The 54357-nt window shown below is 46.3% G+C and carries 71 protein-coding genes and 12 pseudogenes (1 of these 83 only partly in view); 34 read left to right on the forward strand and 49 right to left on the reverse strand.

The features are described 5' to 3' along the window. The 8 genes and pseudogenes from JCM14467_RS01870 to JCM14467_RS01905 form a co-directional block, all read right to left on the reverse strand. A partial coding sequence (locus JCM14467_RS01870; protein ID WP_252900425.1) for an ATP-binding protein occupies nt 1-606 on the reverse strand: 606 nt, incomplete at its 3' end. Beyond that, a pseudogene (locus JCM14467_RS01875) lies at nt 606-1617 on the reverse strand (ATP-binding protein). The pseudogene JCM14467_RS01875 and the gene JCM14467_RS01870, both read right to left, overlap by 1 nt. Continuing rightward, nucleotides 1614-2619, reverse strand: a pseudogene (locus JCM14467_RS01880) (ATP-binding protein). Before JCM14467_RS01880 ends, JCM14467_RS01875 begins: the two co-directional pseudogenes overlap by 4 nt. Continuing rightward, nucleotides 2616-3630: pseudogene (locus tag JCM14467_RS20325) on the reverse strand (ATP-binding protein). The pseudogenes JCM14467_RS01880 and JCM14467_RS20325 overlap by 4 nt, the downstream one beginning before the upstream one ends. 2 nt (nt 3631-3632) lie before the next feature. After that, nucleotides 3633-4643, reverse strand: a complete 1011-nt coding sequence (locus JCM14467_RS01890) for an ATP-binding protein (protein ID WP_054849189.1) — start codon at nt 4641-4643, stop codon at nt 3633-3635. Nucleotides 4644-4912: 269 nt separating this feature from the next. After that, nucleotides 4913-5911, reverse strand: coding sequence for an ATP-binding protein (locus tag JCM14467_RS01895; protein WP_054848930.1), 999 nt, complete (start codon nt 5909-5911; stop codon nt 4913-4915). Next, nucleotides 5911-6920, reverse strand: a pseudogene (locus JCM14467_RS01900) (ATP-binding protein). Before JCM14467_RS01900 ends, JCM14467_RS01895 begins: the two are co-directional and overlap by 1 nt. Beyond that, nucleotides 6917-7921 (reverse strand): annotated as a pseudogene (locus JCM14467_RS01905) (ATP-binding protein). The pseudogenes JCM14467_RS01900 and JCM14467_RS01905 overlap by 4 nt, the downstream one beginning before the upstream one ends. 103 nt (nt 7922-8024) lie before the next feature. Between JCM14467_RS01905 and JCM14467_RS01910 the strand changes: the two are divergent. The 3 genes from JCM14467_RS01910 to JCM14467_RS01920 all read left to right on the forward strand — a co-directional run bounded on the left by JCM14467_RS01910 (nt 8025) and on the right by JCM14467_RS01920 (nt 9323). After that, the gene (locus JCM14467_RS01910; RefSeq protein WP_252900427.1) at nt 8025-8378 is read left to right on the forward strand and encodes a HEPN domain-containing protein; all 354 of its coding nucleotides are present in this window, start codon (nt 8025-8027) and stop codon (nt 8376-8378) included. Nucleotides 8379-8401: 23 nt separating this feature from the next. Continuing rightward, on the forward strand, nt 8402-8725 hold the full coding sequence (locus JCM14467_RS01915; RefSeq protein ID WP_054848931.1) for a nucleotidyltransferase domain-containing protein: 324 nt from the start codon (nt 8402-8404) through the stop codon (nt 8723-8725). A gap of 190 nt (nt 8726-8915) precedes the next feature. Continuing rightward, nucleotides 8916-9323 (forward strand): hypothetical protein, encoded by a 408-nt coding sequence (locus JCM14467_RS01920; protein ID WP_054848932.1) that lies wholly within the window; start codon nt 8916-8918, stop codon nt 9321-9323. Here JCM14467_RS01920 and JCM14467_RS01925 read toward each other — a convergent pair. The 4 genes from JCM14467_RS01925 to JCM14467_RS01940 all read right to left on the reverse strand — a co-directional run bounded on the left by JCM14467_RS01925 (nt 9259) and on the right by JCM14467_RS01940 (nt 11953). Next, on the reverse strand, nt 9259-9618 hold the full coding sequence (locus JCM14467_RS01925) for a hypothetical protein (protein WP_054848933.1): 360 nt from the start codon (nt 9616-9618) through the stop codon (nt 9259-9261). The genes JCM14467_RS01920 and JCM14467_RS01925 overlap by 65 nt on opposite strands. Nucleotides 9619-9644: 26 nt before the next feature. Then, nucleotides 9645-10589: a hypothetical protein gene (locus JCM14467_RS01930; protein ID WP_252900428.1), complete on the reverse strand. Its 945-nt coding sequence runs from the start codon at nt 10587-10589 to the stop codon at nt 9645-9647. Between the two features lie 65 nt (nt 10590-10654). Then, entirely contained in the window at nt 10655-11521 is an 867-nt protein-coding gene (locus JCM14467_RS01935) for a hypothetical protein (protein WP_054848935.1), read from the reverse strand. A 114-nt stretch (nt 11522-11635) separates the two neighbouring features. Beyond that, entirely contained in the window at nt 11636-11953 is a 318-nt protein-coding gene (locus tag JCM14467_RS01940) for a hypothetical protein (RefSeq protein WP_252900429.1), read from the reverse strand. 53 nt (nt 11954-12006) lie between these two features. Here JCM14467_RS01940 and JCM14467_RS01945 point away from each other — a divergent pair. The 4 genes and pseudogenes from JCM14467_RS01945 (at nt 12007) to JCM14467_RS01955 (ending at nt 15436) form a co-directional block, all read left to right on the forward strand. Further along, a pseudogene (locus JCM14467_RS01945) lies at nt 12007-12621 on the forward strand (proteasome subunit beta). Nucleotides 12622-13215: 594 nt separating this feature from the next. Continuing rightward, nucleotides 13216-14667 (forward strand): tRNA uracil 4-sulfurtransferase ThiI, encoded by a 1452-nt coding sequence (gene thiI / locus JCM14467_RS01950; RefSeq protein ID WP_054848937.1) that lies wholly within the window; start codon nt 13216-13218, stop codon nt 14665-14667. Then, nucleotides 14664-14789, forward strand: a complete 126-nt coding sequence (locus tag JCM14467_RS19285) for a hypothetical protein (RefSeq protein WP_256359187.1) — start codon at nt 14664-14666, stop codon at nt 14787-14789. The genes thiI and JCM14467_RS19285 overlap by 4 nt, the downstream gene beginning before the upstream one ends. After that, nucleotides 14783-15436, forward strand: coding sequence for an endonuclease V (locus JCM14467_RS01955; RefSeq protein WP_252900430.1), 654 nt, complete (start codon nt 14783-14785; stop codon nt 15434-15436). The genes JCM14467_RS19285 and JCM14467_RS01955 overlap by 7 nt, the downstream gene beginning before the upstream one ends. A gap of 1 nt (nt 15437) precedes the next feature. Here the strand turns inward: JCM14467_RS01955 and JCM14467_RS01960 are convergent, their stop codons facing one another. From JCM14467_RS01960 to JCM14467_RS01975, 6 genes are all read right to left on the reverse strand, one after another. After that, nucleotides 15438-15959 carry a hypothetical protein gene (locus JCM14467_RS01960; RefSeq protein ID WP_054848938.1) on the reverse strand — a complete coding sequence of 174 codons (522 nt, stop codon included), beginning with the start codon at nt 15957-15959 and terminating at the stop codon, nt 15438-15440. A gap of 58 nt (nt 15960-16017) precedes the next feature. Then, nucleotides 16018-16242, reverse strand: coding sequence for a hypothetical protein (locus tag JCM14467_RS01965; RefSeq protein WP_252900431.1), 225 nt, complete (start codon nt 16240-16242; stop codon nt 16018-16020). Between the two features lie 147 nt (nt 16243-16389). After that, nucleotides 16390-16761 (reverse strand): hypothetical protein, encoded by a 372-nt coding sequence (locus JCM14467_RS14990; protein WP_252900432.1) that lies wholly within the window; start codon nt 16759-16761, stop codon nt 16390-16392. Between the two features lie 35 nt (nt 16762-16796). Beyond that, nucleotides 16797-17096 carry a hypothetical protein gene (locus JCM14467_RS14995; protein ID WP_252900433.1) on the reverse strand — a complete coding sequence of 100 codons (300 nt, stop codon included), beginning with the start codon at nt 17094-17096 and terminating at the stop codon, nt 16797-16799. Next, nucleotides 17075-17899, reverse strand: a complete 825-nt coding sequence (locus tag JCM14467_RS15000) for an APC family permease (protein WP_342765451.1) — start codon at nt 17897-17899, stop codon at nt 17075-17077. The genes JCM14467_RS14995 and JCM14467_RS15000 overlap by 22 nt, the downstream gene beginning before the upstream one ends. A 305-nt stretch (nt 17900-18204) precedes the next feature. After that, nucleotides 18205-18627, reverse strand: coding sequence for a hypothetical protein (locus tag JCM14467_RS01975; RefSeq protein ID WP_054848939.1), 423 nt, complete (start codon nt 18625-18627; stop codon nt 18205-18207). A 56-nt stretch (nt 18628-18683) separates the two neighbouring features. On the opposite strand from JCM14467_RS01975, the gene JCM14467_RS15005 reads away from it, so the two are divergent. The 3 genes from JCM14467_RS15005 to JCM14467_RS01985 are packed head-to-tail and all read left to right on the forward strand — an operon-like array spanning nt 18684 to nt 20440. Next, a complete protein-coding gene (locus JCM14467_RS15005; protein WP_252900435.1) occupies nt 18684-19022 on the forward strand; it encodes an SPFH domain-containing protein in 339 nt (112 codons plus the stop codon). A gap of 5 nt (nt 19023-19027) precedes the next feature. Next, the gene (locus JCM14467_RS15010; RefSeq protein ID WP_252900436.1) at nt 19028-19585 is read left to right on the forward strand and encodes an SPFH domain-containing protein; all 558 of its coding nucleotides are present in this window, start codon (nt 19028-19030) and stop codon (nt 19583-19585) included. A 9-nt stretch (nt 19586-19594) separates the two neighbouring features. Beyond that, nucleotides 19595-20440: a hypothetical protein gene (locus JCM14467_RS01985; RefSeq protein WP_054848940.1), complete on the forward strand. Its 846-nt coding sequence runs from the start codon at nt 19595-19597 to the stop codon at nt 20438-20440. 22 nt (nt 20441-20462) lie between these two features. Here the strand turns inward: JCM14467_RS01985 and JCM14467_RS01990 are convergent, their stop codons facing one another. Next, complete coding sequence (locus tag JCM14467_RS01990) at nt 20463-20936, reverse strand: PaREP1 family protein (protein ID WP_054848941.1); 474 nt, start codon at nt 20934-20936, stop codon at nt 20463-20465. A gap of 119 nt (nt 20937-21055) precedes the next feature. On the opposite strand from JCM14467_RS01990, the gene JCM14467_RS01995 reads away from it, so the two are divergent. Both JCM14467_RS01995 and JCM14467_RS02000 read left to right on the forward strand, forming a co-directional pair. Beyond that, nucleotides 21056-21835 carry an ABC transporter ATP-binding protein gene (locus tag JCM14467_RS01995; RefSeq protein ID WP_054848942.1) on the forward strand — a complete coding sequence of 260 codons (780 nt, stop codon included), beginning with the start codon at nt 21056-21058 and terminating at the stop codon, nt 21833-21835. Nucleotides 21836-21906: 71 nt separating this feature from the next. After that, the gene (locus tag JCM14467_RS02000) at nt 21907-22398 is read left to right on the forward strand and encodes a hypothetical protein (RefSeq protein ID WP_252900437.1); all 492 of its coding nucleotides are present in this window, start codon (nt 21907-21909) and stop codon (nt 22396-22398) included. Here the strand turns inward: JCM14467_RS02000 and JCM14467_RS15015 are convergent. Beyond that, complete coding sequence (locus tag JCM14467_RS15015; RefSeq protein WP_252900438.1) at nt 22360-22542, reverse strand: hypothetical protein; 183 nt, start codon at nt 22540-22542, stop codon at nt 22360-22362. The two genes, JCM14467_RS02000 and JCM14467_RS15015, sit on opposite strands and share 39 nt — an antisense overlap. A 92-nt stretch (nt 22543-22634) precedes the next feature. Beyond that, nucleotides 22635-23264 (reverse strand): annotated as a pseudogene (locus JCM14467_RS02005) (hypothetical protein). 192 nt (nt 23265-23456) lie between these two features. Here JCM14467_RS02005 and JCM14467_RS19740 point away from each other — a divergent pair. From JCM14467_RS19740 to JCM14467_RS02025, 5 genes and pseudogenes are all read left to right on the forward strand, one after another. Beyond that, nucleotides 23457-23621: pseudogene (locus JCM14467_RS19740) on the forward strand (PaREP1 family protein); the annotation flags it as partial. 73 nt (nt 23622-23694) lie between these two features. Further along, on the forward strand, nt 23695-23880 hold the full coding sequence (locus JCM14467_RS19745; protein WP_342765452.1) for a PaREP1 family protein: 186 nt from the start codon (nt 23695-23697) through the stop codon (nt 23878-23880). 41 nt (nt 23881-23921) lie between these two features. Continuing rightward, nucleotides 23922-24296 (forward strand): cupin domain-containing protein, encoded by a 375-nt coding sequence (locus JCM14467_RS02015; protein ID WP_054848944.1) that lies wholly within the window; start codon nt 23922-23924, stop codon nt 24294-24296. A 105-nt stretch (nt 24297-24401) separates the two neighbouring features. Further along, nucleotides 24402-24983, forward strand: coding sequence for a hypothetical protein (locus JCM14467_RS02020; protein WP_054848945.1), 582 nt, complete (start codon nt 24402-24404; stop codon nt 24981-24983). Nucleotides 24984-24993: 10 nt separating this feature from the next. Next, a complete protein-coding gene (locus JCM14467_RS02025; protein WP_252900439.1) occupies nt 24994-25731 on the forward strand; it encodes a hypothetical protein in 738 nt (245 codons plus the stop codon). Here the strand turns inward: JCM14467_RS02025 and JCM14467_RS02030 are convergent. From JCM14467_RS02030 to JCM14467_RS02065, 9 genes are all read right to left on the reverse strand, one after another. Further along, nucleotides 25724-26059, reverse strand: a complete 336-nt coding sequence (locus JCM14467_RS02030; RefSeq protein WP_054848947.1) for a nucleotidyltransferase domain-containing protein — start codon at nt 26057-26059, stop codon at nt 25724-25726. The genes JCM14467_RS02025 and JCM14467_RS02030 overlap by 8 nt on opposite strands. A gap of 5 nt (nt 26060-26064) precedes the next feature. Beyond that, entirely contained in the window at nt 26065-26334 is a 270-nt protein-coding gene (locus JCM14467_RS02035) for a HEPN domain-containing protein (protein ID WP_054848948.1), read from the reverse strand. Nucleotides 26335-26462: 128 nt separating this feature from the next. Beyond that, nucleotides 26463-26876 carry a nucleotidyltransferase domain-containing protein gene (locus tag JCM14467_RS02040; protein ID WP_054848949.1) on the reverse strand — a complete coding sequence of 138 codons (414 nt, stop codon included), beginning with the start codon at nt 26874-26876 and terminating at the stop codon, nt 26463-26465. Next, nucleotides 26845-27228, reverse strand: a complete 384-nt coding sequence (locus JCM14467_RS02045; protein ID WP_054848950.1) for a HEPN domain-containing protein — start codon at nt 27226-27228, stop codon at nt 26845-26847. The genes JCM14467_RS02040 and JCM14467_RS02045 overlap by 32 nt, the downstream gene beginning before the upstream one ends. A 43-nt stretch (nt 27229-27271) precedes the next feature. Further along, nucleotides 27272-27703, reverse strand: coding sequence for a hypothetical protein (locus tag JCM14467_RS02050; protein WP_252900440.1), 432 nt, complete (start codon nt 27701-27703; stop codon nt 27272-27274). Between the two features lie 79 nt (nt 27704-27782). Then, the gene (locus tag JCM14467_RS02055) at nt 27783-28739 is read right to left on the reverse strand and encodes an RNA-guided endonuclease TnpB family protein (RefSeq protein ID WP_054848951.1); all 957 of its coding nucleotides are present in this window, start codon (nt 28737-28739) and stop codon (nt 27783-27785) included. Then, the gene (locus JCM14467_RS02060; RefSeq protein WP_054848952.1) at nt 28709-28978 is read right to left on the reverse strand and encodes a hypothetical protein; all 270 of its coding nucleotides are present in this window, start codon (nt 28976-28978) and stop codon (nt 28709-28711) included. Before JCM14467_RS02060 ends, JCM14467_RS02055 begins: the two co-directional genes overlap by 31 nt. Before the next feature lie 166 nt (nt 28979-29144). Continuing rightward, a complete protein-coding gene (locus JCM14467_RS15020; RefSeq protein ID WP_252900441.1) occupies nt 29145-29384 on the reverse strand; it encodes an MFS transporter in 240 nt (79 codons plus the stop codon). After that, nucleotides 29339-29602 (reverse strand): hypothetical protein, encoded by a 264-nt coding sequence (locus JCM14467_RS02065; protein WP_054848953.1) that lies wholly within the window; start codon nt 29600-29602, stop codon nt 29339-29341. The genes JCM14467_RS15020 and JCM14467_RS02065 overlap by 46 nt, the downstream gene beginning before the upstream one ends. A 145-nt stretch (nt 29603-29747) precedes the next feature. Here JCM14467_RS02065 and vapB point away from each other — a divergent pair, with 145 nt between their 5' ends. From vapB to JCM14467_RS02075, 3 genes are read left to right on the forward strand one after another with little or no spacing between them, the layout of a single operon-like run. After that, nucleotides 29748-29981 (forward strand): type II toxin-antitoxin system VapB family antitoxin, encoded by a 234-nt coding sequence (vapB, locus tag JCM14467_RS02070; protein ID WP_054848954.1) that lies wholly within the window; start codon nt 29748-29750, stop codon nt 29979-29981. Next, nucleotides 29968-30126, forward strand: a complete 159-nt coding sequence (locus JCM14467_RS15025) for a hypothetical protein (protein WP_252900442.1) — start codon at nt 29968-29970, stop codon at nt 30124-30126. The genes vapB and JCM14467_RS15025 overlap by 14 nt, the downstream gene beginning before the upstream one ends. Next, entirely contained in the window at nt 30089-30367 is a 279-nt protein-coding gene (locus tag JCM14467_RS02075) for a type II toxin-antitoxin system VapC family toxin (RefSeq protein WP_252900443.1), read from the forward strand. The genes JCM14467_RS15025 and JCM14467_RS02075 overlap by 38 nt, the downstream gene beginning before the upstream one ends. A 4-nt stretch (nt 30368-30371) precedes the next feature. On the opposite strand, the pseudogene bgaS reads toward JCM14467_RS02075, so the two are convergent. Together bgaS and JCM14467_RS20330 are read right to left on the reverse strand one after the other, a co-directional pair. Beyond that, a pseudogene (bgaS, locus tag JCM14467_RS19750) lies at nt 30372-31620 on the reverse strand (beta-galactosidase BgaS). Further along, nucleotides 31596-31838 (reverse strand): hypothetical protein, encoded by a 243-nt coding sequence (locus tag JCM14467_RS20330; protein ID WP_252900446.1) that lies wholly within the window; start codon nt 31836-31838, stop codon nt 31596-31598. Before JCM14467_RS20330 ends, bgaS begins: the two are co-directional and overlap by 25 nt. A gap of 149 nt (nt 31839-31987) precedes the next feature. Here JCM14467_RS20330 and JCM14467_RS02085 point away from each other — a divergent pair, with 149 nt between their 5' ends. Next, entirely contained in the window at nt 31988-32764 is a 777-nt protein-coding gene (locus tag JCM14467_RS02085; RefSeq protein WP_054848955.1) for a glycosyltransferase family 2 protein, read from the forward strand. Between the two features lie 65 nt (nt 32765-32829). Next, on the forward strand, nt 32830-33336 hold the full coding sequence (locus JCM14467_RS02090; RefSeq protein ID WP_054848956.1) for a hypothetical protein: 507 nt from the start codon (nt 32830-32832) through the stop codon (nt 33334-33336). Nucleotides 33337-33410: 74 nt separating this feature from the next. Here the strand turns inward: JCM14467_RS02090 and JCM14467_RS02095 are convergent, their stop codons facing one another. Then, nucleotides 33411-34301: an SDH family Clp fold serine proteinase gene (locus tag JCM14467_RS02095; protein WP_054848957.1), complete on the reverse strand. Its 891-nt coding sequence runs from the start codon at nt 34299-34301 to the stop codon at nt 33411-33413. A 127-nt stretch (nt 34302-34428) separates the two neighbouring features. Between JCM14467_RS02095 and JCM14467_RS15045 the strand changes: the two are divergent. The 6 genes and pseudogenes from JCM14467_RS15045 to JCM14467_RS02120 all read left to right on the forward strand — a co-directional run. Further along, nucleotides 34429-34904: pseudogene (locus tag JCM14467_RS15045) on the forward strand (thiamine pyrophosphate-binding protein); the annotation flags it as partial. A 276-nt stretch (nt 34905-35180) separates the two neighbouring features. Further along, complete coding sequence (locus JCM14467_RS15050; RefSeq protein ID WP_252900609.1) at nt 35181-35474, forward strand: transketolase C-terminal domain-containing protein; 294 nt, start codon at nt 35181-35183, stop codon at nt 35472-35474. Continuing rightward, nucleotides 35471-36124, forward strand: a complete 654-nt coding sequence (locus tag JCM14467_RS02110) for a thiamine pyrophosphate-dependent enzyme (protein ID WP_252900447.1) — start codon at nt 35471-35473, stop codon at nt 36122-36124. Before JCM14467_RS15050 ends, JCM14467_RS02110 begins: the two co-directional genes overlap by 4 nt. Before the next feature lie 26 nt (nt 36125-36150). Beyond that, on the forward strand, nt 36151-36309 hold the full coding sequence (locus tag JCM14467_RS15055) for a hypothetical protein (protein WP_252900448.1): 159 nt from the start codon (nt 36151-36153) through the stop codon (nt 36307-36309). Beyond that, a complete protein-coding gene (locus JCM14467_RS02115) occupies nt 36299-36532 on the forward strand; it encodes a 4Fe-4S dicluster domain-containing protein (protein ID WP_054848960.1) in 234 nt (77 codons plus the stop codon). The genes JCM14467_RS15055 and JCM14467_RS02115 overlap by 11 nt, the downstream gene beginning before the upstream one ends. Then, a complete protein-coding gene (locus JCM14467_RS02120; protein WP_054848961.1) occupies nt 36529-37125 on the forward strand; it encodes a 2-oxoacid:acceptor oxidoreductase family protein in 597 nt (198 codons plus the stop codon). Before JCM14467_RS02115 ends, JCM14467_RS02120 begins: the two co-directional genes overlap by 4 nt. 34 nt (nt 37126-37159) lie before the next feature. On the opposite strand, the gene JCM14467_RS02125 is transcribed toward JCM14467_RS02120, so the two are convergent. The 11 genes and pseudogenes from JCM14467_RS02125 to JCM14467_RS02175 form a co-directional block, all read right to left on the reverse strand. Beyond that, nucleotides 37160-37597 (reverse strand): CBS domain-containing protein, encoded by a 438-nt coding sequence (locus JCM14467_RS02125; RefSeq protein WP_054848962.1) that lies wholly within the window; start codon nt 37595-37597, stop codon nt 37160-37162. Nucleotides 37598-37752: 155 nt separating this feature from the next. After that, a pseudogene (locus JCM14467_RS02130) lies at nt 37753-39328 on the reverse strand (AMP-binding protein). 6 nt (nt 39329-39334) lie between these two features. Further along, nucleotides 39335-40924, reverse strand: a complete 1590-nt coding sequence (locus JCM14467_RS02135) for an acyl-CoA dehydrogenase family protein (RefSeq protein ID WP_252900451.1) — start codon at nt 40922-40924, stop codon at nt 39335-39337. Between the two features lie 199 nt (nt 40925-41123). Beyond that, entirely contained in the window at nt 41124-41669 is a 546-nt protein-coding gene (locus JCM14467_RS02140; protein WP_252900452.1) for a TetR/AcrR family transcriptional regulator, read from the reverse strand. A 65-nt stretch (nt 41670-41734) separates the two neighbouring features. Then, nucleotides 41735-41914, reverse strand: a complete 180-nt coding sequence (locus JCM14467_RS02145) for a 3-oxoacyl-[acyl-carrier-protein] synthase III C-terminal domain-containing protein (protein WP_252900453.1) — start codon at nt 41912-41914, stop codon at nt 41735-41737. A 10-nt stretch (nt 41915-41924) separates the two neighbouring features. Further along, nucleotides 41925-42344, reverse strand: coding sequence for a hypothetical protein (locus tag JCM14467_RS02150; protein WP_054848965.1), 420 nt, complete (start codon nt 42342-42344; stop codon nt 41925-41927). Continuing rightward, nucleotides 42344-42721 carry a hypothetical protein gene (locus tag JCM14467_RS02155; protein ID WP_054848966.1) on the reverse strand — a complete coding sequence of 126 codons (378 nt, stop codon included), beginning with the start codon at nt 42719-42721 and terminating at the stop codon, nt 42344-42346. The genes JCM14467_RS02150 and JCM14467_RS02155 overlap by 1 nt, the downstream gene beginning before the upstream one ends. Before the next feature lie 6 nt (nt 42722-42727). Next, a complete protein-coding gene (locus JCM14467_RS02160) occupies nt 42728-43759 on the reverse strand; it encodes a class I adenylate-forming enzyme family protein (RefSeq protein WP_054848967.1) in 1032 nt (343 codons plus the stop codon). Further along, on the reverse strand, nt 43756-44160 hold the full coding sequence (locus tag JCM14467_RS02165) for an AMP-binding protein (RefSeq protein ID WP_054848968.1): 405 nt from the start codon (nt 44158-44160) through the stop codon (nt 43756-43758). Before JCM14467_RS02165 ends, JCM14467_RS02160 begins: the two co-directional genes overlap by 4 nt. A gap of 1 nt (nt 44161) precedes the next feature. Further along, nucleotides 44162-45010: an alpha/beta fold hydrolase gene (locus tag JCM14467_RS02170; RefSeq protein ID WP_252900454.1), complete on the reverse strand. Its 849-nt coding sequence runs from the start codon at nt 45008-45010 to the stop codon at nt 44162-44164. Nucleotides 45011-45022: 12 nt separating this feature from the next. Then, nucleotides 45023-46290, reverse strand: a pseudogene (locus tag JCM14467_RS02175) (MFS transporter); the annotation flags it as partial. 428 nt (nt 46291-46718) lie between these two features. Here JCM14467_RS02175 and JCM14467_RS02185 point away from each other — a divergent pair. The 3 genes from JCM14467_RS02185 to JCM14467_RS02195 are packed head-to-tail and all read left to right on the forward strand — an operon-like array spanning nt 46719 to nt 49700. Beyond that, nucleotides 46719-48452, forward strand: a complete 1734-nt coding sequence (locus tag JCM14467_RS02185) for a penicillin acylase family protein (protein ID WP_054848972.1) — start codon at nt 46719-46721, stop codon at nt 48450-48452. After that, nucleotides 48439-49320 carry a penicillin acylase family protein gene (locus JCM14467_RS02190; RefSeq protein ID WP_054848973.1) on the forward strand — a complete coding sequence of 294 codons (882 nt, stop codon included), beginning with the start codon at nt 48439-48441 and terminating at the stop codon, nt 49318-49320. The genes JCM14467_RS02185 and JCM14467_RS02190 overlap by 14 nt, the downstream gene beginning before the upstream one ends. A 5-nt stretch (nt 49321-49325) precedes the next feature. Continuing rightward, the gene (locus JCM14467_RS02195) at nt 49326-49700 is read left to right on the forward strand and encodes a hypothetical protein (RefSeq protein WP_252900456.1); all 375 of its coding nucleotides are present in this window, start codon (nt 49326-49328) and stop codon (nt 49698-49700) included. Between the two features lie 414 nt (nt 49701-50114). Here JCM14467_RS02195 and JCM14467_RS02205 read toward each other — a convergent pair whose 3' ends face one another. Genes JCM14467_RS02205 through JCM14467_RS15070 form a run of 4 tightly spaced genes read right to left on the reverse strand, consistent with a single transcriptional unit; the run spans nt 50115 to nt 52549 of the window. Next, complete coding sequence (locus tag JCM14467_RS02205; protein WP_054849190.1) at nt 50115-50351, reverse strand: AbrB/MazE/SpoVT family DNA-binding domain-containing protein; 237 nt, start codon at nt 50349-50351, stop codon at nt 50115-50117. Nucleotides 50352-50391: 40 nt separating this feature from the next. Further along, the gene (locus JCM14467_RS02210) at nt 50392-51174 is read right to left on the reverse strand and encodes a crotonase/enoyl-CoA hydratase family protein (protein ID WP_054848976.1); all 783 of its coding nucleotides are present in this window, start codon (nt 51172-51174) and stop codon (nt 50392-50394) included. A gap of 5 nt (nt 51175-51179) precedes the next feature. Then, a complete protein-coding gene (locus tag JCM14467_RS15065; RefSeq protein ID WP_252900457.1) occupies nt 51180-52070 on the reverse strand; it encodes an FAD-binding oxidoreductase in 891 nt (296 codons plus the stop codon). A 26-nt stretch (nt 52071-52096) separates the two neighbouring features. Beyond that, a complete protein-coding gene (locus JCM14467_RS15070; protein WP_252900458.1) occupies nt 52097-52549 on the reverse strand; it encodes an FAD-binding oxidoreductase in 453 nt (150 codons plus the stop codon). Nucleotides 52550-52657: 108 nt separating this feature from the next. Between JCM14467_RS15070 and JCM14467_RS15075 the strand changes: the two genes are divergently transcribed. From JCM14467_RS15075 to JCM14467_RS15085, 3 genes are read left to right on the forward strand one after another with little or no spacing between them, the layout of a single operon-like run. Then, nucleotides 52658-53128, forward strand: coding sequence for an alpha/beta hydrolase (locus JCM14467_RS15075; RefSeq protein WP_252900459.1), 471 nt, complete (start codon nt 52658-52660; stop codon nt 53126-53128). Then, nucleotides 53125-53565 (forward strand): hypothetical protein, encoded by a 441-nt coding sequence (locus tag JCM14467_RS15080; RefSeq protein WP_252900460.1) that lies wholly within the window; start codon nt 53125-53127, stop codon nt 53563-53565. The genes JCM14467_RS15075 and JCM14467_RS15080 overlap by 4 nt, the downstream gene beginning before the upstream one ends. After that, nucleotides 53547-53735, forward strand: coding sequence for a hypothetical protein (locus JCM14467_RS15085; protein WP_252900461.1), 189 nt, complete (start codon nt 53547-53549; stop codon nt 53733-53735). Before JCM14467_RS15080 ends, JCM14467_RS15085 begins: the two co-directional genes overlap by 19 nt. Nucleotides 53736-53879: 144 nt before the next feature. Here JCM14467_RS15085 and JCM14467_RS02225 read toward each other — a convergent pair whose 3' ends face one another. Then, nucleotides 53880-54357, reverse strand: the 3' portion of a protein-coding gene (locus JCM14467_RS02225) for a hypothetical protein (RefSeq protein ID WP_054848977.1). It continues 197 nt past the right edge of the window; the window shows 478 of its 675 coding nt (coding positions 198-675); the start codon falls outside the window, past its right edge; its stop codon occupies nt 53880-53882.

Raw genomic sequence — 54357 nt, forward strand, 5'->3', positions numbered from 1 at the left:
TGGTAATTGTTCGTAGAGTTGCCTAAAGCCTTCCTTCGTTATGTTCCACATGGCGTCTAGGTCGGCCCACCTGTGGCGGCCAATTTCCCTCCTTGAAAGTCCCTCGCTTGTTGCGGCCACGGTTATGACCCTCTCATACTCGGCTGGCGGGTATTCGATTAGGTTCAATAACGCCTTCACGTACATTGCTGATTCCCTGATTCCGATGACTTGGAATACGTCGTCGGCTAGTATGGCTACTTTCCTCCTGCCTGCCTTTATTAAGTCGTGGACTAGTTCATAGGCTGACCAGGCAATCCTTGTCAGGGCATTCTCCGCCATGGCTTGCCTAACAACCTCGAGGAACCTCCTCTTCAAGTCAACAACACTAACCTCAACCAGTTGCTCCTTATCCAGCGGATTAACATAAACCACGTCAAAGCCCAACTCCCTAAGTAATTCCACGGACTGCTTTAACCAAGCCGTCTTACCACAGCCCTCCGGCCCATAAACAACGTGGACCACGGACATCCCACGCTCAGCCCAATACTCAACACGCCTTAGGGCCTGCTCCCTATCCACGAACTCAACTTGAGTCCCAGCCAGGTTGAGCCTGATCCTCCTCATCACCTCACCCACTCAAGAGCCCTCTTAACTGCTTCCCTGTGTAGTGGTGTTTGCCACGCAACGCTTCTTCCCACGCCTAGTTCTGTGTCCTTTTCTGGCGGTGTTTCGCCTGCCCAGAGTTGTGGGTCTCTCTCGGGTATGGTGTCTATGATTAGGTTCATGTTCACTAGCTTGTTCATTAGTGGTATGCCTTCCTTGTGAAGAGGGTGTCTGGGTCGTTGAGGGCTTTTCTCAAGAGCTCTTTCTCGTAATCCTTAAGCGCCTCGATGAATGCGCTTATCCTCTTCCTCTCTAGGATTCTCCTCACGACGCCGTTGATGTCCCAGCCAACCTCGTAGAGCTCCTCAAGTAGTCGAGGGTTTCCACCCGTTGCCCGCCATACCTCCTCGAATGGTGGTTTATCGCCGGGTATTTGGTCATAGAGTTGTTTGAATCCTTCCCTGGGTATGTTCCACATGGGCATTATGTCTGCCCAGTAGTGCCTCCCTATTTCCCTGCGTGTGACTCCCTCACCCGTGGCTGCAATGACCACTATTGCGTCCACGCTTTGGGGTGGGTATTCGATTAGGTTTAGCAGTGCCTTTACGTACGTGGCTGCCTCCCTAAGCCCAATGGCTTGGAAGACATCGTCCACCAACACGGCGATTCTCCTCCTCTGCCTTTCAATTAGGAGCTTCGCTAGGTCAATTGCGAGGGAGGCGAGCTTAACCCTAGCCGTGCCGAATACCTCGGCCGCGGCTTCGGCGAGTTTGTCCACCACCTCCTTCACGTCCGTGTACGCCTCGAAGTACTTATTGAGCGGGTCGACGTAGATTACGTGGAAGCCCAGCTCCCTTAGTAGCTCGGCTGACTGCCTAAGCCAAGCAGTCTTACCACAACCCTCGGGCCCATAGATTACCTTGGGTAGTCTCGTGCTCCTCATCGCCCACTCCTCCACCCTCTTTAGGCTAGTTCCCTGTCTGTGAATTCGACGTAGAGTCCTGGCGTTAATGCTAGCTTTATCCTCCTCATGACTCAAGCACCCTCCTCACGGTCTCCCTATGCATTGGGCTTTGCCAGGCTACGTACTCGCCTATCCCGAGTTCAGGGTCCTGCTCGGGTGGTGGCTGATCTATCCATAGGTAGTCTTTTCTGTATGGTACGTCGTCTATTACGAGGTTTAGCTCTACGAGCTTATTCAGCAGTTTCATTCTTTCCCTCGTGAATAGCGTGTCTGGGTCCTCAATGGCCTCCCTGAGCCACGTCCTCTCCTCATGCTGAGGTTGGTGATGAAGTTCCTAAGTTTCTTTGAGGCTGCAATCATGTCCAGTACCCTATCTTCATTCCAACCAGCCTTATACAGTTCTCCCAAGAGCTTTGGGTTTCCGCCAGTTAACCTCCAGACCTCCTCGAAGTTGGGCTTGTTGCCCGATAACTGGTCGTATAGTTGCTTAAACCCGTCCTTTGTCATGTTCCACATTGCCAGTGTATAGGCCCATCTGTGGCGTCCGATTTCTCGCCTCGAAAGCCCCTCGCTTGTGGCGGCCATGGCAATGATTACGTCGTAGGGCTCTGGCGGATACTCAATCAAACCGAGTAGTCCCTTCACGTAGATGGCAGCCTTATCCAGGCCAATGGCTTGGAATACGTCATCAGTCAGTACGGCTATCTTCTTCACGCCAGCCTTATGATCTCCCTCGCCATGTCAACCACGGCCCATGCAACCCTTACCCAAGTGTTTTCCGCGGCTTCCCTTAGTATTTCTGCGAGTCTTGTCTTGACGTCTGTTACTCCTGTTTCCGCCATCACCTCCTTCTCAATTGGGTTTACGTAGATCACGTCAAAGCCAAGCTCCCTCAGGAGCTCAGCTGACTGCTTAAGCCATGCCGATTTGCCGCAGCCCTCGGGCCCGTAAACCACCTGCACATTTACCATGCCTTCCTTAGCCCATTCCTCAACCTGCCTAAGTGCCAAATCCCTATCCACAAACTCCACCTCAATGTACGGTGCGAATTTTAGTCGAATCCTCCTCATTGTCTCACCCACTCAAGAGCCCTCTTAACTGCCTCCCTATGGAGTGGTGTTTGCCAGGCGACGTACCTGCCAATGCCCAGCTCGGGATCCTTCTCTGGCGGTGGTTGGTCTATCCAGTACCGTGGGTCTCTCCACTCGGGTATTTCCGTGGCCAGGTTTAGCTCGACCAGCCTATTCATTAGTGGTATGCCCTCCCTGCTCATTAGCGTGTCCGGGTCATCAAGGGCATTAACAAGTAGTTTCTTCTCCCCATTGCTCAGCGATGTGTGAATGCCTTGATGTTTTTCCTCATTACCAAGCCATTGATCACTTCCCACTGGTTCCAGCCCACCTTGTATAGCTCCGCCAACATCCTTGGGTTTCCACCTGTGAGTTTCCATACCTCCTCGAGGTCTGGCTTGGGCTCTGGTAATTGCTCGTAGAGTTGTTTGAAGCCTTCCCTAGGCATGTTCCACATGGGCCTCATGTCAGCCCACCTATGCCTACCAATCTCCCTCCTGGACAATCCCTCGCTTGTTGCCACCACGGCGATGACCACGTCGTAGGGCTTTGGCGGTACTCAATCAAACCAAGCAAACCCTTGACGTATATTGCGGCCTTGTCTAGGCCGATTGCTTGGAATACGTCGTCGGCTAGTACGGCTACCTTCTTCCTACCGGCCTTTATGAGTTCCTTGGTCATGTCCACCACGGCCCATGCTGCCCTCGCCCAGGTGTTGGCTGTGGCTTCCCTAAGTATTTCCGTGAGCCTTGTCTTAACGTCCGTAATCCCTGTCTCCATCATCATCTCCTTCTCGATTGGATTCACGTAAATCACGTCGAAGTCTAATTCCTTGAGGAGTTCCACTGACTGCTTGAGCCAGGCAGTTTTGCCGCAGCCCTCTGGTCCGTAGACCAGCTGCACATCGACCATGCCTTTCTCGGCCCACTCCTCTATCTTCCTGAGGGCTTGTTCCCTATCAACAAACTCAACCTCGATGTGTGGTGCGAAGCTTAGTTGGATCCTCCTCATGCTCAGTCACTGGTGAGGGCTTTTCTTACGGCTTCTTTGTGTATTGGTGTTTGCCACGCAACAAACTTGCCAATGCCTAGCTCTGGGTCTCTCTCTGGTGGTGGTTGGTCGATCCATAGGTTTTTGTCTCTTGGGTATATGTTGTCGACGATTAGGTTTAGTTCGATTAACCTATTGAGTAGTGGTATGCCGTCTCTACTCATCAGCACGTCCGGATCCTCAACCGCCTTAGTGAGTAGTTCCCTTTCATCATCACTTAATGACCTAACGAGGTTTATGAGCCCCCTACCCCTGATTAGTTCATTAATTAATTCATTGGTATCCCAATGAACCTCATGTAATTGCGCCAATAACTTTGGGTTACCGCCCGTGAGTCTCCAAGCCCCATCGAAGTCTGGCTTGGGCCCTGGTAATTGTTCATAAAGTTGCTTGAACCCTTCCTTCGTCATGTTCCACATGGCGTCTAGGTAAGCCCAACGATGCCTACCGATTTCACGCTTTGAAATGCCTTCGCTTGTTGCTGCTATGGTTATTGCCACGTCGTAATCACCCGGTGGGTACTCAAGAATACCCAATAGCCCCTTGACGTATATTGCGGCCTTGTCTAGGCCGATTGCTTGGAATACATCATCAGCCAGTACTGCTGTCCTTCTCCTGCCAGCCTTAATTAATTCCCTAGTCAGGTCAATTAACGCCCATGCAGCCTTGACCCAAGACTCGCTGGTCGCCTCGCGGAGTATTTCGAGGAGTCTTTTCTTAACGTCTTCAATGCCGACCTCGGCCATGAACTCCTTCTCAATTGGATTCATGTAAATCACCTCAAAACCAAGCTCCCTCAACAGCTCAGCCGACTGCTTAAGCCAAGCAGTTTTGCCGCATCCTTCAGGTCCGTAGATGACGTGGACCACGGACATTCCGTGGTTAGCCCAGTACTCGATGCGCTTTAGGGCTTGTTCCCTATCCGCAAATTCAACATAAATGCCACGGGTAAGTCTTAATTTAATCTTCTCCATGATCACCAGCCTTCATTTATGTAATTCCTTAAGAATTTATTAAACTCTGCCAATGCGTTGAGTGTATTCTCTTCATGGATTTCCCTACATTATGTAGATTCATGACTACATACCTAGTTCTTTCGGTAACTGCGCCGTGATTATTGCACTCAGTGCAGTGCCTCCCTGTGTTAATGGTTCAGTGTTACGTACCTAGTACTCATTAAATATGGACCGTGTTGGTCCCGTGATAAATTACCCATTGCATTTCCTCAGGTCTTTCAATTATGCTACTCCATAAGAACTCTTCTAACGGCTTCCCTGTGTATTGGCGTCTGCCATGCCACGTACCTGCCGATTCCGAGCTCTAAATCCCTCTCTGGCGGTGATTCACCGACCCATAGTCGTGTGCCCCTGTCTGGTAGGAAATATATTATGAGGTTCTTCTCAGTGAGTTCATTGATTAATTCCTCCGGCGTATCCGGCTCCCAAAGTATGTCTGGGTCCTCAACAGCCTTCTCCAGCCACCTCCTCCACTTGGTTGTGAAGCCCCTCGTGATCATTTTCCCACTGATCACACTCCTCATCACTTCATCAGCCCTCCAATCACTTTGGTAAAGCTCCACAAGCATCTTCGGATTACCACCAGTCAACCTCCAGACAGTTTCGAAGTCTGGCTTAGGCCCCGGCAATTGATCGTATAGTTGCTTGAATCCTTCCCTCGTCATGTTCCACATTGCCAGTAAGTCGGCCCACCTGTGCCTGCCTATTTCGTACCTCGATAAGCCCTCGCTCGTGGCCGCAATGGTTATCGCCACATCATAATCACCCGGCGGATACTCGAGAATACCCAGTAATCCCTTAACATAGATCGCTGCCCTGTCCAGCCCAATTGCTTGAAAGATGTCATCAGCCAGTATGGCTATTTTCCTCCTCCCGGCCCTAATCAACTCCCTGCCTAAGTCAATCAACGCCCACACAGCTTTGACCCAGGACTCATCCGTCGTCTCACGGAGGATCTCAAGGAGTCTCTCCTTAACATCCTTAATCCCAGTCTCAATTGCGAATTCACGTTCAACAGGGTTCAGGTATATGACGTCGAAGCCTAATTCCTTGAGTAGTTCCACGGACTGCCTCAACCATGCTGTCTTACCACAGCCCTCCGGACCATAAACAACCTGCACGTTTACCATGCCTCTTTCAGCCCACTCCCTGACCCTCTCCAGGGCCTGTTCCCTATCCACGAATTCCACATTAATATTCGCCAGCTTCAGTTTAATTCTCTCCATCACCTCACCTGCTCAAGAACCCTCTTCACGGCCTCCCTATGGAGTGGTGATTGCCAAGCAACAAACCTACCAATGCCTAATTCAGTGTCTCTTTCGGGTGGCGGTTCGTCAATCCACAGTTTTTTTGCCCCTTGGGTATATGTTGTCGACGATTAGGTTTAGTTCAATTAGCCTATTCATTAGTGGTATCCCATCCCTACTCATCAGCATATCTGGGTCATCAACCGCCCTAGCCAGCAACTCCCTATCACCCTTACTAAGTGATTGTATGGCTTCACCAAGCCCCTTACTCCTTATGAGCTCGGTTATGGCATCATCAACATTCCAATGGTTTTTGAGGAGTATTGACAACACCCACGGATTCCCGCCAGTCACCCGCCAAATGATGTCGAAGTCTGGCTTATTTCCTGGTAACTGCTCATAGAGTTGTTTGAAGCCGTCTTTCGTCATGTTCCATATTGTTAGTAATGTTGCCCACCTATGACGGCCAATCTCCCTCTTGCTAATTCCCTCGCTTGTTGCCGCAACCGCTATTATCCTCTCGTAGTGCTCCGGTGGGTACTCGATTAATCCCAGTAATCCCTTCACATATATCGCGGCCTTATCAAGGCCTATGGCTTGGAATGCGTCGTCGATTAATACGGCCAATTTATCCCTCCTTACCTTGATCAACTCCCTGGCAAGGTCTATTACAGCCCACACAGCCCTAACCCAAGCCTCATCAGTCGCCTCACGGAGTAACTCAAGTAACCTCCTCCTAATGTCCTCAACACCAACATCAACCACAAACCCACGTTCTACAGGTTTATGTAGATCACGTCAAAGCCAAGTTCCCTGAGTAATTCCGCTGATTGCCTTAGCCAAGCCGTCTTACCACAGCCCTCCGGACCATAAACAACCTGAACAGGTACGTACCCCCACCAGCCCAATCCTCAATACGCTTCAACGCGTCCTCCCTATCTGCGAAATTAACCTTAATCCCTGCCAGGCTTAACTCAATCCTCCTCATGGCTCGAGCACCCTCCTAACAGCCTCCCTATGCATTGCTCTGCCAAGCTACGTATTTTCCTATCCCAAGCTCGGATCCCGCTCCGGCGGTGGCTGGTCTATCCAGAATGTTAGGTCCCTCCACTCAGGTATTTCTAGGGCTAGGTTTAGTTCAATTAGCCTGTTCATTAGTGGTATCCCATCCCTACTCATCAGCGTATCTGGGTCATCAATGGCCTTGGCAAGTAGTTCCCTTTCGTGCACGTTCAGTGATTCGATGAATGTTCTCAAGCCCTTCCTATCAATCAACTCCCTAACAACGGCATCACTACTCCAATTACTTTCATAAAGTCTCTCAAGAATCCTCGGGTTCCCACCTGTGAGTTTCCAAATGTCTTCGAAGTCCGGCTTGTTACCTGGTAGTTGTTCGTAGAGTTGTTTGAATCCTTCCCTGGGCATGTTCCAAATGGGCATTAGGTCGGCCCATTCATGCCTACCAATCTCCCTCCTCGAAACACCCTCACTCGTAGCCGCAATTGTGATCACCCTATCGTAGCTGGCTGGCGGGTGTTCTAAGATACCTAGTAATCCCTTCACGTATATTGCGGCATTGTCTAGGCCTATGGCTTGGAATGCATCATCAACGATGATCGCCAATTTACGGGCACCAGCCTCGATAGCTGACCTGGCGATACTGATTATCGACCAAATGACCTTGCCCCACGTGAACTGCTCAAGGGCCTCCTGTATTAAGCTCATAAGCCTATCCCTCAAGTCCGTAATCCCCAATTTAACCATGAATGCAGATTCAACGGGATTAACATAAATGACCTCGAAGCCTAATCCCTTAAGTAGCTCAGTTGATTGTCTGAGCCACGCAGTCTTCCCACAGCCCTCGGGCCCATAGATGACCTGTGGAAACGCCACACCCCTATTGGCCCAATCCTCAATACGCTTAAGGGCCAGGTCCCTATCCACGAACTCAACCTGCTGGTTGGCGAGGCTCAACCTTAATCTCTTCACTAAGTTGGTGGGTTGTCCCCTTTCTTATTACCCTTTCCTTCGTCCTCATGTGGTGTTTAATTTTACTTATATTTTTAAGGAACTATGTAATTAATGCCATTAAATGACTTCTCATCAGCGTTGGGTTGATTGGCTTGATGAGGCGGAGGATGACTTGGCAACAGCCACCGACCTACTCAGGCTTGGTCGTTTCTCCAAGGCCTGCTACTTTGCACAGCAGGCAGCTGAGAAGGCCCTGAAGGCATTGCTCATTAAGAAACTTAATCGCTATGTGCACACTCACAGTGTTAGGGAGTTGCTTGAGATGGTTAGGGAGGGCGGTATTAGCGTTGGTGAGGACCTGCTCAGGTTGGTGATATACTTGATAGGTATTACGTGCCAACCAGGTACCCGAATGCATGGCCCTCGGGTGCACCGCATAGGCATTACACGGAGGGTGATGCCAGGGAGCTATTGAGTACGCCAGTAGGGTGATGGGCTTTGTTAGGTCGAATCTATGAGGTGGCCAGGAGGAACAACATTAGGGACCCGGACAAACTACTCAGGGCAATAAACAAGGCCCTCGATGGCCTAAATCCGGTGGCCGTGTTCATAGTTGGCTCCCTAGCCCGTGGTGAGTTCGTCCTGGGGTTGAGTGACATTGACCTAGTCGTGGTGGTCAGCGGCGAGCCACCCTTCAGGGCTAAGGTAATTGGTTCAGAACTCGGTGACGTGGAAGTCATAGCCTTCACGGTAAGCGAGCTCTGCAGCCACTACATGGACAATAACCTAATGATCGAGGCCCTAAGCACCGGCGTGCAATAATCGGCGATCCAAGGGAACTCATGAAACAATGCCATTAAGGGCACGGTCCACGTTTAATTTATGGCGTTTTCTCGGGGACCCTTTGCGTTACCAATAATTAGTAACACAACTAATTTTGTAAAATGAGTAGCTCACGGGGCTTTTGCGGGGAATAAAGTTTATAAGTGCGTTACTAATTATTGGTAACGCAATGAGCCAGGGAGTGGAGGTTCCCCTGTTTGGTTTGGCGAGGTTGCTTGAGACTATTGAGGAGTTTAGTTTTCGTAAGGGTCGTGACCCGTATACGCGTGAGTTGCTTGGTTATCTTCGTACGTGGGGTTATGGTGAGGATCTTCTCCTGCTTGCCTTGAGGTTGGGTTTGGTTGAGCGTTATGATGATTACTGTGACCCTAGGTCGATGAGGGTTTGTAGGTTTAATAGGGTTAGTGGGAGGGGTCGTGAATTCCTTAGGCATTATAGGGAGTTGCTTAGGTTGGTTGGTGATGGTGGTTTAGCCTTGATTAGTGCTGTGGTTACCGTAATTACTAAGCCCATTATGAAGAGTATTCCGAGGACCTCAGGACCTGTGGGTTGTAGAGTTGTGGTGAGATGTTCGTGAATCCCAAGGCCCAGGCTATGTAGAATAGCAGCATTAGGGCTATTCCGAGGGCTAGTAATGCTTTCCTCACCCTCCTGCCCGGCCTAACCCGTGACGCTAGTGGTAGGGCTGCGGCTATGGGCGTTGCGGTTAAGCCGATCAGTAGTGCCCTACCTGGGTCCTCCAGTGCCTTAATCAGTGCTGGTGTTGGGCATTGTGTTTTACCCAGTGGTTTTATTGTTATTGGGCCCACCGTCACGTTCGTGGGTAGCACAGGTTCGTTAGTTGTTATTAGTAGGTTTATTGACGTGTTCACCCAGTGGTTTGTGGTTACCGTTGTCGTTAATTCGTACGTACCTCCCTGGTTATGTTCATTGATGTTGTCTCGTTCATCGTGGTTAGCGTTATTGTTAGTTGCGTGGTTCTTATTGGCACTGCCTTAATTACCGTGTACGTTATGGTGTAGGTCGGCACATTACCTGGGTAGTTTATTGTCATGTTTCCGCTCGTCACGCTCATGCCTGTCCCACTGGTTATGTACACTATGAGTGGTTGGTCCGTGGCTATGCTCACTTGGTATGTCCCTGGCGTCACGTTTAGGTTCACATTGAAGGTTATTGGGTGTGGCCCCATGCCCTGGGTTATTGGTGGTGCCTCCGCGCTTGCCCTAGTCATTACCTGCCCGTTCCTTAGTATTGCCAGTGATAGTGTTGCTGGTTGCTCGGTGTATGCTGCTCCGTATATTATTACCTGGTTTATCGTCCCCGTGAAGCTCAGCGATAGGTTAAAGGTTATCACACTGCCCGCCGATATGGGCAGCACTGAGCTTGTCAGTGGTGTTGACATTACCTGAGGTATTGTAGTGTTTACGAACGCGCTTACTGGCGTGATGTCTACCGTGGTCGTGATTACATACGTGCCCGGCGGTATCGTTAATTCACCGGTGCTCACCAATATCCTTTCCTGATATAGCCCGCCCGGTATTGTTAGTGCATTGTCCTCCGTGTAGCTTGTTGCATTCGTTATGAACTGCGCAATCTCCCTCTCGTAGCTATTTATTACCGTTAGCCCCATGTAATTCCTAAGCACCAGTTGGTATTTGCCGCATATTGCGTATGTGCCGTTTGTTGGCTCGGCAGGTGTTACGTACCCCATTACATGCCTGCCTGGCTTCATGACCATTAATGCGTATGTGGGGGCTAACGTATTCTCTATATAGCCCTTGGGCGACAATGATGCTAGGCTGTATATCATCACGTAGTCACCACTTAAGGGTTGCCAGTTCATACCTATTGATCCCGTTTCCTGGTATGGCGGCCACATTGGTGATATTGGCGTTGTCAGTACCGTGATTATGACAGCACGGCAAGCACCAGGACAGCTAACCTACCCTCACGTAGCCTACCCACAGCCTCAACAAGTGTTATTGCCAGGATCGCCGGCACAATGGCTGTGAAGCCCACGCCACCGAGCACCGTGCCTATCAATGCTGGTATTGCCGTGCCGAGGGTGGCTAGTTGAATGAATGAGGTTGTTGATAATAGGTAAATCACTTGGTTAATCACTCCCTGAACGGACAGTACATGCATTATGGAGTATGCACCTGCCAACCAATAGTAGGTGAAGGCGATTAGGCCTATCGTCAGTACGTATTGACTCGACTCATTGAACTCCCTCTTAATGGACCAGTGGGTTATTGGGACTAGTATGTTTAGTAAGTTCGTGATTGGGCTTAGGAATGCGGTTAGTGCTGCCAGGGCCGTGCTTATGTGTCTATTGTCATTGTCGATGTAGTAGTAGGTTGCTATGGCTAGTGATGTGGCTATTACCTGGGGCGTCCAAGGGTCTGTGGTCAGTGCTATTAATGATGCGTTGACTACCGAGGCTGTGACTACGGCTATGATGGGTGTGGTCCCTAATTCCCTGGCCCTGCCCAATCTGTATATGTATGTGGCGATTAATGCGTTATTAATCATTATTAGTAGTGCTATGAAGATTGGTAGGTAACCGCTCATAACCATTGGCCCAAGCACCAGGCCCTGGCCTAGATGCCTCACGTTAATGCCGGCCATGCCCAGTGATTCCATGATCAACCTCCCAAGGTCGTAGTAATCCCCATTACCGTTGAGTAATTGCAACCAGGCGTAGATCGCCTCGACCATGCTCACTACATACGTCAATGCTCCAATCAGTGACTTGATGGCGAATTCACGTTTCATGAATTAACAATCAACTATGTGGCTTCCCTTTAATGCTTAACTACTACGTACTCGCCCTCTATAAGTCCCTAGCCGTCATCCGCCGTGAAGGATTTTAGGCATAGGCTACTTCCTTCAACGACTCGTCCTTAGGCAGTGCCTAATACCAATTATTAAGTATATTAATTCATTTATTACCTCGCCAGGTGATTTCCCACTACCTGTTATTGTGATTGGTATGTCGATCCTTAGCTCGTCATTGACGGCCCTAATCATTAGTTGGTTCAATACTTGGTCGCTCTTTACGTAGTTCATTAATATGTCCATGACCCTGCCCAGTTCGCTAGCCCTTAATGTGCAGGGTATGTAGTTGACGCCGTTTATCACGTACTTGCTATAATCCATGTCACACTCAACGTGAACCTCATCCTCATCCCTAATGAGTGTGCTCACACTAATTGTGATTAGGTATAACTTTTTAAAGGGAATGCCCATTATTGGTTTTGATGTCATCAATTGAGGAATTAATAACGGGAACAGCCGTGGGGATTAAGGCAAGTGATGGCGTGGTCCTGGCCGCGGAGAAGAGGGTTGCCTATGGTTTCACCATGTTCAGTAGGTCTGGTAAGAAGGTGTTTAAGGTTAATGACAATATTGGCATTGCCTCAATAGGCATATTAGCGACATGCAGGTGCTCACGAAGATAGCCAAGGCCTATATGTCGCTTTACGCCCTGGACACGAGGACTAGGCCAAGCATTAGGTCAACAGCCAAGCTCCTGTCCTACGTACTATTCTCCAACAGGGTACTGCCATACTTCGTGGAGGTACTCGTGGGTGGCGTTGATGATGAGGGACCGCACCTATTCATAATGGACTCCCTAGGCTCACTAATTGAGGATGACTACGCAGCCGTGGGCACAGGCACGAAGCTAGCCATAGCAATACTCGAGAGCAACTACAGGCAAGGCATGAGTGTTAAGGAGCAAGGGACCTACCATCAAGGCCATCAACCAGAGCATCTCCAGGGACCCAGTCTCAGGCGATGGCATAGACATACTAACAATAACAAACAACAGCTCAACGGAGGAAACAATACCACTACAGCCATTAAGGCTGTAAAAACCCACCGCCAACAATAATCATCGGCAATTTACTCAATGAATGCTTGCGTTACTAATCATTGGTAACGCACCCATAAAATGAACAATACAAGCCCCGGGTCATTGATTCGAATAAATAGGATAATAATGCTGTGATTTCGTGATTCACCTACCTACTTGGGAATCAGCGTATCTTGTGCCCCGCCTTGGAGGAGCCAAGCCTCATCGGTGGGTTAAACCCAACTCAGTCGGCCCACGCCAGCGGGGCTGTAATTAATTATAGCCTGGTGATTTAACCCTTCCTCCCTGAAGGAATAAAGACTTAAGAGTAAATCCGTCAATGTCAATAATGGTGCTGAGCCTCCACGGGACTGATATAGTGATGTGATTGGTCTTTGCTGATTCCACCCTCAGTAATAGCGTTGATCCTCGATAATTAGCTAAGTCCAATTAATCATTATCCCTCCAGAGCCTTGCGTGAAGGTTGTTTTATAAGGCGCATTACCAATTATTGGTAACGCAAATAGTCCCCACGGAAATTGCCCATGATTTCCTCGGCGTCGTTGGTTGGGTATAGGTTTTTATTCATGGTTTTAATCTGCGTAATTGCTGTATGGCTTTGATATTGGTTAGGTATGGCGAGGTCGCCATTAAGGGTGCGGTTACTAGGTCTAGGATGGAGGGCTTGCTTGTGCATAATATACTCAGTGGTTTGAGGGGTGTTGGTGTTGAGGGTAGGGTTGTTAGGTCCCAGGGTAGGTTATTTGTCGAGGTTCCTGATGATAGGGTTAGGGATGCCGTTGACGTGGTTAGTAGGGTCTTTGGTGTTAAGTCCCTGTCGCCGGTTAGGGAGTATCAATTCAGGGAGTTGGGCGACATCGTTAATGCGGCGGTTAAGGAGTGGGGTGACGTTATTAGGGGTAGGAGGTTTGCTGTCAGGGTTCATAGGGTTGGTTCGCACGGCTTCACATCAATGGATGTCGCTAAGGCCGTCGGTGCGGCACTTAAGCCCTTCAGCGCCGGTGTTGACCTTGAGAGACCTGACGTTGAGTTGTTCATCGAGGTTAGGGGTGACAGGGCTTACCTATTCACGGAGGTTGTTAAGGGCCCTGGCGGTTTACCACTTGGTTCTGAGGGCAGGTTATTGGCTTTGATATCTGGTGGCTTTGACTCGCCGGTTGCGGCTTGGTTTATGATGAGGAGGGGCTCGTACATAGACGCCCTATTCTGCTCACTGGCCTACCCAATCGATGTTATTAACTTCCTGAGGGTCTCAAGGGCATTATTCACCAGGTGGTCCATTGGTTATGACCCGAGGCTCTTCGTAATCGACTGCTCGCCATTAATCAGTGAGTTCAGGGCTAGGGCTAACCCGCACATGTGGAGTGTATTGTTTAAGCGGGTCCTCTACGTGGTTGCTTCCAGGGTTGCCAGTTCAATAGGTGCGTTGGGCATCGTTACTGGCGAGTCCCTTGGGCAGGTATCATCGCAGACCCTGCACAACCTGGCGGCTATTGAACACGGCATTGACATACCCATCTACAGGCCCTTGATCGGGCTTGATAAGGATGAGATAGTTGATTATGCGAGGAGGATAGGGACTTACGAGGAGTCCATGAGGACTGAGGAGTTCTGCGCAATATTCTCGGAGAAGCCTAGGACGAGGGTTACAGCCGACGAGTTGAATAGGGAGTTTGGCAAGCTCAGTGGTGACCTAATTGATAAGCTGCTGGGTAGTATGGTGGTGTTGAGGGTTAGCTCCGTTGATAAGGTCATTGATGAGTTAATGCTTGGTACTGGGGATGTGAGTATTGATCACGTGCCCAAGGACGCCGTTGTTATTGACCTGAGGAGTAGGGGTGAGTATGAGGCGTGGCACTACCCAGGGGCTATAAACGTCGATGCTGATAAGCTCATTAGTACGGTTGAGTCCATGGGTAGGGATAAGGTCTATGTGCTCTACTGCAGCAAGGGCTTGAGCAGCAGGTGGGGTGCACTCGAGCTTAGGAGACTTGGCTTCAAGGCATTCTCCATAGACATTGATAAGTTGAGGAGGTCGCTATGAGGGTATCCAGGGGACCGGGCGAGGGCTATGTCAGGTCTAGGGTGCCCAGGGGATTTCACCTTGAGATCGCCAGGAGGATTCAGTCCACGTTGCTGGTAGGGTCGTTGAGGAGGACTTGGTAGACGTCGACCACGTCGACTTAGTGACTGGGGTTGACGTTGCTTATGTCAATCGTGGAGACCAAGAGATAGGTATTTCCGTGGCCAGCACCTACTCCCTGACCAGGTCCTCAATCATTGAGTGGAGTTGCTGGGTTGGCCCAGTGACCTTCCCCTACGTACCGACGCTACTATCCTTCAGGGAGTTAAAGCCAGTCGTCAATGCCTACCTTAGGTTAAGGATTAAGCCCCAGGTCGTATTAATCGATGGTCACGGGAGGGCCCATCCATACAGGCTCGGCATAGCCAGCCACTTCGGCGTTTGCCTACACGTACCAACCGTTGGCGTCGCCAAGTCCCTGCTCTATGGTAGGGTGGATAGGGTTGAGGGGCCCATACTCGATGTTAGCACCGATGAGATCATTGGTTGGGCAATACAGTGCGCACCCAGTAAGCCCACCTACGTCAGCGTTGGTTACGGAATCTCCCTAAGGAGTGCAGTCAATCTCGTTAAGAAACTTTGCGTTGGTTCCCAAATGCCAATACCAATACTCCATTCCCACAACATGGCCAATGAGTTGAAGAGGAGGATTACGAAGAAACTGGCGGGCGGCGCCTCGGTTGAGGAGTTGGATGGTGAGTGTAAATCATCAATAAGTAATTACCTTTGATTCACCATTTCTCACCGAGCTTCTCAGTCACGAGTAACTTCTGTCTCTCAATGACGTAGGTCCTCGCATCCCTAATCAGTGAATCAATGGCCTGCGGATTCGCCCTAGACTTCGCCAGGTCAAGTATTGCCCTTGCCGTATCAATTAGCTTAAGGTCATACTCAACAAGCCTCTCGAGATTCTCAGGAAACACCTTAAACCTATCATGCATACCCGCATCACCAGTCGGCGCACCCCAGACCTCGGAGATCAGGGTCCTCAAATCACTTAGTAATGTCTCGTACTGCTGTATAAGCGGATCAAACGGGTTATTACGGGCCACCTCCTCCTCAGCCCTCTCGACAAAGCCCAAGGCCTCCTCCAGCATAGATGCCGCCGTCTTCCTAACAAGGAAGTCGTCCTGCCTAATCAAGTCCTTAACCTTATAACCCCTAAACCCAGGAACCATGAGTTGAAGCCTCTCCAACGGACTGAGTGGTGACTCCGAAATGGGTGGCTTAACCTCGCTGTTTCCCGACGACATTGAATTACTGATTATTTTCATTTTTATAAACCTAGCGTGGTTTCAAGCCGTAGCGAAATCAGCACTCGGCGCCAATGACGTCCCTGCAGGAGTTGAGTAACTCCCTGTATAGGTGCGTGAGTATCCTGGCAGCCTTAACCTTAGTATCCAGCGCCTCAAGCAACTCATAATAAGCCTTCCTAAGTAATTCCCTAACCTCCTCGGGCTTCGTCTTTACAGTTAAATCAATACTAACGGTATGGCACACCGCCTTAACAATTGGCTCCTCAACACAACCAGTCAACCTAACAATAACCCTACCCTCATCAACCTAAACTCAGGAACAACATTTAAGCTAGTCAATACCCAATTACCACCGACTGGCGTCACGCCAGACATGGCATGTCAATAATTCACGATTATTTTTAAAGCAATTTCATTATTTAAGACATCATGACTTAACCGATGGTGTTTCATACGGCTTAGGTAGTCCTGAGTAGATGCCCCATATATAGAAGATTATGGCGAGTATTGTGACGACTACCATGTCCCACGGGAACTCGAGTATTGGCATTGGGCCACCCGCGGTTTGGCCGATGTATGTCATTAGTACCATCACGAGCATGTAGACGATGTACCAAAGGGCATTCTTAAAGCCCTCCTTAACCCTGTATATGACGCCGAATATTATCGACGCCGCAAACACCAGCAGCACGCCGTACGGAGTCGATGGCCAACCACTCCAGTAGATGATCCACGTGGCGAAGATGAAGGCGAGGGCGCCAATTACCGCCGGTGCAGGTACCTTATATATACCGCTCAATCCCTGTCTCCTAGAGACAACAAGTGATACAGGAATTACTGCAAAGCTAGGTAACCAGCCACCACCGCGTCATCCATCATATAATAGACTGATGGTATTGGCGAAAGCAGTGCAAGCACCAGACCGGCGAGGCCGAAGATTATCAACGCCCAATAAGGCACTGCATACCTCTCATGGACCTCACCCACCTTGGCACCAACGTACTTAGACCTATACATGGAGAATAGAACCCTGGAGCCGGCGCCTAGGTATATGTAGCCGACCACGAATGGTCCTAACGTACCAACGACCGTTGCAATAGCTAGTAGGTAATTTATCCCGTACTTACCAGCCATGAATATGACTGGATTGTAGCAGACGCTATCGGTTTTAAATCGGTCCAGTCGCCGGGCTTAACGCCAAATACGCTCCAATTAACCGATACGACATAGGCCACTGCGAATAATACGTAGATAAGCGTCTGCCCAATGACCACGAAAAGCACTGCCAGTGGCAAATCCCTCTGCGGATTTCTCATTTCCTCGGCATAATCGGGTATGACCCTCGTGCCGCCAAATGCGAACATTGCTAGAGGTATGGCGGTGAACATGGCGGCTGCCCCATAGGGCATGAAGCCACCAGGTAGGCTGGAGATGTTCTGCGGTAGGAAGACCGCAATCATTAGGCCAACCGGTATGATTAGGTATAGGATCAGCTTAACTATGCCAATACCTGTGGTGGATACTCCAAAGACCTTAACACCGAAGTAATTGAATGGAACCATGAGCAATATTAACGCCGCAGCCACGGCTGCACCTAGTAATGTCGGTATATCACTTTTTGGCATTATTAAGTTCTGGGTGAAGTAATTTATGCCGTAAGCCACCGCAATAGCCTCTATGGGTGGTATGAATAAATACCAAACCATTGAAGCCCAGGCATTCAGGAGGTTAGTTAATGGCCCATGCGTGTAGTAGGCGTAACGGGCTGGTCCGCCAGCCTCTGGGTAGAGCGTACCCATCTCCATGTACGTTAAGCTTATGATTAAGTAAAATATACCGCCAAGTACCCAACTAAGTATTGACGCCGGCCCACTTTCAACCATCATCTCCGGCGCGGAAAACAGTATGCCAGTACCGACAGCGCCAACCAGACCTATTACCGTTAGTTCAAGTAGACTTAGTTCCTTCCTTAGGCTGACGCTTTGTCTTTTTTTCGGGACTTGTCATATTTTGATAATGGTATTGAGTTTTTTTAAGTTTTATCATTATCTTCCTAATTTAATATCCTAAATATAACTATTATTTAACGATATATTTTCTCGATATTATTAATTAGCTCGGTAATCTTTTATTTATGTTCAACATGTCAATTCCAAATATACTCCTAAAGGTTAAGACTCTCGCTGTTAATTGTTAATGTCGAATCTTTTCCATTTAACATTACGATAATAATAGGTGGTCATCAGCTAAACCTTGCACCTAGGTAGCCTCCTATGGCGCCTGCGAGTATGTTTACGGCTATGAATACGCCAATCCTCGTCCTACTCCAGATGGGCCCTGGGTACGCGTCAAATAATATGCCCAGTATGGCTAGGGCTATTATCACATAGATCACTGTTTTCTGGGCTGGCCTGAAGTAAATGTTGTAACTCATCACCTCCTCAGACCTGTACGGCCTTGTGAATAGTATTAATAATCCGTACAGGGCGAGAATTAACACGAATGATAGCCAGCAACCCCTGATTAATGCCCATATTGGGCTTACGACGAGTGGCGTTGGGTAGAATATGTTGGCTATTGCCTCGAGTATGAGCGTGACAACGGACACGAAGAATGAGTAGCCCACGCCAGCCACGGCGTTATACCTAACCTCTCGTGTCGACATCAATTTCAATTTAACAATAAACCTTATAAACCAAACTAACAAGTTAATTATTAACTATGTCGATAAGAGCTCAGGTAATATCCACAATAGACGAGAAGGGAATAGACCAAATGGGGCCAGACGACTTAATAGTGAAGTACCACTCAGTCGACGTGAGGACTAGGTCGAGGCTCATCGTCTACTCAAACCAGAGGGCAGTCGTTAGGATACAGGGACAGGTACAAGGCGTGTTCGATCCAGGGGCTCACGACCTACAAACACCCGCCAACCCAATCTCCCAATTCTTCGCCAAGTTCCAATACGCCGGCAATGTACCCTGGGAGGTTGAGGTGCTCTTCGTGAGCACGGCAAGGCATGAGCCAGGAGTGAGGGCATTACGCAGACTAAGGAGCTAGTCCCAATGAGGTATCAAGTGGCCTACTACTTCATGATTACAGACCCTGTTAAGTTCATAAACGCAGTTCAATTCAGCAGCTTCAAGTACACGGTTGAGGACTTCAAGAACTACGTATCACCAATCGTGGACCAAGCCGTGAGCCAAGTCCTAAACCTAGTATCCTTGAACGAGGTCTACGCAAACCTGCACAAGGTCACTGACGCAGTCACGGCAAGCCTGAGGTCATTCCTTGAGGAGGTTGGCGTCCACCTAATCACGTGCAGGATAGTTAGGCTTGAGCCTGAGGATGAGACCATGAGGAGGGTAGTCCAATTCATGGCTCTGGGCCTCGACGTGAACACGGCAATCAGGGCTAGACTCGCAGAGATAATGGCTCAGAGGAGTGATCCCGCAGCCACAAATATGATGCTCGGCGTGCCCTACTACCCAATATACATATTACCAACGGCAGGCATGCCCAGCGGCTTACAGCAATTAATCGTACCTCCGACACAGCAGCGTCAACAACAGCAGCAGGGTGGTTCAAGTCAGTCGAGTGATTTTGAGATTAGTGGAGGTTAATGATGGGTTATGAGCCATAACATCTTAAAAAGTTACGGGCCGTACAGAAATTATGAATTAGTCCTTGAGGAGGTTAGGTTAGATGACCTGCCATGCTTCATAAACCTGGCAGCCCTCGACCAGAGAGGGGTTCCTGAAATACTAATTGAATTAAGTACGGGCTGCCACCATTATAATACCATGATAAGGGTTACGAGTAAGTTCATGGAATTATTCGGTATGGACACGGCTAGGATTACCGCGGTTAGGTTAGCCAGGGCATTGGGCATTGAGAATTACGAGGCTGTGGAGCGTGGTGATGTGGAATTGAGGATAAAGGGGGTTAAGCATTACCCAGAGTGGGTTAGCCAAAACATGAATACCATAATCAATGCATTCAACGAGGTGCTCACGTCCCTCGGCATAGTGACTCAGTCAGTGGAGGCACGGCAGCAGGAGGCAACGCAAACCACGGAGGCGGCACAACCAACAGCGAGCATACCAACGGGCATTCTAACAACTGGCATTATTAAGACCTACGGCAGTATTGATGGGCAAAACCTGATGCTCAGGGTATTAAGTGGTGGTACTCACGTTGAGTTATGCCTTGAGAAAATGAGTGCCTGCAAGCCTTTAATCACCGTGAGGATGAACCCACTCGAGGTAGTGATACACGGAGATGCAGTGAGGACATTTGGCGAGAACAGGGCTATTGAGTACGCAACCTGGGTCGCCAACGCCCTATACGTGAGTAACTACGAAATAAGTGAATCGGACAATGAGGTGGTGTTAAGGTCGAGGGAAAACGCCACTGCAGGTAATGAACTCATTAAGGTAATGGACATAATAGCCAACAAATACATGAATAAGGAGTAAATCAGCGGCAAATTCTGAAATACTATCCCTCATTATGCATGATAACCTCCCTAACCCTGGCTATGAAGCTGGAGATTACCTGCCTCGCAACCTCATCACTGGGTATTCTACTCACGACACCCGTTGGGTCAGGCCCGTTGTACTGGTACTCATGCATTAACAGGGCTGTCGACGTTAACTCCACGACGTTAGGAACCCTCCCAGCCAATTTACCTGCCACCTCCATAAGCATGTTCGTAGGCATGACTGCAAGCACCCAATCATTCCTTGAAACCCTAACGTTACGATCAACCCTCTTATAACCACCGAAGTTAAATAGATCCTTATTCCTAATGGCTAGGTACGACATGTAAGACTTCCAGGCTTGGAATGCCTTACCAGCCGCATTTCTAATTAACCCATCGTTAAGGAATTTCTCAGCCAACTCAAGCTCGGCCGTAGCCTCCTTAAGTCTTGCCTTTCCAATATCGTCAAGGTTGAGCCTTAACTCAATCATAAACTCACCACATTATACAGGGCGAAGCTTAAAAGTCTTGGTATTTAGAAACTTTCCAAGCGCTTTCTCATATATTCGAAAGACTTAAATAAAATCATAATAATGGTAGGAATGAATCCATGAAGTTAAGCGTTAATGACTTAGTTGTTGGTTATGGAGGTAGGGTTATTATTAATGGGTTAACTACGGAGTTCAATGAGGGCAGGACAGTGGTGCTGGGGCCCAATGGTTCGGGGAAGACAACGCTTTTAAGAGCCATAGCCGGCGTGATCAAGCCAATAAGGGGCTCAATAACCCTTGATGGTAGGCCGCTGCGTAGGGGTGACGTTGGTTACGTAAGCCACGCCAGCGGTCTTGACCCTAACATGACCGTGATTGAGAACCTGGAGTTCTACGCCGAGGTTAAAAACGCCAATAACCTGGATGAAGTCATTGATAGGCTTGGGATCAAGGACCTATTGAATAATAAGGTTGGTTCATTGAGTAATGGGCAGAGGAGGATTGTTGAGGTCGCCATTGCAATGCTTGGCAATCCCAGGGTTTACATCTTTGATGAGCCTACTGACGGTCTTGACGTGAATTTTGCTGGTAGGGTTAAGGAAATAGTGAAGCAATTACGTGGTGTGGTGATTTACACGACTCATATACCGTCGGAGGCCCTGGAACTAGCCGATGACTTGGTAATACTCAGGAAGGGCAAGGTAGTCTTCCATGGGAGTGTTTCTGAGCTTGGTGGATCAATGAGGGTGGTGGCTAAGAGGGGCCGTGAGACTAGGGTCATTGAGGTCGGCGTTAATGAGGTGCCGGGTATCGTTGATAAGTTGAGGTCCGAGGGGTTCAACGTACTCGAGGTCAGGAACTCAGCAATTGATGAGTTATTGGGTGGTGACGATGATTAGGGCTTACCTGAGGAGGGCTTGGAGTTGGTAGGACTTACTACTTCATAACCTTATTAACCATGTTAATCGCCATGTTATTCACCATAACAATGCTCGCTTTTGTGATTGCCACGGCTAATCCTGAGAATATCCATGGAGTTAACCTACCCGCAGAGGAGGCTGTGGCCTTTGTGAGGGTCTCGATGTCTGTAATCCTAATAGGCATGGCATCATTATTCGTATCCATACTATCCTCACTCATAGTCCTCGGCACAATACAGGCGGATGTCCAAAACGGCGTTTTCGAAATGCTGTTCGGCAATGGAGTAAGTGATGGGGAGATCATTAAGGCTTTATACCTCGTAGGCCTATCCTCATTTGCCGTATTCTACCTACTGGCTGAGATCATTGCTATAGTCCCACTTTACATTGTGGCTCCTAACATTACGTATTCCCTACTCACCGCCATGTTATTAACGCCCTTAGGCGTTGGGCTATTCACCACGGGCCTTAGCATACTCATTGGGCTTAATAAGCCAGGTACTTCAAGATCTCCACGGGCATTGGGTCAACAAAGAACCTAGCTTCACCATCGTCTCAATACCCAGTCTCGTAATACTCATTATAACATTAATAATCGCATCCCCAATTATGCCTAACGCAACTTCAAACTTCACGGCATACCTGGGGCAATTGAATATTGAATTAAGTGTCGCATCAATAATCATGCGTTGGCATCCATTTTCATTGCCTTTAAAACGCCAGTTAATAGGATCGGTTTAATAACGAGAGGTGAGGAGGTCACTTAATGGTAAATTATTCATAGTTTAATTATTAAGTAGTTAATGCCGAGGTATGTCAGGAAGAATGGTATCAACACCAGGTCCGTCACGTCGAAACCCACAGCCTCAATAGCCCACAGCGTGCCCAGGCTGAAGAGTAGGGCCGAGAGCACGTACTTAAGGTGCGGAAGCCTAATCCTGGCTATTTGATCCTTAATAATCGTGGTGAGTACGATTACTATGGCCGCCGCTGTCAACGTGCCCATCAGTTGATGCATAACTCCTTGGTATTAACGCAATTAACACGAGGGCAGCCTCAAAGGCTCTATGGCCGATACCGTAAACACGACGGCTAAGTCGCCACGCTCCTCCTCACCACCCTTACCTTTCCCAGCCCTCTTAAACGCCCTACGGGCGCTCCTCAGTAGCCTATACCCGAAGTAAAATAGTATTACGGAGGATGCAGCCAGCACGTAGTCCAGGGGTAGGTAAACTATGTACCGACCAACGGTAAAGGTGGGCACTAGGACGAGGAGTACGCCAGCTATTGCATAAAGCACTGGCTTGAACCCCCTGTAAATCCCCTGGTAAATCGCCGTGACGGCACCAGCCTCCGAAAGCTCAAGCAGGCTTATACCAAACGCCGCGAAGAATATGCCAAGATCCACGGTAGATCAAGGGTCATGAATAATTTTTAAGTATTTCTTGCAACGCCATAATTAATGCGAAGGTATAAAAATTAGCGAGGTACTACCTAGTTAATGGTTGAGAAAGTAACGATACCAAGTATAATAATTGAGGAGTTGAGGAGGAGGGGTCTTGACCCTGAGGATGTAATACTCGACGCGTTAATAAGGGTCATGGACTTAGACCCAGACACGGTGATTGAGGCTAGGGTTGAGCTTGCAATTAAGTACCTCAATGAGGGTAGGGAGTTAATTGATAAAGATCCCGTGCAAGCCAGTGAGAAGCTCTACAAGGCTGCTGAAGAATGCGTTAAGGTCTTGGCCCAATACTACGATTTAAAGGACATACTAACCAAAGTCAACGGTAGAGGTAGGTGGACTGTGACCGAACTCGAGAAAGCAGTCGAAAAAAATAAGCGAAAAACTAGGCGAATGGTTCACAACGGCTTGGGACGACGCAAACTACCTCCACGTGTGGGGATTCCACGAAGAAAAACTAGACCCAGAAGCCGTAAGGACTAGATTACCTTATATCGAGAGGATGGTAAACGAAACAATCAGGCTAGTGAAGACCAGCCAGAATCCACGTAATGGATAACCTGAGAAACACGTATAAAGTCATAAGTAGGGCAGTAGTTCATGCCCAATTACAAGGTTATTAATGATATAACCAGTGTGAAACAGGAGCCACTAAACATCAGGGGCGCCACGGGCGTATACACCCAATGGCTAGTGGACAAAGGCGATAACCCCAAATACGCAGTTAGGAGACAGGTCATTAAGCCAGGCGGTAGGGCGCCACTTCATAGGCATGCCTATGCGGAGACCTTCATAGTACTGAGAGGCTTTGGTGAAATGACTGTGGATAAGGACGTTATTGATGTCAAGCCGGGCATGTGCGTGTTCGTGAGCCCCAACACGCCGCACTCAATCGTGAATGTTGGCAATGAGGACTTGGAGGTTGTAACAGTTATATCCTATGAGGAGGATATGAGTATAAACGTTCTTGAATAATGCGTTGAATGTACTTAAATAAACTTTAGGTATTATGGTTTTAATTTATTAGAGTTAGAAATTGGACAGTTACACTTAAATATCTGGTTTACTTTCAATTTATTAATGAGCGAGCCTGTGCTGAGGATTAAGCCAACGGCATACGGCAAGAGGAACTACTCACGAGACATACTCGCCCTCATTATTATTGGCCTACTCTGGTACTTCGTGGGCATACTACTACCACCAAAGTACCACATACCAACATGGGAATACGCCCTAATACAACTATTCTTCGCCCTCATGGCTGGGCTAGCCGTATGGGACATGGTTCGCCAGGTAAGGTACAATAGGACGTACAGGTCCATCAGAGAATTCGCGCTCTATAGGGACTACGCCTGGTTCATCACAACCAATGGCGAGGAGGTTACCGTGCCAATTGATGAATTCAACCCATGCGTTATTGAGTACGCACCACCAATGCAGTCATACGGGCCCCAATACGGCCCAGCGTACTACCCAGGCGAGGTGGAACTACTCATTAATCACTACGGTATTGGCTATACGCTGGTCATAGACACCGAGCAGTGTAGGCAGTTGAACCTGGTCTTGACGAGGGACTTTGGTAAGCCTAGGATTGATTGGTGTGGGGAGAAGAGGAAGAGGGTTGGGCCGATAATACTGGAGAGGTGGAACCTAGCCTGCTAGGTGGTGGGCCATGGGCAGTGTGATTGTTTATGGCCCACAGCGTGCACCGAGGAATGCTTACCTAGCACTCATTATCGGCCTCGTCCTAGCCCTAATTGGGCTTTACCTATTCTACATAATGCATGATATTTACTACCTCGTCTACCTAACCTTACCGGGCATTGGCACCATGCTATACTCACTCAGGGCCTACATCTCCAGTAGGCGTGAACCCGCATGGACTGGGGAATTTGGGGTAATATGGAGTTATGGGAGGGCCCTCGTCCCAAGTACAAGGCCTGTCCTGGTTAAGCTCGTTGTTACCAATGTTCTCTTCGGCTTCGTTATGCTTGCTATTGCCTGGGAGATGATTGTGAACCCAAGCCATTGGCTTAACCTACTGGTTGGCTTCCTAATCTTTGCCGGGATGGATGGTGGCTTCTCCTACCTATTAATAAGGGGTTACCAAGCATTTAGGAGGAGCCTGGCTACGGACATTGCAAGCCTACAGCTCTATAGTGATAGGTTGCGTATTATGACTGGCACCAGGGATGTACTGGACATACCCCTTAGCGAGGCAGTAATCTGTATCGCCAGCCTTGGCTGGCATGATGTTTATGGGAATAGACTTGATACTCTAAGGATTAGGTATGCCGGTACTACCTACACGTTTACGGTGCCTGGCGGTGTTGGGCAGGAATTCATAAACGCGTTGAGAAGCGTCGGTATTGATGAAATCCACACCTGTAATTACCTAGGCATTAAATAAGCCTATAAACATCAATGAACCTGCCATACCAATCCTCATAGGTCCTCCTGGTAACAACGTGAAACTCGAAGAGCATTAGGACCTCCTCACCAACCTCCTCGATAATCCTCATGACAAGCTCCACGTACTTATGCGGGTCATCACCATACACGTCAGATATCACCAGGACATTAACATCACTATCAGCCCTAAAGTCGCCACGCACGTAACTACCTATGAGCATTAGCTCCGCATTTGGGTCAAGCTTAAGCACGGCATACTTAATCCTGTCTAAGTAATAATCAATGTTATTAAGTATCCTATCCCTAACCCTTTTAATATCGAGCAATAAATCTACGAGAGTAGACGCCTAACCACCTCGTTAAACCTCTCCGTAATGACCAGTGCCTTATCGACATTCTCCTTAGTAAACCTCGGCGGCATGTACCGACTGGCGATGTACGCGAACTCCAGCAGTAGTATCATCTCCCTATTACCGTTGTAAAAATCAGATATGCCGCATTTATTGTTTACTAACCTCATTACTTCCGTGAATAGTTGGGTTAACCTATGCGTCCGTGGGTAATCACCAATGAAACTAAATAGTAATGACTTAAGCTTCAACGCATGAACTGCTCATCATAAAACATCACCAAGTCGTAATAACCTCTCTCATAAGCGAACTTCCCCTGCTCCAGGAACTCCTCAGCCCTTGAATCCAGGAAACTTCATCAAGTAATGTTCTCGGGTTATTATCTAACAATGCTTCTTGGGAACCAGCCATCCCTAGTCCTAACGAGATTCCTCTCCTTAACATACTCATTAACCCTACCCCTAACCTCCTCAAAAACCCTTGAATCACCGCAGAGCACCTTACCATCAGTCACGGCATCAAGTATTATCATTGAATGCTCAAGGACCTCACCCAGCCTACTAAGTGGAAGCCAAACCACCTGCCCAATATCCAGAGCCTCGACTCTATACTCGCCACTGGGCACGATGGCCATCAAGTCCCAATCACTCAATGGTGTGTTATCACCTCTGGCCCTGGAACCGAATAGGACGACCACGAGGGATCTACCGCATAACTCACTAAGTACCTCCCTAAACCTGGCCTCCCTCAATCTGGTAACCTCATTGAGTACCTCCAACCACCTGCTGTACATAGTCCCACACCAAGTCCATGCACTTAACCGCTTCCTCAGCCTCCCACCTCCTATAATCATTAATTCTCGAATCCGGATAACGCGCCTGGACATAGTGCTGCTCAAGCGACTCTGCGCATCTAACAACTTCTTGGGGTGCCTCTTTACCTATAAGTCTCATTAAGTACTGAAGCAATTCAGATGTTGAGTGGGTTATTGGTCGCGACCCACCAAGCTTTATCAACAAACCCTTTATTAATAATTCAACGGATTGCTGGGCAAAGAAGGCCGCTGAATCATATCGATTATTCACTAAGTCCTCCCTAGCGTAATCCCTAAATCTCCTTGCCTTATTCAACCAAATTTCAGCCATTAAGACCCTGCAAAAATCAATGAATACTTCAACGTTATAAGGTTTATTTTGTCACCTTAGTCGACATTACCATGACTATGAATGCCGTGGCTGCGGCTATCATGAAGGATAGTACGAAGGCCTCCCTGCCAGGCACCTCATAGAATATGGGCATGCCGTTTAGGTAATAGGCGAGTATTGGCGTCTTGTAGGTCGTCTCCAGGGAGCCAGCGATCACTGGGCCTAGGGTGTTCCCCATTAGTCTCATGGCCGTGTTCGTACCAGTCATTGTGGCCATCCTCTCCCTTGAGGTTGACGATATTAAGAGCGTGATCCTCGTCACCGTCATCCCAGCAATACCTATCATGCTGAATATCATGACCAATATCGTTACCATCAACTCATGAACATACACCGTAGCCGCCATTAGAAGCCCACCAATGGTCGCCATGCCCGACGTAACAACCAAAACCCTCCTATAACCGATTGTGCTCATTAGCACTCCATAGAGTGGCCCTGCGAAAAGCATGATTAGAGATATTGGGGGTTTAGGTCTGTTTGTTTTCTTCATTTCTTCATTTTTTTGTTCCCCTGCTCTGTCTGGTTTCATTGTTCATTGGGGAGGCGCTTTGGGTTGACCCTGGCAACCCCGCACACGCCTGCACAGCCCTTAACCATATGTTCATGGCTCCGACAACATCCCTATCACCAATGAATCCGCAGTTTCTGCAAAATGCCAGTCTATGGATGTAGGTTAGCCTTGAACCGCACCTCGGGCATGTGGTTGATGTATTCCTTGGGTCCACGATGATCACTGGTACGTTGTGTTCAATCGCCTTTGCAATGATCGCATGCTGTAGCTTTCTGTAGGCAAACAGCGTTAGCTTCCATCTGATGTCATTATTCTTCTCATTGATTGAGTCCCTAAGGTGTTCCAAATTCTCAAGGATTATTGCATGCCCATGCTTATAAGCCCTCGTGACTATTTCCCTAGCCAACTTCCACGATGAATCAATGACGATATTCCTAGCCCTCCTGTGGAGTGCCTTTATCCTGTTTAGGATTCTCTCATTGAATCTCCATCTCTTTGGGTATTTCTTCTGTAGTTCCTCGACCCTAGCCCTCTTACTCAATGCATCGATGAGCCTGGTCCTAAACCTCCTGACCTCGGTTCCGTTGAATGTTGTTATCATCCTAAGGTTCACGTCAACGGCCATGAAGCCTTTAGGTGCGTAAGGCTCGTACCTAACTTCAAAGACTATGCTGACGAATAACCTCTTGCCCTCGTACTTCACGTGAACCTCCTTCCACCTTAGGCCGATGAACCTCTCGATGTATTCCCTCCTATGTTTGAGCCTTAGCACATACCATTTGTCCCTTAGGATGACCTTGACGACTCCCTTGTCAAGCTCGACCTTTGCGTCATAGTTGTCTAGCCTTGCAGTGAATTTCCTTACTCGTGGTTTATTGCTGCCATTACTTCTGGCTGACTTAACGATGGCTAATGCACTGTCGTAGATGTTTCTAGCCACATGGCCCTGAATCCGTAATTCCTAAGCATTGGGTAGAACAGTTGATGCAATTTGCTCCTCCTTGGCAGCTCATCCAATTCCCACAAAGCATCAACAACCCTTTGTAGTGCATGCCTATGGATAGCAAGGTCCCATAACAAGTCATTAATGCTCCCTTCAACAACCTCCGCCTCTGCCTTTAACGCCCTGTAACGCAATCCCTCAGGCATCCACCAAGGCTGGTGGATAAACACCCTCATCGGAACACCAGTTAAATTAAGGAGTGTAAATTTATAAGTTTTTTTCACTCTTTCTTGCTTGAGAGAGAGTATGGTGACCATATACGTATTCGAGGCGAAGATCGTGAAAACAATGAGGAAATACCTAATATACCCACCAAAACAATACCAAGAAAAGCTCTCAAAACTACACGGGAAAAAGATCAAAGTAATAGTAATAGAAGAAAGCGAATGAAAGCAACCAAAAACCGCAAAAAGCACTGTAAAACAAAACGGCTATCGGGTTTATACTCAGCCCAATGCCCTGGATGGCCCTCAGCATGACCAGTATTGGGAATGTTGGCGCCATGCTTGTTAGGAAGACCGCAATGAAGTAGACCATCAACGTAATGAGTAGGACTCTCTTCCTACCGTAGGTATCAGCCAACTTACCGAGGATAGCGCAAACGCCAAGCCGGCCAGGGTCTCGGCGGATAAGACCCACGAAACCTCAGACTCAGTAACACCGTACTGCCTCTCAATGGTTAGTAATGATGGCATAACAACCATTTCGACGTACATCGTGACGATTGATATCGAGGCTAGGACAGCCAAGTACCTCCACGCCTCAGGACTAAGCCTCACACCACCAACGCTCCTAAGCACGGGAGGAATCCGATATCAGTATTGATTATAAATCTGACTCACGTTGCTAGATATTCCATCTTAAATTCCCCATTACGGTAATTCGATTTGGTATACATATGGTATACCAGAGGGCTTATTAACTGGCATACTATTAGGTAATTAAATGTCAAGTGTCGTTAGTTTCAAGGTTAGGAGGGAGATTAAGGAGAAGATGGAGCGGTTTAGAGACAGGGTTAACTGGGCTGAGGAATTGAGGAGATTCATTGAGGAGAGGATTAGGGAGTTGGAGGCTGAGGAGAATATTAAGCGCGTCGTTGAGGAGCTCGAGAAAATACCAATAAGCGTCCCAAAGGGATTCTCGGTGAACTCAGTGAGGGAGGACCGTGATAGTAATTGATGCGTCAGCCCTAACGGCATTCATACTCAAGGAACCAGGCTGGCAATCATTAAGTAAGTACATTATGAACTCCGTATCGGTTGACCACATAATTAAGGAGGTCATGAATGCAATATGGAAGGCGCAGGTTAGGGCTCATCACTAGGGAATACGCCGTTAAGCTTCACGAATCGGTAATGACTTTAATTGGCAAAAACATAGTCATAGAGCCTGAGGAGAAGTACATTAATGAGGCATTTATGATAGCGCTCGGTCATAAAATACCCATATATGATGCATTATACATAGCATTAGCAACCGCTAAGGGATTACCGCTCTTAACGCTCGATAATAAGCAAGGGGAAGTTGCTAAGAAAATGGGCGTAATCGTCATTGCACCACCGTAAGCGTTCACTTCCTCAGTGGTCTCACGGGTGGCACTGTGTTTAGGTGCATTAACTCATCGGGTATCGCCTTATTCAGTGCAATCTCCCTATAGATGTAGGCTGATGGTCTCCAGTACTGCTTCTTAGTTGTATAGTCAACGTATAGGAGTCCAAACCTCATGCTAAAGCCCGAGGCCCACTCATAATTATCCGTCAAGGACCAGTGCAGGTAACCCCTAACGTCAACGCCATCACTCAACGCCCTATGTACCTGGTATATGTGGCTGACTAGGTAGTAGGGCCTTAGGTAGTCGGCTGAGTCCGCTATCCCATTCTCGGTGACGTAGATAGGTAGGTGATACCTCTTCCAATACTTCATTAATACGTCATAGAGACCCTCGGGATACAGTTCCCAGCCAAAGTCACTGCAGGGCCTATTGTCGGGACTAATTGAGTTCCTCTCGCAGGCATGTCCGTAACCGGGTACCATAGTGTATAAGTTATCACCGATTAACCTAACCACAAGTCTTGAGTAGTAATTGATGCCGATCCAGTCGAGCCTATTCCTAAGGTCCTCCCTGGCCTCACCGTACAGGTTACCGTGGATTATTGCGTCGAAGAATGACCACCTGGTATCCTGCTCTGCTAATTCCACGGCTTTTGTATCCTTCTCCGTTAATGGTGTATAAGCAGTATTTGCGTAGATTAATCCAATAGGTTTCTTACTAATGATCCTAATTGCATCATAGGCCCTCGCATGTGCCTGTATTAAATTAATCAGGGCCTTCCTCATAAACTCGGGATTTAAGTACCCAGGTGGGAAGCCGAATTTGACGTTGATATAACCGTTCCAGGCAACCACGTTGTTCATTCATTGTTGAGTATATGTCAACTAAGTCCTCAAACTTCCAAGCCACGTATGCTGCGAATCTGGCGAAGTTAATCACGGTCTTAACATCGAGCCAACCCGTGGGTCCAGAGAGGTCGCCCTTCCTAACCCTTATTGGGTCATGAACCCATATTGGCAATGGCCAGTGGTATAGGTTCAGTATGAGGAATATGTTCCTATTCTTTAAGTCGTTGAATATGGCCCTGTAATGTTCAAGGGCCGCCCTATTAACCGCCTCATCAAGCTTCCTCAAGTCACGTTCATCGACATCAACTTTAACGACCTTATCGCCAACGACCTCGACATTACCACTGGGTGGCTCAGGCATTGGTTTCGGGAATAGCCTTGACCATTCAACGTTTATCCTGGCAATGTCAAGGCCCATCTTAACGGCGTTATCATGAAAAACCCTGTAAAGGCTCCAGTAGCCAGGTCCGTTTCCGGAAAATCACCACTAACAAGGCCTGAGACTATATTATCCATATCATGAACCCAAACCCACCAATCACTGTTTGGGTCTTCATCGCCTGGTATGCCCATCTCATGTTGAAAACCTGCCTGGGACCAGCCAAACCGGAAGTTTTTGGGGAATGTCAGTGTCACGTATTAACTTAGAATTAGTATTGTTTTTAGGAATTACCATAACCATACTTAAGGTTCTATCCTGTTAAATGTTGTTAATTACGAGTGGATAGTTTATGAAGAATTGACTGCAATAATCATTAAAACTCTTAATAGGAGGGACCCTTTATGTGGAAATAACGGCATTAATTATAAGCACCACGAGGTCTAGGGCACCACTGCTTAGATACGCTATTTCTTCAGTGATTAATCAATCTAGGAAGCCTAATGAGTTAATTGTTGTTATGTCATATGACGATAGGGAAATTAGGGAATTGGTTGATCCGTACGGTTTTGTGGTTCATCATGTAAGTACTAGGGTAGGCCCAATGTGGGCCAGGGGCATTAAAGAGTCGAGCGGTGATGTTGTTGCATTTCTTGACGATGACGATGAGTGGTTACAAAACAAGCTTAACCATGTAGAGGAGGTGTTCGGCAAAATCACTGGGCTTGGTCTTTATCATAACCTTTTTCAATTCATTGATACTAATGGTAATGAGCTGAATTGCGATGATTTGCCAGCCTATTACTGCTCAATGATCCTCAATAGGAGAGCCGTTATTAAGAATAGTATTGATCTTTACATGCGTTCTAAGGTTGATGATTGGTTGCATGCTGATTATTGGTCATTATTCTACAACACGTCAAGCCTGTCAGCAATTAGGGATGCATTGATAGGTAGACTTGATTTCATTGAAAGTATTAACTTATATTCAGATGCCATATTCTTCATATTAGTATTAAGTCAATGTTACACCGTAGTGCACGAACCAATCATCTTAACTAGGTATAGAATTCATGGTGGGCAAACATCGAGAAAAATCCTAAATGGTGAACTCATGGACATGGCCGCTAAGGATCACGAGTTATTTAACAGAATAATCAGGGAACATAATACCTGCAAGTAGTTTACGGATGTTAACTTGACACATGACGTAATACTTATATACACCAGGATCATTGTTCCATAATCGTGATCAACAAGAATGAATTCACCAAATACTTGGTTATATCAATACTAATGGCAATCACCATAACGACAATAACGTCACTGGCATCACAAAACACCATTCAGGTAAATGTGGCGGTCCAGGGCGTGGGTCCCTTAGGCAATGCCTCAATTACGTACATGGAATTTGTGCAATCATACACAACACAGATGCTTCAGGCTTACGGTACAACGACAACAAACAATGAGGGCATAGCATTAATCCCGCAACCACCACCTCCATTACCTGGCAAGGAAGATATTATTACGATCACGATCAATGCGACGGTAAATGGGTCACCGGTCTTCAGAACATACACCTTCTATTTAACAAATGAGAACTTCACAAACCAAATAAACATAACAATATCCACGCCCAGGATAAATAACTCAACAAGCAACGAAAGCATGTTCTTAATAGCAATAATCATAGTGATAATTGTTGTGTTGATAGTAATAATAATCGCCCTAATGAGAAAATCGAGAAAGTAATGACATATAGCTAGGGAATTCAGATTAAAAATAGTTATTTCTTTCTATTTAAGCTTCACTTACCTAGGAATTGATCATGGAAATACTATCTCACTCCTTGTCTCCCTTGTTGTAGGTCTCGGCACTATTGGGTATGGCAAATACTCAATCCCCGGTCTATTTGTCCTGGCCTGCGGGTATAGCATCATTAATTCATAAACCTCAGGCGGTACATCAATCGATACCTTAAGCCCCATTTCCCTTAATTCCTCCACGGTTATTGGATAATCATGAGTGTAGTAACCACTCACGAGTCTATCAGCTATCTGCTGAGCCCTCTCCTCACCAACCTTATCCCTTATTAATTCAATGACCAATTCCTTCACCTGCCGGATAGCCTTCTCAGCCATATCCGCAAGTATTAATGTTTGGTCATCAACCTTATCCTTACCCTTAATCTCAACTGCCCTAAGAATAGACGGCGCAGGAAAGTACGTCCCACCGGGTCCACCGAGTTGCGGGTCTAATGGGCCTAACACGGCATTTGGGTCCATTATTATCTCATCGGCTGCCAGGGCAATTAATGTGCCTCCGCTCATGGCGTAATGAGGTACCACGACAACCTTCTTAGCTGGGTGTGCCTTAAGGGCCTTGGCTATCTGTGATGCGGCGAGTACAAGACCTCCTGGCGTGTGCAGGATGAGCATAATCGGCATATTAGGTGGTGTTGTCCTAATGGCCCTTATAATGGCTTCAGAATCCTCAATGTCTATGTACCTATAGATCGGAACACCAAGGAGCCCAATCTTCTCCTGCCTATGTATCATCGTTATCACCCTAGACCCGTACTTACGCTCCATAAACTCTATGAGCCTTAGCCTCGCGTGTTGTAATGATCTCATTGATAACCATGGTGATAGCATTGCTATGAAGAGTAGTATCCAGAATAGATAGCCGAGTATATCTGTGTATACATCGAGAAACATTACAAATCATTACTTAATATATTTAATAAACATTATCATATACCTTAATGACTTCATGATACAATATTTTAATATTATTCGTATTTTCTATAATATGGGATCGCTAATGGGTAAATACTCGTTGATTATGGGTAGTGAAGCCCTGGTCCGTGGTGCCATTTATGCCGGTATTAGGTTTTATGCCGGTTACCCAATAACGCCAGCGACGGAGATTGCTGAGTACATGTCTCAATTGTTGCCTAAAGCCGGCGGTATTTTCGTGCAGACTGAGGATGAGTTGGCGGCTATAAATATGGCCATTGGTGCTCGGTGGCTGGTTGGAAGGCGATGGTCGCCACCAGCGGTCCAGGTTTCTCACTGATGCAGGAGGGCATTGGTCATGCGATCAATGCTGAGGTACCGCTATTGGTGGTTGATGTTCAGAGGGGTGGGCCATCGACTGGGCAACCAACGATGCCATCACAGCAGGATGTTTTTCAAGCCAGGTATGGCTCTCACGGTTCTTACGAAATAATCGTCCTAAGCCCAAGCAATGTTCAGGAATTGTTCTACTTAACGATTGATGCCATTAACCTGTCTGAGCAATATCGTACACCCGTGATACTACTCACTGAGGAGGTTACTGTGCACCTATGGGAGAAAATTTACATACCAGACCCTGGCGAATACCCGGTGCTACCCCACGTGACGCCACCAACCCATGGTGATGAGGGCTTCCTGCTCGAGGGTCAACTACATGATGAGAGGGGTTATAATGTGGCTAATGATCCGGAGCTCTCGGCTAAGGCGTTATGGCGTTTGATAAGGAAGATTAGGGATAATGTGGATAGGATATCAAGGATTGAGGTTAAGTATTTCGAGGATGAGCCTGAGGTTTTCGTGGCATCTTACGGATGCTCTGCGAGGTCCGCGTTGGCGGCTGTTAAGATGCTCCGGCGTGAGGGTTATAGGGTTGGCTTTCTACGGTTAATAACCCTTTGGCCATTTCCAGAAAACGCCATTAAAAATGCCTTAAGAAATGCGAGCACGGTCGTAGTCCCCGAAATGAATGCGGGCTACATGGCCCGTGAGTTCAGGTTACTCGGCCTAAATGTAGTGCCAATACCGAAGTTAGGTGGTGAAATGCCAACACCCGAGGAGATATATAGTGTCGTAAGGGGTGTCGTTTCATGAACCCACTCATTCAGAAATACCTGCGTAGTGAGTATGCCCAGGGTAAGAGGAGGACCATATTCTGCCCAGGCTGTGGCAACGGCATAATACTTGGCTACTTCATCAGGGCGATCGATGAGTTAAAGCGTGAGGGTAAATTCGATGACTCAAAAATATACATAGTGACTGGCATTGGCTGCTCAGGCAACATACCAGTACCACTTAAGTACAACATTGTACGTGCACTACACGGCAGGGCACTCTCGGTGGCTACGGGGATAAAACTCGTTAGGCCTGATAGTGAGGTAGTGGTATTCGCAGGCGATGGTGACCTATTATCAATTGGCGGTAATCATCTGATACACACGATAAGGAGGAATGTTGGTATAAAGGTCATCCTCGTAAACAACATGCTCTATGGAATGACAGGAGGGCAGGTGGCGCCAACGACGCCTATGGATGCCATAACCCACACAACACCCTATGGAAACCCAGAACCACCGTTGGACGCGTGTAGGTTAGCTGTATCCCTCGGCGCCACTTACGTGGCAGGTGGGCAGTACCATTGGCCAGACAGTGCATACAATCAATTAAGGAATTACTCCTCCACAGGGGCTTCGGCATACTTGAATGCCTATCCCAATGCCCTGTTTATCAGGGTAGGTATGTAATCGGTATTGATAGACCATCGAAAATAATGGATTACTTCCTAAGGATAACCGTGGTATCTAACGAGCCTAGGTACGGGGATAAGATAACCATTGGTAAGTTCGTGGACTATGAGAAACCAACCTACGAGGAGATAATGTGGAACATAATGAGTAAGGCCAGGGAGGGTGGTGGGTATGAAGCGTAAACTCCTCGTGATTAGAATCGACGTGGATAAATACCTATGCAAGGGCTGCTACATCTGCGTGGATAAATGCCCAATGAAGGTATTCGAGATATCCAACATTGTTGGTGATTACGGCGCATTCCTACCCGTGGCTAAGTACGTAGATAGGTGCATGGACTGCGGAATATGCGAGCTTTACTGCCCCGACTACGCAATAACGATAATAAGAGGTGACGGTACGTGAGGCTTGAGGTTAGGTTCGCGGGTTTTGGAGGTCAGGGCGTGATTACGGCCGGTAGGTTGTTAGCATTAATAATCATTGAGGCCGATCCAAGCCTATACGTGGTTTACAGTCCATCGTACGGGTTCCAAACCCGTGGTGGTGATGCGTTATCGGATGTGATAATTAGTGATGAGGAGATAGATTACCCAAAGGCAAGGAGGATAGACCTTGCATTCATGCTCACGCAGCAGGCGTATAATAAGTACTGTGAGTTTGTTAGGGATGATGGGCTAATAGTAATTGATGAACATGTCAATAAGAGCATAGGGAAATGTGGTAATAAGAGACATTATGAATTGAGTATAGTGACTAGTGCGAGACAAATAGGTGGTGATGTATTTGCATCAACAATAATGCTGGGAGCCTCAATAAATTACCTGGGCAATACAGAGCTATTAAAGGGCAAGTTAATGTTGGAATGCGCAAAACAGGTAGTTATTAAGTACTTCAAGGAGACATTACTTGGAAGGAGAGTTGGGGTCGAAGACTTAATTAATAAGAATATCAAGGCGCTAGAGATTGGTTATAAAATGATAAAGATAAATGATTTTTAACTAAGGTATTTTTCCTAAGTCAATCGATTAAAATTTAGTCAGCACCGTAATACTCCTCAGACGGCTTTAGCACTACCAGTTCAGCCATCCTAGATATTAACCTGTCCTCACAAATCACGTCATCAGCCGTTAACACACCACATGGGTTACCACTATCATCAACAACAAGCAACTGTTTAACACCATACTCACTCATTAACATGGCAGCCCTATAAATGCTGTCATTTAACCTCACAGTGACTAATCGATTATACAGGCAACACTGAGCAACACTCACGTCTAAATTACCTGCCTTACCAACAGTCCTTATTATATCATTAGCAGTGACTATACCTACAACCTTACCATCATCAACCACTATTAGGTAGTCCGTACCCTCCTTACTCATTAATTCAATAGCCTCCTTAACCGAAGCATTAGCACTAATGGTGACTCCCTTCCTCCTAAGTACTTTGTCAACAGTAGTACTCATCAGGATACCGAGGCAAGTTATGAAATATAAAGGCTATTATAAGGTACATAACGTGCACTCAGCGAATGCTTTATAAATATAATAGGACAATATGTAAATGAATTATAATAAATACCAATACAATCATGATATTACTAGTACATTATTTAAAGTAATTATCGTAAACCAAGTATGTTCTTTTTCAATTCCTTCTTATCAATCTTACCCGTGCTTGTTAATGGTATCTCCCTCACAAAAATAATGTCGTCTGGCACCCACCACTTAGGTATCCTACCGGCACTAACCTCCCTATTTAACGTCTCATATATCTGCTCCTTACTTAGGTTATAGCCCTCCTTAGGCTTTATAACGGCTATTGGTCTCTCACCCCACTTTTCATGAGGTCTCCCAATCACAGCCACTAAGTCAATACCGGTATATTCGAAATTATGGCTTCAAGAATACTCGTTGGTATCCACTCACCGCCACTCTTGATCACGTCCTTAAGCCTATCAAGTATTCTTAATCCACCGTCGCTAAGCAGCACACCAACATCACCTGTTTTAAACCAGCTACCTACATAGCTTTCCCTAGTCTTATCAGGATCCTTATAATATTCATAGGGTAGCCATGGAGCTCGTAGCCAGACTTCACCAATTTCGCCCGGGCCAACATCCTTACCTGTGGCTGGATCGACTATCCTTATCTCAACAAAGGGTACAGGATGTGTTGTTAATCTTATATAATCAAGGAATTCATCCATTGAGCCGTAATTCTTCGGTGCTAATGATATCGATGTGGCTAGCATATCGGTTCCTCCATATATGGATGAGAAACTTATACCAAGCTCATGCATCCTCTTAGCGAGTCCACTTGTTATTGGCATACCACCAACTAAAGCCTTTAATCCACTTAGTACGTCTAATTTGTTCATCCTCTCTGCGGTATCTATGAGCATGTACATCATTGTTGGAACGGCATTTATCCACGTAACCTTCTCAGTCTCTATTAACGTTAATGCCTTATCAGGTGTGAACCTACCCATTAGCACGTACTTACTACAGAGGTATGGTGCATGAATAAAGCTACCCCATGAATGAATATGATAGAATGGTATTAATGGCATTATCGTATCACCCTGATGAAGACTGGCTGGAGTATTATACATGCCTAGTTGGTACGCTATAGCCAATGCGCCGTGAATAAACTTTTCATGCGTATACCTGACAGCCTTAGGAAGACCTGTCGTACCCGATGTGAATAATATCGAGAAATAGTCCTTCCCAGTAACCTCAACCTCAGGCTCCTTAGTGCTTCTACCATTAACTAGGTCATTATAGCAGTACTTCGCATCGCAGTCAGGGCTTAGCCCCACGGTCTTATCCTTATTAACTAAGGTACTTAGAGCCTTAAAATCACTAGAATAGAATAACCACTCAACATCAGCCACCTTAATCGTATAGGCTATTTGATCCGGAGGTAATCTAATGTTCACTGGATAAATGACCGCACCAATCATGGCAGCTGCATAGTGTAACTCAAACATTGGCAATGTATTCCAATCAGCCACACCTATAACAGTATCCTTACGTATGCCTAGGGATAATAATGAATTCGCCAGCGAAATAATTCGCCTATACACCTCACCATAACCAATTCTATTACCCTCCAAACAACCTCAGTCTCAGGGCATAGTGTTGCAGCCCTCCTTATAACGCCATGTACAGTAAAACCAATACCTAATCTCTCCATTTCTCATCACCCCTCCTCAATATCCACGATCTTTTTACCTAAATCATACGAACCAACCTTATAACCACCCTGTAAGTACTTCTCAAGGTATAACTCAGCAACCGTTGCGTATCTATCCATTCCTAATCTATCCGCAATATGCACCAGGGTTATCACGGCAATCGCGTGGCCTAGCGACAATAGTACATCCTTAGCCCTAAACTCGACCTCCAATGGGCTCAGCGTCGATATTGTCTGTAACGTATTTCTTATAACGTTCATAGCGGACTCGGCAATACCATGGTACGTCTTAATTTCAGCCACGGTATTCTCAAGGTCATTAAGCATTGTAACGTGGGCATTCTTCTTAGTCATTGCCTCAAGCATGTCCAACGCCTGTATGTTGCTCGTGCCCTCCCAAATAGGCGTTATCAAGGCCTCCCTATGCCACCTCTCAATAGGGTACTCACTGAGGAACCCAATACCGCCATGAAGCTCCATGGCAAGTCTCGTCACGTATGCCGCAGCATCCGCAGTGACGTTCTTGGCAATATGCGTCAGTAACCTTGTGTAGTGATAGTGCTCACTGTATGGTGGCTTATCATGCCACGACTTATCAAATTCATTTATTGCCTTAAAGACCAATGCAGTCGCACCTTCAATGGTCACCTCCATATCCATCAAATCCCTAATAACTAACGGATGCTCAATAAGCAACTTGCCAAATGCCCTCCTCTTATTCGCATATTCATAAGCCTCAAGGTACGCCTTCCTAGCAATGCCAACAGCACCAATTGCATTGGCGAGCCTTGACACCATTAAGTCCTCCATTATGTAGTAAATGCCGTTATTTAATTCACCAACCAGGTAGGCCTCACTGCCGTGAAACTCAGCCTCGCCGGTCGGCACCGAGTTCGTACCACTCTTATCCTTTAACCTCCTAACTATGAAGTTAAGATTACCCTTCGAATCTAAACGAGGAACGGCAAACAACGCCAACCCCTTAGCACCGGCTTTACCACCTTCCGGCCTTGCCGAGGTCAACGCAATGTCGGCTAACCCAACCCCACTGGCGAAGTACTTATCACCGTATAGTCTCCACCTATCACCATCCCTCTTGGCATTCGTAGTATTGGCACCCAAATCACTACCTCCCTGAATCTCCGTAAACCATGTGGCACCAAAATTAATCGGCGTCTCATCGCCGATGAGCCTTGGTACGTATTTCCTCAACTCATCATTACCATACTTATAGAGGGCGTACGCTGTCTGGATCGTTATTGTAATTATGCAATAAAGACCAGGATCCGAGACCAGGTAACCCATTGCATAGTGCTCATGCCAACTACCACCATGGTACGGGGGCTTATTTATACCAAAGTCCAGTACTAATCTCTCAATAGCCCACCTCTCCGCAGGATTCAACCAAACCCTGTCAACCCTATTACCATTAACATCCCACATAATATGCCTAGGCCTCGAAACCTTATCAACGTAATCCGTAACCTCAAGCAGGTCACGCCCAGCGAAATCACCTAAACCATGCAGAGGAGGTACCTTACCGAGGAAGTGTTGCAAGACCCTTTGTAATGGCTTATCTGCATCGTATACGTTCATGCCATAAATATTAGATAGAAAACCATATACTTCTAAACTAGTATTGGTACTCCGCGCCATATATAAATGATTTTGCATTACTTATTTAAAAGTTATAGGTATTGTTTTTATATATTCATTTATTATTTATTAAATAAATTATTTACTGTAATAATAAGATTAAGGGGTTAGTATACGTTCAATTATCCTGTTCACATCATTAATGACGTGCTCGGGAATTTTTTGAGTTCGTCCAAAGTATGTATCTCTTGGCTATGAAATCGGCTATGCCCATTAATACGAATGATAAAACCTCAGGATTATACCTTGCTATTTCACCCTTATTCATTGCCTCTAACAATTTCTGAGAATATCTCTCGGAGAGCTTAATATAATGCCATTTGTAAAGCTCTAGATTATTTGATTCAGCCTCTATTAATATTTTATACAGATACTGATTATAGTATATCCAATCAAAGAAGGCCTCGAACCCTTTCTTCTCGATTAAGACTCTGTTATTAAGACCTGCTGTGCTTAATGTTAGGTAATGTCTCATATCCCTATTTATACGCCTAATTAACTCAGCCAATAACTCATCCTTATTCCTGAAGTAGAAATAAAATAGTCCGTGCGATACTCCGGCCTTAGATGTTATTTCGTCTATTGATGCATTGTTAAATCCCTTCTCTGCGATTACGGTTATTGCTGCATTGATTATTTTATTGAGTGAATCCTCACCTTTCTTTGTCTTTGGAGTATACCTCATGCTAGTGGTATTCTAATAAATGGTATAAATTTAAATAATTTTTACAATAATGAAGACTAATGAAACTAACTAATTCTTTGAAGGACGGTGGCACCCCACGTCCACCCAGTACCTGCGGCGACTAAAACAATGATGCTGCCCTTCCTTATCTTACCGCTTTGTTCAGCTAGCCATAATGATAGGAATGGATCCACAGCCTGCATATGTCCATAATCCTCGAGATATATTGACTTATCCAAGGACACGCCTAATTCCTTAAGTATTTTTTTCATGGAATGAACGCTTCATATGAAGTATTGCGAAGTAATCCACATCACTTACCTTAAAGCCGCTCCTTTCTATTGCATCTCTTATCACGTGTAGGAAATTCTTTAATGAGATTTCCTCAAAATTCTTATTAAATTCATTGGACCTATTTACCTGTAGCAAATAGCTTTGGTTAGCATCATCAACAAATCTTTCACCCAGCCTCTGATATACTACGTTTGAGAACCTCCCATCAGTTACTATGGAGCTCTCGAGAATTTCATACTTACCATACACATTACTTAATAAAACCGCAACCGCCCCATCCGAAAAATCATACATGAACGTGGAGGCTTTATCCCTATAATTAACTATCATACTCTGCTTAGTGGCGCTTACCAACAATACGTAGGAGTCCTCATCCCTCACTACCAACTTGGCTTTAATAAGTCCAGGGCAACAATACTACTAACACACTGCATCGATACATCAACACCATAGGCTCCACTCAAACCCAAGTAGCCAATCACGTCAGGTGCCACGTCCCACACGTACTTATCCTTAAAATCAGAGCCCGCATATACTACCAGGTCGATTTTTACGTTAGTATACTTACTCATTAATCTCTCAGCGACAAGCTTAGCCATGTCAGAAACATATAACGTCCGCTCAATAGGCTTTCTATTAATACCTAACTTATCCTTTACCACCCAATCAGGTAGTCCCGTTTCTAATGCTAATGCTTTATAATCAACGTACGTACTCGGTATGTACAATTCATAATCTACTATGTACGCACGTCTCATGTTGAATCACGAAGTATCAAGTACATCCTTGAATCCATCCCTCAGATATCTCTCGCGTAATTCCCTCTTTGAGATCTTACCTATTTGCGTCTTTGGTATTTCCCTGACAAATATTATGCGCTTAGGTACTTTATACGATGCTAAGATCTTCTTGAGATCCCTCTTCACATCATCCTCAGTTACCTTAAATCCTGGCTTCCTAACGACTACTGCAACAACGGCTTCACCCCAATGCTCATCAGGAACACCGAACACCGCAGCATCGTCAATGTACGGTAATTCCTTTAGTGCCGCCTCAACCTCGGTTGAGTATACATTCTCGCCCCCTGTCTTAATCATGTCCTTCTTCCTATCGAGGAATGAAAAATCACCCTCGTTATCTATTGCGAATAGGTCCCCGGTCTTCAGGTAGCCATCACTTGTAAATGGGTTCTCACTGGGCCTATTCCAGTATCCCTTAAAGACGTGGGGTCCCTTTATTAATAACTCGCCATCATCAGACAACTTCATCTCTACGAAAAGGAGTGGTTTCCCTACGGACATTATTTTATTCCTATACCGCTCCGGCGATATGTAGAAGTTGTTAGGACCTGCCTCTGTTAATCCATAGCCCTGGAAAATCCTATAGTTCTTATCAATAAAGCGTTTAGCTACACTTGGTAATAATGGACCACCACCATCTATAAATAACACGTGTGATAGATCAACCTTATCAAAAAGGGGCGACTTACTTATGGCGTCAAGCATCGTAGGTACACCCATGTATATCGTACATTTCTCCCTGGCCAATGTCTGTATTGTCCAGTCAGGGTCAAATTTATCGGTTTCCGGCAGTACAACTCGACCACCAACTAATAATAATGGCATTAGGAGGACGTTCCATCCACCAGTATGGTAGAGAGGCAGTGATACGAGGGTACAATCATTCTTCGTTAAGCCCCACGACAGGACCGTTATTATCGCATTCCATAGTATGGATCCTTCATGTACCATGGCACCCTTTGGCGGCCCTGTTGTACCGCCTGTGTATAGTATCATGCAATCTCATCAAGGTTCATGCGATACTCATACCTATACTCATTAATTGCCGTCTCAAGTACTTTATCGGTACTTATACCTTCACCGAAATAATCATCAATAATGAGGGCTGGATTAACATCATTAGCCACGAATCTCAAGAACTCCTTTCCAAGCCTTGGATTTACAGGCACTAATGCAGCTCCTATCTTCCTCAGCGCAAAGAATAATGCAACATGGTGCAGTGGCGACTTCACGAGGGTCACGACCCTATCGCCAGTCCTCACACCCAGCTTATCCAACGCATAGGCTATTTTATTCGACAAAGTCTCAAGCTGTGAATACGTATATGCATTCTCCCCAACCTTAATCGCAATCGAGTCCTCAATCCTAGCCCTATGCCTAAGTAGGCTCTCAAGCATGTTAAATCACCGTGGGCTCCTTTGATGGCTTAAATTCACCATTTAGAACATCTCTTATGAAGTTAAGAACCAATCTATTATAGTCATCAGCACGCTCTATAATCGCTAAATGCCCCGCCCCCTTCAATATTACGAGCTTACTATTTGGCATTAACTGATTCATTATGTAGGAGTTTTGGGGATTAACTACGTAATCCTCATCGCCAGTAACTATTAATGTTGGTACCGTAATATTAGGCAGCCTATCCTTAAAGTCAAATGATAATACGGCGGCAAGCTGATTATTATATGCCTTTGGATCCTCCTCAAACCTCATCCTAATCTCCACTATACGTTCAATCTCATCCCTATGAGACTCAAAGTAACTCCTAGAAAACGCAACCCTCATCCTCTCTATCAACGCCTGCTTCCTATCAAGACTTGGCTTAGGAGGTTGCATTAAGACTTCAAGTGCCTCCTTACTTGGCGGTAATGACTTAACGCCAAAATTGGTCTCACCGAGAATTAATCCCTTAACCCTATCTGGGCTTCTATATGCAAAATACATAGCTATCATACCACCCATTGAGACACCCCATAAGAATGCACGGTCTATTGATAGGTAATTTAGAAGGTCTTCAAGGTCATTAGCAAAGTCGTCCATGGTATATGGCCTATCTGGCTTTGACGATAATCCAACACCCCTATTATCATATATTATCAATTTTACACTACTAGCTAACTGTCTTTGTTTAATCCACATCCAATTGGCATAGCCCAGACCCTCAATTAAGACGAGTGGTTCTCCCTCTCCATCAATTTCATAGTATATTGATGTTCCATCCCTAGTAATCACGTAGCCGCTCCCCATGCGTTCACCCATTTAATCAGAAACCTGCTCAAGCCTTAACTTGGTTGTCCTAGGGCCTGTAAGTACTATCAACGTTGCAATTATTTCGAATATGCCGAGCAATACGAAGGTCCATACACCAGTGCTAAGTGGTTTTAATGGGTTAAAGACGAGGTATATTATGAAGGGGACTACGGCACCACCAAGATGACCAACGCCATCCGCTAAGGCAAAGCCACTCGCCCTCGCCCTCGTTGGGAATAACTCAGCCGTATATGTGTAGGCAGGTACTGCGAAGGCTGTTGCGAAGGCACCAAGGAATGCGCCTATTGTTAGTACTATTGGTGAACGCACGGCAACCGCGACGGCGTATAAAAATACCGCGAGTGTGGCTATGCTAAAGGCAGATGCAACGAGGTACTTCCTCTCCCACCTATCGGCTATTGGCGCCATGGATAAGGCACCAACTATGTAACCAATACTACCCAGCGCTATGTACCACGTGGCTGTTGTGAATGTGAAGCCAGCGGCTACGAAAATATATGGTGCGAATCCAATCACTCCGTATGCAAGCATGTAATCGAAGAACCAAAATAGGGTAGCCATTACAAGCCTAGGCCCATACTTCCTATTGAACAACTCGGCGGTTGGGAACTTCGTTAATATCTTTTCAGGGAGTGGCGGTGGAATTGGTGGTAAGTGACCAAGTTTCTTCTCGGCGAATTCCTCCAGCATCCTAACAACCCTCTCAGCCTCATCTATCTTACCCTTTATTGTGAGCCATCTAGGGCTTTCAGGCATTAGGTATCGTAATGGCACAATTGCGGCCGCGACTAATGCACCCAAGCCAAATAACCACCTCCATCCAATCGGCGACATTGGTATCAACGCAAATGCAATGAATGGAGTTACGGCAAAGCCCAATGCGCCAGCTAGGTATGTGAATTGAACCATCTTACCCCTAATGAGGCTGGCGTAATCTCTGATATGTACGTATTTATTATCGCTATCTCGGCACCAATACCCATACCAGTTATCAACCTACTAATAATGAGGACCAGGGCATTCGTAGCCAATGCACTACCCAGGGAACCAATTGCTATCAAGATTGCATTAGTAATCAACCCCCACCTACGGCCCCAGTAATCACTTATCGTAGCAACAAAGTAGGCACCAATTATATAACCAAACAGTGACGCAGAAACAGCCTCACTAAGCTCTAACCTGGACAAACGTAGTTGTTGAACCATTGGAGATACAATGGCAAAGGACAGGGTTAATATATCGTAAAATGCAAAGAAATAACCGAGACCTATAATAACCATCCAAGAAACAGGTAGGGTCGTATTGGGATCCTATCAATTCGAGCTCTAAGCTCACCGAGCTTGAGCTCTCTATCTGACACTTGACCCACCTGTCAAGTTTAGCCCAATTTAATGCTTTTAAGTATTACTACTTAATATTTTCCAGAGAATTCTTCATTAAGTTTGATTAGATATAAATTAATATAAGTCAAATGATAGAGAATGCCGTGAAATCCTGCGGTTACCATTTGATGATTAGTAATAAATTAGAAAATTTCTTACTTAGGAACATGGGCTGGGTTGTTCATTAAGAAAATTATTTACGTTATTAAATACTATTTTATATAAAATGTGAATATTTCCATATTTAATTATATACTTATCATAAAAAGAATCGCTTTAAAGCCAAGTATTTTGCAATATTGATGAATCGGGTAGTCTATAAGCTTATTTTATCGATTGTTGGGCTCGCAATAATACTTGCCCTTGTAATGATGCCAATAAGCATCATGGCCCCTCTATATCAGGTTCTTAATCCTGGCACTGGTATTTGGAGTAATGTTCCGCCTCCCTCTGGCGTTGGTTGTCATAGTGGCGTTGTTACACTTAATGGTAGTTCTGCGGCTGTTGTTGTTTGTATAACGCCCGATGGCTTCATTAGGATCGCCTCAAATGAGACATGGGCCGTGTTCTATGAGGAGGGTTACCTAACGGCTGAGTATAGACTTGCCCAGATGTACTTTATGGCGATGATGAGCATGGGTAACCTATCATCAATACTGGGCTCGTCCATGTTACCCAGTGATGAATTCTTTAGAGTATTACTAACGCCGCAGGTTACCCAGGAAATAGTGAATTCCCTAAATAAATCAAGCTTCGCCTATGAGGCACTGTACTACTACACACTTGGCGTGAATGCCTACGTTAAATCCCTGACACCACGGAGGATGCCAATAATATTTAAGGTACTTGGCTTTAGGCCACCGCCATGGACGATGGAGGATACATTCGCCATTCAGCAGTTGCTTACGTGGTCATTGAGTGGTACGGCTGACCCATTACCATTTACCGTGGCGCTTCTCAAAATGTCTCCGCAGGTAATTTATGCGTTCTACCCGGCATATCCATCATCAATACAGTACCCCGTGTACCCCGAGGAGTGGAACCCAAGCATTTACAATACTACAGGCAACATGAAGTACCTGAACCTATACTCCCTGAATCCACTACCACCTGGTGTTACGAAGCAGGAATTCCTCGACGCGATTGATGAGGCTATAAGGTTTTACCTTGAGGGCGATACGGCATTTAGGGATTCAATAGTTAGTAAGCTCCTGCCCGGCATAAACCCATTTGAGCACTTCGTAATTGGCTTAACGGATGAGGGAAGCAATAATTGGGTGGCGCTATCGCCAAGCGGTCAAGCCTTTCTGGCTAATGACCCACACCTAACCACGACAGTGCCGTCCATATGGATTGGCTTCCAACTTGTTGGTCCCGGGATGAATGTGGTTGGTGTTGACTTTCCAGGGGTTCCCGGTGTCATACTTGGTCATAACCCATACATTGCCTGGGGCGCCACGGATGCTGAGCCGCAGGTGGTTTATTACTACGTTGAGGTTACAAGCCCGAGCCACCCAGGCGAGTATTACTATGATGGTTCCTGGATACCCTTTGAGGCTATTCATGAGGATATTTACGTTAAGGGCGTCGGTTATGTACCGTATAATATCTACTTGGCACGTAATGGCGTTGTTATTGCCAACTATAGCGGTGTTGTTATTGTTATGAATTGGACAGGCATGTACCCAACTGATGAGGGCGCAACATTCCTATACTTCGACATAGCAAGGAACCTCTCGGACTTCCTCAACGCACTATCCTACTTCAAGGTTGGCATTCAGAACTTCGCATATGCGGACAGGTATGGCAATATTGGCATATTTGCCTGGGGACTATACCCAGTGGTCATGGGCGGTGATCCAAGGGCCGTCATGCTGGGTAACGGATCGTACGACTGGGTCGGCTTCATACCAACCCAGTACCAACCATATGTACTAAACCCACCATCACACTTCGCATTATCAGCGAATGAAATACTCGTATCGCCTAACTACCCATACTACGTGGGTTGGGTCTTCGAAAGTGGGTACAGCTGATGAAATCTACACATTGCTGTCGAAATTCGAAAGTGAGGGTAACATAACCTATGAATCCATGGAGGCAGTACAACTTAACGTCCATGACTACTCAACAAACCTATTCCTACCACTACTACTCAATGCTCTATCCACGCACCTTAATCAATTAACGCCAATCGAGGTTGAGGCTTACGAATTATTAAGGAATTGGAATGGCGACTTCACGGTTAACTCAGCGGCAGCAACGATATACTACTTCTGGCTTTGGAATTACCTAAACGATACATTCATGCCCTGGTTCCAATACTACAACATAACGCCGGCTGACGGTTTAGGGCAATTCTCACTATTCCTAGGACCAGACGCTACATTCCATGGGCCATTAATATTAGACCTAGCCAACTGGACCAATAATTACCCAAACATTCAGTGGTTTAATGATCCAATAACAGGTCAGGAGAGGAACGCCACAATAGTCATGCTCCTAGCCTTCAACCAAACAATAACCGAGCTAATGCATAAGTTAGGTCCAAACCCATCAACCTGGTACTGGGGCAGGGTACATTATAGGGAGTTAACGAGCTTCTTCAGTATAAACGCCCTATCAGTTGGCCCATTCCCAGCACCCGGCGATTGCAACACCATTAATGCAGCCTACGGTTTAGTATCCAATGAGGGGCCGAGCTGGCGCCAAATAGTCGATATGGCGGACCCACTCAGCGGCATTGGCGTTTACCCAGGAGGCATATCCGAGAATCCAATAAGTCCAATGTATAACGACACAACCGCCTACTGGCTAAATGGGCAGTACTACACATTAATACCGCCAGACCTGCCACAATACTTCTATTACCTATACCTACCGAATGCCACATTACCAGGGTGATGAGCATGCCCATGGGTTACACGACCCGTTTCTGGCTATTATTCATTATTAACCTGGTAATCTCATTTGCATTGGCATATGCAGGTTATTGGCTGGCGATGGTGGTATTAGGATTAATAATTGGCTACTTACTGAACGCAGGTAAGGCAGTATCCGCATTCGCATGCACCGGGATATCCGGACTTATTGGAGTACTGATTAGCATTCTCATAAACCCATACGCAATATATAACGGTGAAGTGACTGCGGCGATTATTGGGTTACCATACAGTATAATCGGCTCAGTAATACTTTTAGTGGTAACGCTATTAATCGCACTAGCACTATCAGGACTCAGCGGGCTGGTTGGTCATTACGTACGTAAATTAACAAAGCGATAGTTCTGGACATACGCAATTAAGTGCTGAATTCCTTAAAATCATGGTATTACATTCACACCATATTTATTCGCCGTTCTCCTCAATTTCCTGTCGTAGATCGTTAAGTAAGCATTCCTTTTCAGGGCAATTGATAGTATTATATAGTTATTTAGCATTGTGGTCAAGCCTTACCCTGCCCTATTAAAGTAAGGCCGTTATATATCGTATTTAAATCCTCATGAAGTATTGGGAAGTCCCTTAACTCATTCAATTTCACCTTAATAACCTCTAGGCTCCCTGTCAGTTTAGCTAATACCCATAGATGTTCATATAAGAACGATATAAGGTGTAACAACATTGCCCCTCCGCTATACATCATACGACTCAGCATGATACTTACCATCTTTAAATACTGCATAAACCAGGACATTAGCATCAACAATTATTTGCGTTCTCATCATTCACCTCACTAATTATCTCCTCAATATCCTCAGGCGTCATCTTCCTACCCAATGTATAGGTCGTCCACTTCCTACGGTAGGGCCTTATGATTATCACACCCTCCTTCTCATCGTAAGTAACATCAACATAGTCACCAACCCTTATGCCAAGCTTCTCCCTAATCTCCGCAGGTATCGTTATCTGGAAATTCCTGGTAACTTTTACCTTCATTAAAATGTTAAATCCAACCACCAACTAATTAACCTTAATATCAACCTCTAGCACTAATTACATCACCGTGCCTACCCATACCCTCTTTAAACCTTCTCGCTCCTTCGTATAGTTCTCCAGTCTTTATGGATTTTAATCCATAGTTCATCTCTATCATTAAGCCCTCACCAATGGGTTTACCCAGGCCTTCATAAACCGCAAGCCTATCATTCCTCAGAGTCTCCTGCGGGTAACTACTGATTAATTCGGCAATCTCGACGGCCTTGTCAAGGGCCTTACCCTCATCAACCAGGTAATTAACCAAGCCCCATTGGTAAGCCTCCTCAGCACTTATCAACCGACCAGTGAGTATTAAGTCGAGGGCCCTACCAAGCCCCACAACCCTAGCCAGCCTCTGAGTCCCACCATCAACAAGGGGAACACCAAAACGCCTCTCAAGAAAGCCAAACTTCGCAGTCCTATCCGCAACCCTAATGTCAGCCCAAAGCGCGATCTCCAAGCCACCGGCCACGCAGTAACCACTTATTGCAGCTATGACGGGCTTGGTAAGCCTAAGCCTAGTAATGCCCAGGGGCCCCTCAGGCCTTGTTACCCTACCCACCAACCTATCGATGTCGTACAGGTCAGCACCAGAGCTAAAGTTACCACCGGCACCAGTTATTACACCGACGTATAGGTCCGGGTTTTTGTCGAAGTACGTCCACGCCCTATAAAGCTCCTCAGCCGTGTCAGCATCAATCGCGTTCCTGCGTTCAGGCCTATTAATAATGACGATGAAAACACGACCCCTCTCCTCAACAACAATATTCCTATAATTACCCATACAACTCACCAAACAAGCTTTCCCCTATTCATTACATTATTCCCATCAAGCACCTCCTTAATACTCCTCAGTAAATTCCATTGACCACCCATCTCAGCCCTCACGAACTCCCTCTTAAGAAGTCCAGTGCCGTGGTGATGACTTATGGTTGCACTAACACCACTAGCCACGCTAAAGGCTTCCTTCCAAACCCTCCAGTAAACATCCTCATCCTGCCTAAACACAATGACGTTATACAGGGACGCACCATTTAAGTATAGATGCGTTATCCTCGAGAACACGTGATAAACACCATCAATTGACCCAAGCCTACTCACCAACTCATCATGCAACTTAACCAACCCGCCCCATGTCGCCGCCATGTCAATAGTATCAACCCAAAGACCCGACTGCGCAAGTGATGCTAACTGCGTCTCATAACCCCTGGCGAAGACGTCACGCCACCTCCTAACCAACTCCGACCCTACCTTAATCGCGCCGTGCTTCACAGCTAAATCATCAATAACCCTACTCATCGCATCAACAAGCTCCCCATTATACCACCTAACCCTTATTAGGGCAATCACCCCATTCTCACCAACCATAAACCTACTACTCTCCTCATCATGAATAACAACCCTATGCGGGCCCGGCACATTAATGACAAGGTCACGTGCAAACTTAACAGCATCCCTAAAGCCCCGGAACACGTAGGCCAGGTCAACATAGTAATTAGCCAATGGCCTAACCCTAAGCATTGCCCTAACAATAATCCCAAGCGAACCATCAGAACCTACGAATAATCCCCTGAGGTCGGGCCAGGAGGTTCTAACAAACCTCCCAGGGCCTATCGTCACTAATTCACCATTGGGTAGAACAACGTCTAGGGACAGCACCAATTCATCAATATTACTCATGCTATGTGAACCAGTACCACCATGGGCTATTGCGCTCCTATCGTGAGTAATTGAAATGACTGTGGGTGATAGTCCAGGGTATAACCTCTCTCATTAAGCCACCTCTCAACATCAACAACCTTAGCACCAGTCTCAACAGTTATCAATAAGTCCTCCTCACTAAACTCAACGATTCTATTCAACCTACTCATGTCAATTACAACACAGCCATTATGATAGGCACCACCCACAACACTAGACCCACCACCATACGGAACAAGGCATACACCATACCTATTAGCGAGCCTAACAATGTTAATAACGTCACTAACATCCCTCGGCCTAACAACAGCTGGAGGCGGATTAACCCCGCGCCCAAGCATCTCCCTAAGCATGAGTATTGACCACCAATCTCTCCTGAACATGGACAATTCATAGCCCTCAGTAACCACGTTATCCCTGCCAATCAATTCCTCAACATCATTAAGGAAATTTGACAAATCCACAAATTAATATGAGATAAACATAGATTAATACTATACTACTATATAAAATATATTCCTCATATAATCACAAAGCAATAAAGCATAGCTAATACATTACTAAATATGCCAGGTTGGATACTGACCTGGGAAGGAAGCATTAAGGAATTTCCAGATCTCACCGAGAGGGTCTGGGTCACGGAGAGACCGCCTGGCGGTTGCTTCAATTACATAGCACTTAGGGAGGTCAGGGGCAAGGACGTAACCTACCCATACCCAGTGCTTGTCCTGCCGGGCATGACATCGCATGGGGAGCAATTAATCCATGTTTCATGGCATGGAATACAACCAATAGAACCAGCAATACCAGACTCCATGATACCCATATACCTGGCAAGACGGGGTTACCTAGTATACACCATTGATTATAGGACCCACTTCGTCCTCCCAGACGTTAAGGACCTATCATTCATGCTTGACTGGGGCTGGGACGCATGGTTAAGCGATATTAAGGAGGCGATTAATAAGGTCAGGGAGGTTAGTGGTAAGGATAAGGCGGTACTGATTGGGGAGAGCTTTGGCGGGATCGCTCGATGAACTATGTCACGGTTTATCCAGACGATGTGAGGGCAATAGTGTTATTGGACGGCGCACCAATAAGGACATCCGTAATCCAGGCATTACCCGTACGCACGATTAACGACATCAAAGCAAGCAGGTTATACGCCATACCATCAATACTAACCGGCGGTAAGTACCCAGGAAACTTAGTAAACACTGTATGGCTCAAGGCACTATACAACCCAACACTACCAAGCCCAGAGCCAGGCTTCAAAACCCTAAGCGACTACCTAATGAACATAGCCTATAATCAGGGACTCGCAAACCCATACTCATACCCAAACTCACCACCACAGGCAATATTCGCCGTACTAGCCACACTAGATCCATACTGGCCAACGAGACTATTCATAGACCCAATCGACCACTACAGGCTAAGTACACGGAGGTTAAGGTGCCAATACTCGCCGTAATAAGCGGATTATTCGGCGTGAAAGCCGCCGACATTGACTTGGTAAAGAGACTAACGAGTGACATATTAATACTCGATGGTTACGGCCACTTAGATGTCTATGCAAACCCAAATAATGTTAAGGATGTTAATGAACGCGTTCACTGTTGGTTCAGTAAGGTTAAGGGTTGATGATAATTTCATTATATTATTACCACCACTATTAATGAATAAGATGAAGAATCTAGGGATCGGCACGGGTATAGATACGGAGGTCAATATATGGTAATGACGCATTTTACTTAATTCTATGATATTTTATTTTTATTATTACTACTAAGTTGTATGGTGTTTCCTGGTAATGTACATGGTAATTATAGTTATGATAATAATCAATGGTAGATACGTGAGCACCGTGAAGACATAGTTAATGCTCCATCGTACATCAACATTAAGGGGTTTATCGACGGTGATGTTTAGTCCCGGCTCACTTAGGAATAGGCCATCGCTAAACACCGTGGCTGGCGCCACCGCGAGTTCCTCACCCCCGTAGAACCAGCCGGTTAAGTTTGTGGTCTCCGTACCGTTAATGCTCACTGGATATTTGCTATGAATTATGACTAGGTATTGCCTCGTCCAATTGACTATTACTGTGTATGGACTATTAATCGAGATTCTCGCAGTATTATTAATTACTAAGTTGCTTAGTTCTGTTCCCGTTAGGTATATGTCATAGGACCTAAACAGTAACCTAGTCCCATTGCCCAGGTTATACACTAGGGGTTCGCTGAGGGTTACAACATCACCACTATCA

Origin of the sequence: Vulcanisaeta sp. JCM 14467 (assembly GCF_001316245.1) — an archaeon.
Lineage (GTDB): Archaea > Thermoproteota > Thermoprotei > Thermoproteales > Thermocladiaceae > Vulcanisaeta.

What these genes read in the sequence shown, in the direction of transcription:
- JCM14467_RS01890 (WP_054849189.1), bottom strand. Translation starts at nt 4,643, where the DNA reads ATGGAGAAGATTAAATTAAGACTTACCCGTGGCATTTATGTTGAATTT.
- JCM14467_RS01895 (WP_054848930.1), bottom strand. Translation starts at nt 5,911, where the DNA reads ATGGAGAGAATTAAACTGAAGCTGGCGAATATTAATGTGGAATTCGTG.
- JCM14467_RS01910 (WP_252900427.1), top strand. Translation starts at nt 8,025, where the DNA reads ATGACTTCTCATCAGCGTTGGGTTGATTGGCTTGATGAGGCGGAGGAT.
- JCM14467_RS01920 (WP_054848932.1), top strand. Translation starts at nt 8,916, where the DNA reads ATGAGCCAGGGAGTGGAGGTTCCCCTGTTTGGTTTGGCGAGGTTGCTT.
- JCM14467_RS01930 (WP_252900428.1), bottom strand. Translation starts at nt 10,589, where the DNA reads ATGAACTGGCAACCCTTAAGTGGTGACTACGTGATGATATACAGCCTA.
- JCM14467_RS01935 (WP_054848935.1), bottom strand. Translation starts at nt 11,521, where the DNA reads ATGAAACGTGAATTCGCCATCAAGTCACTGATTGGAGCATTGACGTAT.
- thiI (WP_054848937.1), top strand. Translation starts at nt 13,216, where the DNA reads ATGGCTTTGATATTGGTTAGGTATGGCGAGGTCGCCATTAAGGGTGCG.
- JCM14467_RS19285 (WP_256359187.1), top strand. Translation starts at nt 14,664, where the DNA reads ATGAGGGTATCCAGGGGACCGGGCGAGGGCTATGTCAGGTCTAGGGTG.
- JCM14467_RS01960 (WP_054848938.1), bottom strand. Translation starts at nt 15,959, where the DNA reads ATGTCGTCGGGAAACAGCGAGGTTAAGCCACCCATTTCGGAGTCACCA.
- JCM14467_RS14995 (WP_252900433.1), bottom strand. Translation starts at nt 17,096, where the DNA reads ATGGCTGGTAAGTACGGGATAAATTACCTACTAGCTATTGCAACGGTC.
- JCM14467_RS01975 (WP_054848939.1), bottom strand. Translation starts at nt 18,627, where the DNA reads ATGTCGACACGAGAGGTTAGGTATAACGCCGTGGCTGGCGTGGGCTAC.
- JCM14467_RS15005 (WP_252900435.1), top strand. Translation starts at nt 18,684, where the DNA reads ATGTCGATAAGAGCTCAGGTAATATCCACAATAGACGAGAAGGGAATA.
- JCM14467_RS15010 (WP_252900436.1), top strand. Translation starts at nt 19,028, where the DNA reads ATGAGGTATCAAGTGGCCTACTACTTCATGATTACAGACCCTGTTAAG.
- JCM14467_RS01985 (WP_054848940.1), top strand. Translation starts at nt 19,595, where the DNA reads ATGAGCCATAACATCTTAAAAAGTTACGGGCCGTACAGAAATTATGAA.
- JCM14467_RS01990 (WP_054848941.1), bottom strand. Translation starts at nt 20,936, where the DNA reads ATGATTGAGTTAAGGCTCAACCTTGACGATATTGGAAAGGCAAGACTT.
- JCM14467_RS01995 (WP_054848942.1), top strand. Translation starts at nt 21,056, where the DNA reads ATGAAGTTAAGCGTTAATGACTTAGTTGTTGGTTATGGAGGTAGGGTT.
- JCM14467_RS02000 (WP_252900437.1), top strand. Translation starts at nt 21,907, where the DNA reads ATGTTATTCACCATAACAATGCTCGCTTTTGTGATTGCCACGGCTAAT.
- JCM14467_RS15015 (WP_252900438.1), bottom strand. Translation starts at nt 22,542, where the DNA reads ATGATTATTGATGCGACACTTAATTCAATATTCAATTGCCCCAGGTAT.
- JCM14467_RS02015 (WP_054848944.1), top strand. Translation starts at nt 23,922, where the DNA reads ATGCCCAATTACAAGGTTATTAATGATATAACCAGTGTGAAACAGGAG.
- JCM14467_RS02020 (WP_054848945.1), top strand. Translation starts at nt 24,402, where the DNA reads ATGAGCGAGCCTGTGCTGAGGATTAAGCCAACGGCATACGGCAAGAGG.
- JCM14467_RS02025 (WP_252900439.1), top strand. Translation starts at nt 24,994, where the DNA reads ATGGGCAGTGTGATTGTTTATGGCCCACAGCGTGCACCGAGGAATGCT.
- JCM14467_RS02040 (WP_054848949.1), bottom strand. Translation starts at nt 26,876, where the DNA reads ATGTACAGCAGGTGGTTGGAGGTACTCAATGAGGTTACCAGATTGAGG.
- JCM14467_RS02045 (WP_054848950.1), bottom strand. Translation starts at nt 27,228, where the DNA reads ATGGCTGAAATTTGGTTGAATAAGGCAAGGAGATTTAGGGATTACGCT.
- JCM14467_RS02050 (WP_252900440.1), bottom strand. Translation starts at nt 27,703, where the DNA reads ATGAGCACAATCGGTTATAGGAGGGTTTTGGTTGTTACGTCGGGCATG.
- JCM14467_RS02060 (WP_054848952.1), bottom strand. Translation starts at nt 28,978, where the DNA reads ATGAGGGTGTTTATCCACCAGCCTTGGTGGATGCCTGAGGGATTGCGT.
- vapB (WP_054848954.1), top strand. Translation starts at nt 29,748, where the DNA reads ATGTCAAGTGTCGTTAGTTTCAAGGTTAGGAGGGAGATTAAGGAGAAG.
- JCM14467_RS02075 (WP_252900443.1), top strand. Translation starts at nt 30,089, where the DNA reads ATGCAATATGGAAGGCGCAGGTTAGGGCTCATCACTAGGGAATACGCC.
- JCM14467_RS02095 (WP_054848957.1), bottom strand. Translation starts at nt 34,301, where the DNA reads ATGTTTCTCGATGTATACACAGATATACTCGGCTATCTATTCTGGATA.
- JCM14467_RS02110 (WP_252900447.1), top strand. Translation starts at nt 35,471, where the DNA reads ATGAACCCACTCATTCAGAAATACCTGCGTAGTGAGTATGCCCAGGGT.
- JCM14467_RS15055 (WP_252900448.1), top strand. Translation starts at nt 36,151, where the DNA reads ATGGATTACTTCCTAAGGATAACCGTGGTATCTAACGAGCCTAGGTAC.
- JCM14467_RS02115 (WP_054848960.1), top strand. Translation starts at nt 36,299, where the DNA reads ATGAAGCGTAAACTCCTCGTGATTAGAATCGACGTGGATAAATACCTA.
- JCM14467_RS02125 (WP_054848962.1), bottom strand. Translation starts at nt 37,597, where the DNA reads ATGAGTACTACTGTTGACAAAGTACTTAGGAGGAAGGGAGTCACCATT.
- JCM14467_RS02135 (WP_252900451.1), bottom strand. Translation starts at nt 40,924, where the DNA reads ATGAACGTATACGATGCAGATAAGCCATTACAAAGGGTCTTGCAACAC.
- JCM14467_RS02140 (WP_252900452.1), bottom strand. Translation starts at nt 41,669, where the DNA reads ATGAGGTATACTCCAAAGACAAAGAAAGGTGAGGATTCACTCAATAAA.
- JCM14467_RS02155 (WP_054848966.1), bottom strand. Translation starts at nt 42,721, where the DNA reads ATGAGACGTGCGTACATAGTAGATTATGAATTGTACATACCGAGTACG.
- JCM14467_RS02160 (WP_054848967.1), bottom strand. Translation starts at nt 43,759, where the DNA reads ATGATACTATACACAGGCGGTACAACAGGGCCGCCAAAGGGTGCCATG.
- JCM14467_RS02165 (WP_054848968.1), bottom strand. Translation starts at nt 44,160, where the DNA reads ATGCTTGAGAGCCTACTTAGGCATAGGGCTAGGATTGAGGACTCGATT.
- JCM14467_RS02170 (WP_252900454.1), bottom strand. Translation starts at nt 45,010, where the DNA reads ATGGGGAGCGGCTACGTGATTACTAGGGATGGAACATCAATATACTAT.
- JCM14467_RS02185 (WP_054848972.1), top strand. Translation starts at nt 46,719, where the DNA reads ATGAATCGGGTAGTCTATAAGCTTATTTTATCGATTGTTGGGCTCGCA.
- JCM14467_RS02195 (WP_252900456.1), top strand. Translation starts at nt 49,326, where the DNA reads ATGCCCATGGGTTACACGACCCGTTTCTGGCTATTATTCATTATTAAC.
- JCM14467_RS02205 (WP_054849190.1), bottom strand. Translation starts at nt 50,351, where the DNA reads ATGAAGGTAAAAGTTACCAGGAATTTCCAGATAACGATACCTGCGGAG.
- JCM14467_RS02210 (WP_054848976.1), bottom strand. Translation starts at nt 51,174, where the DNA reads ATGGGTAATTATAGGAATATTGTTGTTGAGGAGAGGGGTCGTGTTTTC.
- JCM14467_RS15065 (WP_252900457.1), bottom strand. Translation starts at nt 52,070, where the DNA reads ATGAGTAATATTGATGAATTGGTGCTGTCCCTAGACGTTGTTCTACCC.
- JCM14467_RS15075 (WP_252900459.1), top strand. Translation starts at nt 52,658, where the DNA reads ATGCCAGGTTGGATACTGACCTGGGAAGGAAGCATTAAGGAATTTCCA.
- JCM14467_RS15080 (WP_252900460.1), top strand. Translation starts at nt 53,125, where the DNA reads ATGAACTATGTCACGGTTTATCCAGACGATGTGAGGGCAATAGTGTTA.